Source organism: Salmonella sp. NW722 (assembly GCF_051702785.1).
Lineage (GTDB): Bacteria > Pseudomonadota > Gammaproteobacteria > Enterobacterales > Enterobacteriaceae > Salmonella > Salmonella enterica.
On record NZ_JAMMIN010000006.1, the window covers coordinates 230,144 to 287,175 of the forward strand.

The window sequence follows — 57,032 nt, forward strand, 5'->3', positions numbered from 1 at the left end:
GAACGCGCGTTAAACTTCCTGAAAAAATATGGCCGCCGGATTGAAGTTGTCGATGCGAAAGAGCTGGGGCTATCGACCATTAAAACCACGGTTATTGATTACTTTAACCACTCTCTCTTTAATAACGTTTATCCCGTTTACAATCGGGCGTTAGCTGAGGCGCGTCAGCATCCGTTAACGACGCGCCGCTATATGTGGAAAGTGAAATATTAATTACATCAGGATGGATAAAAAAGCAGGGACGCTTTTTATTGTAAAGACAAACAAGGAATAATGATGAGCATCAGCGTATTGGGTATTGGCGACAACGTTGTCGATAAATACCTGCATTCCGGCATCATGTACCCCGGCGGTAATGCATTAAATTTTGCTGTCTATGCGAAATTAGCAGACATCCCCAGCGCGTTTATGGGGGCGTTTGGCAATGACGACGCCGCGCAGCACGTACAGGATGTATTACACCAGCTACAGATAGACATCTCTCACAGCCGCCATTATACCGGCGAAAATGGGTATGCCTGTATCCGTCTCTCGCATGGCGATCGGCAATTTGTCGCCAGCAACAAAAACGGCGTATTGCGGGAACATCCTTTTAGTCTGTCTGACGACGATCTTCGCTATATATCACAATTTACCTTAGTCCATTCCAGTATTAACGGCCACCTGGAATCGGAACTGGAGAAAATTAAACAACAAACCGTCTTACTCTCTTTTGATTTTTCCGGGCGCGGTACAGACGACTATTTTGAAAAGGTATGCCCGTGGGTAGATTATGGATTTGTCTCCTGTAGCGGGTTATCGCCAGATGAAATCAAAATAAAACTCAATAAACTTTATCGTTATGGCTGTCGGCATATTATTGCCACCTGCGGGCATGAAAAAGTTTATTATTTTTCCGGCAGGGATTATCTGGAGTGGCAACCTGTTTATATCGAACCTGTCGATACGCTGGGCGCAGGCGACGCGTTCTTAACCGGTTTTTTGCTTTCCATTTTGCAATCGGGTATGGCGGAACCCGATAAAGAAAGCGTGTTACGCGCCATGCGGCAGGGCGGGAAATCGGCGGCGCAGGTGTTATCTCATTACGGCGCATTTGGTTTTGGTAAACCGTTTGCACAATAGGTTACGTCCCTCAATGTAAAGCGACACTCACTCCAGATAACCCAGGAGGAAGTATGTTTTGGACGGAATTATGTTTTATCCTTGTGGCCCTGATGATAGGCGCCAGGATCGGCGGCGTATTTTTAGGGATGGTCGGCGGGTTAGGCGTCGGCGTGATGGTTTTTATTTTTGGCCTGACGCCTTCTACGCCACCGATTGATGTTATTCTGATTATTCTTTCTGTTGTCCTGGCGGCCGCTTCTTTACAGGCCTCCGGCGGGCTGGATTTACTGGTTAAACTGGCGGAAAAAATTCTGCGTCGCCACCCTCGTTATATTACGTTATTAGCGCCGTTTATCTGTTATATCTTCACTTTTATGTCAGGAACGGGGCATGTCGTTTATAGCTTGCTACCGGTTATTTCTGAAGTCGCACGGGATTCAGGTATTCGACCGGAACGTCCTTTATCTATTTCCGTTATCGCATCGCAACAGGCGATCACCGCCAGTCCTATATCTGCCGCCATGGCGGCGATGATTGGTTTAATGGCGCCGTTGGGCGTCTCTATTTCAACCATTATGATGATTTGCGTGCCCGCCACGTTAATCGGCGTAGCGATGGGGGCAATAGCGACCTTTAATAAAGGAAAAGAGTTAAAAGACGATCCGGAATATCAACGTCGGCTTGCTGAAGGGTTAATTAAACCTGCGCAGAAAGAAAGTAAAAATACGGTAGTCACTTCGCGCGCCAAATTGTCGGTGGCGTTATTTCTGACCAGCGCGATCGTTATCGTTCTGTTAGGACTGATTCCGGCGCTGCGGCCCATGGTGGAAACAGCGAAAGGGCTACAACCGCTTTCGATGTCCGCCGCTATCCAGATTACGATGCTCTCTTTTGCCTGCCTGATTGTGTTGTTATGTCGGCCGCAGGTCGATCAGATTATCAGCGGTACGGTATTTCGGGCGGGCGCGCTGGCGATTGTCTGCGCCTTCGGCCTGGCCTGGATGAGTGAGACGTTCGTGAATGGTCATATCGCGTTGATTAAGGCAGAAGTGCAAACTCTATTGCAACAGCATACCTGGCTTATCGCCATTATGATGTTTTTCGTGTCCGCTATGGTCAGCAGCCAGGCGGCAACGACGTTAATTCTGTTGCCGCTGGGGCTGGCGTTAGGGTTGCCCGCTTATGCATTAATCGGTTCCTGGCCTGCCGTTAACGGCTATTTCTTTATTCCGGTGGCGGGACAGTGTCTGGCGGCGCTGGCGTTTGACGACACCGGTACGACGCGTATCGGCAAATATGTGCTTAACCATAGTTTTATGCGTCCGGGATTAGTTAACGTGATTGTCTCGGTCATTGTCGGGCTGTTAATAGGAAAAATGGTTCTGGCCTGATTGTTATTCATGTTTTTATAGCACACGCCACTTATTATTTTTAATTCAGAGGAAGAAAATGAAAATTAGAGTTTTCATGGCCACCGTGTTGCTGCTCATCAGCCACTGTGTATTTAGCACAACGTCACTACCGCATATTGTTATTCTCGCGACAGGCGGTACTATCGCCGGGACGGCAGCCAATAATACGCAAACCGCCGGATATAAATCCGGTGAACTTGGCGTGCAAACATTAATAAATGCCGTGCCGGAAATGAATAATATCGCTCGCGTTGACGGCGAGCAGGTGGCGAATATTGGTAGCGAAAATATGACCAGCGATATCATCCTGAAACTTTCACAGAAGGTGAATGCGTTATTGGCGCGGGACGATGTTGACGGTGTGGTTATTACTCATGGCACTGACACGCTCGATGAAACCGCCTACTTTCTTAATTTGACCGTGAAAAGCGACAAACCGGTGGTGTTTACCGCTGCAATGCGGCCCGCGTCGGCAATCAGCGCCGATGGCGCAATGAACCTGCTGGAAGCGGTCACGGTGGCTGCTGACCCGAATGCGAAGGGACGCGGTGTAATGGTCGTTTTAAACGATCGTATTGGTTCGGCGCGCTTTGTAACGAAAACCAATGCCACGACTCTGGATACCTTTAAAGCGCCGGAAGAGGGCTATCTGGGGGGCATCGTTAATGGTCAGCCACAGTTCGAAACGCGGGTGGAAAAAATTCATACCCTGCGATCTGTTTTTGACGTACGTAATATCAAGAAATTACCCAATGTGGTGATTATTTACGGCTATCAGGACGACCCGGAATATATGTATGATGCGGCGATCGCCCATCACGCGGACGGTATTATTTATGCCGGAACCGGCGCAGGTTCGGTCTCGGTACGCAGCGACGCGGGGATTAAAAAAGCGGAGAAGGCCGGGATTATCGTGGTGCGTGCTTCCCGCACCGGAAACGGCGTCGTACCGTTGGATAAAGGGCAGCCAGGGCTGGTGTCTGACTCGCTCAACCCGGCGAAGGCGCGAGTCTTGCTGATGACGGCATTAACTCAGACGCGTAATCCGGAACTGATCCAGAGTTATTTCAGTACGTATTAATCATGAAGGCTTGTGCGCCCACCCTCGAAGATGGGCGCACAGAGCGATGAATGCAGGTCGGTGGCCTTTACGTAGTTGAATTCCGGTCTTACAGGTCGGAGTAGTCTAAGGCATGAGCAACATCCGCAAGCATTGGAAAAGAGCTTTGTCCACCATACTTTTGAATTGAGCACATGCTTATTTCAGCAGCAAAAGGGATGGCCTTTGTTAAAGGGATATTATTAACCAGGCAGTAGGCAATGCCGCCGATAAATGAATCGCCAGCACCTGTAGTATCAATAACTTCAGGGCAAAAGACCGCTGGAAAGTGCATGGTTGACTCATCCGAGGATAATACCGCGCCTTTTTCCCCTAATGTTATAATGACATTACTCCTAACCATTTTATGTAACTTAGCGGCACAAGAATGAGCGTCATCAATTGATGAAACTTCACTACCTGCCATAAAGCTGGCTTCTGTTTCATTAACGACCAGGTAATCAACAGAACTTAATGTTGATGGCGCTATACTTCTGGCTGGCGCATTATTAAGTATAACTTTGCATTGATACATACTGGCGACTTTAATAACATATTCAACGATATGTGAAGGTATTTCTGATTGCAGAATCACCAGCGGTTTTCCATCAAATAAATTATCGCTAATATCATTTTCGTTTAACAGATAGTTAGCTCCTTTAATAATGGTGCTACAATAATCACCGGACTCAAGGATCTGTACGATGCCGATACCTGTGGTGGTTCCCCTTTTCAATACGTTAGCAACGGAGACATTATTTTCATGTAGGGCATTAATGAGGTGCTCGCCATAAATGTCGTTCCCTACACACCCCACCATACTCACGTTCAATCCCAGTTTTGAGCACTGTACCGCTTGATTAGCACCTTTACCACCAGGCATTAACATCAATTCATTACCCGTAAATGTTTCTCCTACTTCAGGCAGACGATCTTGCTGAATAAGAATGTCGTAATTAAGACTTCCAATAACAACTACATCTCTTTTCATTTTATTTACCTTTAACTGACAGTGCGTTTGGAGATCACCGCGTTCCTGGTGCTTAATAAGCTATTCTTAGTTATCTCACTGGTTTTACTGGCGATAATAGTAAAAATAGCATCAAGAATATTTAGGTGTACAATTCGGGTAGTGGCGTTCTCTCCGGTGATAGGGTTATTTTTTACCGCAGAGATTATCGAATGACGACAAATCAGGCTAAGAGGACTATTGGGATAGTTCGTTAAGCAAATTGTTTCGGCACCTCTTTCATTTGCAATATTAACCATCTGAATAATGTCAGAAGTTTGTCCTGAGTGTGATACTGCGAGAAGAATATCACCCTGGCGCATAAGGGATGCGGACATCAGTTGCTTATGGCTATCACTGAATACAGTTGAAAAAATACCTATCTTCAATAGCTTATGGTTAAAGTCATCGCAGATGGACGCTGAGCCACCACAGCCAGCAATAAAAATTTTTGCTTCAGCGTTTTTATGGATAAAAAGCCAGGCAACTGATTTGATAATAGAGCAGTCAATAACATTTAACGCCTCTTGCAACGCCAGAATAGAATTCAAGAGTGTGCTTTCGAAAATTTTCTCTATGAATCCTTCAGAATCAGGAATGACAGGAATATCTACGGTATCTTCATTGTTGTTAATATTTTTAGAAATACTGAGCTTTAAGTCATGAAACCCTGTAAACCCGAGTTTTTTTGAAACCTTTGTAATGCTTGATACACTTACTTTAAGATAATGTGCAATATCGGTAATTGACATGTTTGATAAAGTCTGGGGATTATCATGAATGAAACGAGCGATTGCTCGTTCTTTTTTACCCAGTTCAGGAGCAAGGGTTTTTGCAAGTAAAAAAACTTCATTGCCATTAAGTCTGCTGTGCATAACTCCTCCTGTAGATGTAAAAATAAAACTACCATGCTATAACCATATTAAAATGTTATCTCGATCACAGCCTGTAAAATGTTTTATTTTTGCATTTTACTCGCAGTAAAATTTTTAAGACTAATATCATTAAATTACTTTATTTTCAGTAATATTTTATTGTAGATATTTACTGTGCTCATAATCTTTCTTATAAAAGCACCTGAGATACATAACAAGGTGACTATAATGAAATTTTCTTCGCGAATTAATTCTTTCCGCTCAAGACCTGAATTGTTTAATGCAGATAATAAGATGGATACATGTGATCTTATTACAAGAATGGGCAATGTAGATGGATTGACGCATATAGAGCTAAACTATCCTGAGCATTTTATTGGACAGGATAAAAAAATCATTAAACAATGTATTACAGATAACGGATTGAAAGTTAGCGGAATTGCACTACGTTACAATAAAGATTTTATTGATGGTGAATTTACTAACCCAGATTCTGTTCTTCGCGATAAAGCAATTGAGACAACGTTGGAAGCTGCTGAAGTTTGTAAGTTCCTGGGGGGCACTACTGTAACTTTATGGTTTGGCTATGACGGTTATGATTACCCATTTCAACAAGACTATTTTCGAGCGTATGAATTGCTGGTAAATGCCTTACGTAAGGTGACAAGTGCTCATCCAGATCTTCAGTTTAGTTTTGAATACAAGCCTTATGAACCACGGACCTTTTCTTATATTAGTGATGTTTCCTCAACCCTAATGTTAATTGATGATGTCGGTAACGATAACTTGGGGATTACACTTGATTTCTGCCATATGATAATGAAAAAGGAAAACCCAGCATTTTCATTATTCCAGTCAGCACGTAAAAATAGACTTGTAGGCTTCCATTTAAATGACGGATATGGTCATTTCGATGATGGTTTAATGTTAGGTTCAGTCCATCTGTTACAGACTCTTGAATATATTTACTATGCTAAACGCGTTAATTTCAATGGATTGATTTATTTTGATACTTTCCCTAGCCGCGAGGATCCAGTTGCAGAATGTGCGCTGAATATTCGAATGTATAAAGCACTTTCAGACTTTATAGATCAACTCAGTATTCCTGAGATAGAAGCGATGATCAAAAGCCAGGATGCACTAAAAGTACAGGGTATGTTGTTAAGCATGATAGCCAAATAATAAGAAACCACAACTTACCTCTTATCCGTTACCAGTCAGTGTATGACACTGGAGGGAATTATGTTTGAAAAATTAGGTCTGCCAAAAAATCTATTATGGGGCTACATTGGCCTGACAATATTTATGATAGGCGATGGCGTTGAACAAGCATGGATTTCGATTTGGCTTGTTGAAAAGGGTTTGTCTGTTGCCCAGGCATCTTATTTAATAACGGCTTATGGTATTACTGTTACTCTGGCCGCATGGGTTACGGGCGTACTGGTTCAAACGTTAGGGCCTCGTAAAGTGATGTTCTGTGGGCTTGTTGCCTTTATAATAGGTAGTATCGGTTTTATCGGCATTGGCCTGAAGAATATGGATTTGGTCTGGATGCTGCCCTTCTATGCTATTCGTGGGATCGGGTATCCTCTGTTCGCTTATTCATTTCTGATTTGGATTAATTACAGCACGCCTGTCGCGCGTCGATCCACCGCAGTTGGCTGGTTCTGGTTTACTTTCTCATTAGGACTTAGCGTTATTGGCCCTTTCTTCTCCTCAATAGCATTACCTGTACTGGGTGAAATTCATGTTCTGTGGGTTGGGTTACTGTTTGTTCTTATTGGTTCAATATTGGGTATTTGGGTCAACCGTGATGTTGTGCCGGCATCCGAGATTCACCCTTTTAGTGCAGGCGAATTATTAAAAGGTATCACCATCTTACAACGTCCGATTATTGCGATAGGGCTTGTAGTTAAATCAGTCAATGGTATTGCCCAATACGGACTGGCAACATTTTTACCTTTATACCTTATTAGTTATGGCTATAGTAAAACAGAGTGGCTACATATGTGGTCATCTGTTTTTCTGGTAGCTATTTTTGCGAATCTCTTTTTTGGTTTTTTTGGTGATAAATTCGGCTGGCGAAAAACAATCATGTGGGTTGGGGGATTTGGCTATGCCGTGGTCCTCTTACTTGTATGGGCTGTGCCGCAACTACTGGGACATAATTTTTACGTGATGGCATTCGTGCTCTGCCTATGTGGCGTGACGATGGCAGGCTACGTGCCTCTTTCGGCCTTGTTTCCCATGCTGGCCCCTGATAGTAAAGGAGCGGCAATGTCGGTTCTTAATCTGGGCGCTGGGCTTGGCGCCTTTATTGCCCCCGCAATTACCGCTTTATTCTATTCTTCTCTTGGGGCTGGCGGTGTGCTGGGTATTTATGCGGGTCTGTATGTGCTCAGCGGTGTACTTACTCCGTTCCTTAAGACTCCGGAAGAGTTGCGGCAACAGGTTGCGTTGCAAAATGAGAGAGCTTAATCAGTTACGTGTTGAGACTTCGTTAGCTTTTTAGTTGCTATCCGGCCTACATAATATAAAGCGCGTAGGCCGGATAATTATCGTCCGGTATGACGACGATTAACGCATGGTCACAAACTCTTCCGATGCGGTCGGGTGAATGGCGACGGTATTATCGAAGTCTTTCTTGGTAGCGCCCATCTTCAGCGCCACTGCGAAGCCCTGCAACATTTCATCCATGCCGAAGCCGATACCGTGGATACCCACAATTTTTTCTTCCGGCCCGACGCAGACCAGCTTCATACGGCACGGCTGGCGGTGTGTCGTTACCGCGGTATACATAGCGGTAAACGATGATTTATAGACTTTTACCTGCTCATCGCCGTACTGCTCGCGCGCCTGCGGCTCGCTTAACCCGACGGTGCCGATAGGCGGATGGCTAAAGACCACGGTCGGGATGTTGCTGTAGTCCAGATGCTCGTCCGGCTTGTTGTTAAACAGGCGTTCGGAGAGACGGCGACCGGCGGCGACGGCGACTGGCGTTAACTCCACTGCGCCGGTGTTATCGCCAACGGCGTAAATGCCTTCTACGTTCGTGTTCTGCCATTTATCAACGATGATGTAACCTTTTTCATTGGTTTTCACGCCCGCAGCCGCCAGATTAATATTGTCGGTCGACGGTTCGCGACCAATGGCCCAGATCAGGCAATCAACGGTTTCACTGCGGCCATCTTCCAGTTCCAAAGTCAGACTACCGTCGGCGTTTTTCACCACCGCTTTCGGCACGGCGTGAGTATGCAGTTGCGGGCCTTCGGCGTTCATCACCTCAACCAGCGTTTCGCTAATCATTGGGTCAAAACTGCGCAGCGGCGCATGTTTACGGACAAACAGATGCGTTTTCGCCCCCAGCGCGTTGATAACGCCAGCCAGTTCAACGGCGATATAACCTGCGCCTACCACCGCGACGCGCTCCGGCAAGGCAGACAGCGCAAAGAAACCGTCGGAATCAATGCCGTATTCCACGCCTGGAATCTCAGGATGGCTTGGACGGCCGCCGGTAGCGATCAAAATATGGTCGGCGGTAATGGTTTCGCCGTTCACTTCAATGGTTTTGGCATCGACAAAGCGGGCAAAGCCTTTAATCACATCCACGTTATTTTTGCCCAGCACGTTGTCGTATGAAGTATGGATGCGGTCAATATACGCGGTACGGCTGGCAATCAGCTTGCTCCAGTCGAACTGATTAATCGTGGTGTCAAAACCGTAGTCCGGGCCATACAGATGAATCGCTTCACGAATCTGCGCGGCATGCCACATCACTTTCTTCGGCACGCAGCCCACGTTAACACAGGTGCCGCCCAGCTCTTTGGCTTCGATGAGCGCGCATTTCTGGCCGTACATAGCGGCGCGGTTAATCGAGGCGATACCGCCGCTGCCGCCGCCGATAGCGATGTAATCATAGTGTTTGGTCATGACCGCTCCTTTATGTTCGTTGTCGGACGGATAGATTCTGCGCTACCCGCCAAAATATTCGCGATTGTATACCTGAAGGTGAAAGGTTCCACCGATGGCTGTGATTACTCCGGCACGATCCAGCTTACCGAAGTGTGTCCGTGACCGTTTGGCGCCAACCTGCTGTGCAGCCACGGTAGCACGTTGTTCATCTGCTGCTCCAGTTTCCACGGCGGGTTAACCACGATCATACCGGAGGCTGTCATTCCGCGCTGATCGCTGTCCGGGCGGATCGCCAGCTCAATTTGCAGGATTTTACGGATGCCGGTGGCCTCCAGATCATGAATCATGCGCTTAATTTGCTGGCGGAGCACCACCGGATACCATAGCGCGTATGTCCCGGTGGCGAAACGTTTATAACCCTCGCTGATGCCGCTGACTACTGCCTGGTAGTCGGTTTTCATTTCATAAGGCGGGTCAATGAGGATCAGACCGCGGCGGGAAACCGGCGGCAATTTGGCTTTCAGTTGCTGATAGCCGTCAGCGCGTTCCACACGGGCGCGGTTGTCTTTTTGAAACTCCGCGCGCAACAGTGGGAAGTCGCTGGGATGCAATTCCGTGAGTTGCAGACTGTCCTGCTCACGCAGCAACTGGCGGGCGATCAACGGAGAGCCCGGATAGTAGCGTAACTGCCCGCTGCGGTTGAAATGTTTTACGACGCTAATATACGGTTCCAGTTCGGCGGGCAGGTCGTCCTGCTGCCAGATACGGGCGATGCCTTCCAGATATTCTCCGGTACGTTCAGCATGTTCGCTGCCCAACTGATAACGCCCCGCGCCCGCGTGCGTGTCCAGATAGAGAAACGGTTTTTCTTTCTCTTTTAGCGACTCGATGATCAGGCTCTGAACGGTATGTTTAAGGACGTCGGCGTGGTTGCCAGCGTGAAAGCTGTGACGATAACTGAGCATGGATGCAGATATTCCGGGAAGTAAACAAGTTAGCCGATAGTTTACCGCAGATCCGTAGAGATTACCGCTCTTGCGCTTTTATCGCCGTTGGCCAGGAGGAAAAACAAGTAGGCTGTGGCGTCAGAGCGTAAATAACGTCAACGAAGTGATGCAGGCGTCTGGATTGGCCTGTTTCACGGTCTTAAGGAAGGTGGCAAAACTTTGATTGAATAGGGTGTAGTTATGAAGGAAGCGCGTCTGTTTTCTTTGCCCTTCCGCTGTTATCCAGTCGACTGACCAGACTGAACGACCACTGACTCTCGTTGTTCCCGGTTTCGCCTCAATGATGCTGGTGAGTGGTATCGCGGTGGTGATACCGTCCGCGACTTCATAGAGGTACTGCATGTCAAAGTAGTAATCCGCGTTATAGCCGCGAGAACTGCCAAATTTTCGCAGCATCAGCGAAGAAGATGAAATTAATTTACGGCCATCTTGCAGATGCTTACTCCGACGGAAAATTTTTCGCCCAGGGAAAATAAAGAAAACAATAAATATCAGTACAATAACCTGTAATAACGTGGTCATATACAATCCTTGTATTCCAGAAACGAAAAAGTTGAGAATATTATACATGGGCAGTTTGCGCAAAAATGACAGCGATTGATGCCACGGCCCTGTTTTCAGAAAAACGCCCATGAAAAACCTATCTGAATTTAACGCTAATCATGCCGCGACGCGTCCACCGACTTACCCCTGTCGGGTCTTATTCTGAAATCGTTTTTATTATGATGATAGTGCTGGTTTTACCTTGTTTATTTGATTAAAACGATAGCGCTAATAATAGAAAAGAAAGGATTCATTGATGTTCCATTATGGAAAATGTGTCGTTCGCACGCTGTTTTTATTACTGGTTTGCTGTTCGCTGTCGGGCTGTCTTTCATTTGGGCTGATACTTGCCACCGATAAAGATGGCAATCGTCATCAGTCTACCTGGAAATCGGATACCGTTACCGCGCTTTCCTTAGGTAAAGATAGCAACGGGAAAACGGGCTGGGTGTTTGTTGGCGAACATTTTGACTACCTGTTGACTCAGGGCGGCGATAATGTGGTGGCGCTGTTAAAAGATGCGACTATTCGCCGGGATAAAATGCGAGTAAAGGATGGTGTTAAATTCCTGATTGATACAGATAAGAAGGAGTTTACGGGTGAAGTCAATGTGACTTACGCCTGGGTGGACGAGAAAGATAAACTGGCAGCGGTAGGCTATGGGTTTATTTGTGCAGACGGCGCGGTAAATTGCACGCTATCCGTCATGGACCTGAAGGGGACTATCCATCAGAAAAATAAAGATCAGAGCGTTACTCAGCAGCTAGCGTTTTACCATCCTTTCACCGTTGAGTTCTATCAGTATCAGCGCAGTATGTCCGGGGCAAAATTTGGCAGAGTGTTGCTGCCGGTAACTTTGGCGCTGGATATTGTCACTATGCCGCTACAGCTACTGATCTTCAGTCGTTAAAATTGGATTCAGCAGCAATGCCTACGTTCGGATGCTGGCGTTGCTGCACGGGTGAAATGAGCGCCCACCATCATTGAAATTCCCCCAACTATCCCCCATTCTAGATCCATAGCGAAAGCGCGATAGAGCGCTTCATTTCTTTTTTAGACCAGGACTGCGCATATGACCAATCCATTACTAACGTCTTTTTCACTGCCGCCTTTTTCTGCAATTAAACCGGAGCATGTGGTGCCTGCGGTCACCAAAGCGTTGGCCGATTGCCGGGCGGCGGTAGAAGGCGTTGTGGCGCATGGCGCGCCGTATAGCTGGGAAAACCTCTGCCAGCCGTTGGCGGAAGCCGACGATGTTCTGGGGCGTATTTTCTCGCCAATTAGCCACTTAAACTCGGTGAAAAATAGTCCGGAGCTGCGTGAAGCCTACGAACAGACGCTGCCGCTGCTGTCTGAATACAGCACCTGGGTTGGGCAACATGAAGGACTGTACAACGCGTACCGCGACCTGCGCGACGGCGATCATTACGCCACTCTGAATACCGCGCAGAAGAAAGCGGTCGATAACGCGCTGCGTGATTTTGAACTGTCCGGCATCGGCCTGCCGAAAGAGAAACAGCAGCGTTACGGTGAAATCGCCACTCGCCTGTCTGAGCTGGGCAACCAGTACAGCAACAACGTGCTCGATGCCACCATGGGCTGGACGAAGCTCATCACCGACGAAGCCGAGCTGGCGGGAATGCCGGAAAGCGCTCTGGCGGCAGCGAAAGCCCAGGCTGAAGCCAAAGAGCAGGAAGGTTACCTGCTGACCCTGGATATCCCGAGCTATCTGCCAGTGATGACCTACTGCGACAACCAGGCGTTGCGCGAAGAGATGTATCGCGCCTATTCCACTCGCGCCTCCGACCAGGGGCCGAACGCCGGTAAGTGGGATAACAGCCCGGTGATGGAAGAAATTCTTGCGCTGCGCCATGAACTGGCGCAACTGCTGGGCTTCGAAAATTATGCCCATGAATCGCTGGCCACCAAGATGGCGGAAAATCCGCAGCAGGTGCTCGACTTCTTAACCGATCTGGCGAAACGCGCCCGTCCGCAGGGGGAAAAAGAGCTGGCCCAGCTGCGCGCCTTTGCCAAAGCCGAATTTGGCGTTGAGGAGCTGCAACCGTGGGATATCGCGTACTACAGTGAAAAGCAAAAACAGCACCTGTACAGCATCAGCGATGAGCAGCTACGCCCGTACTTCCCGGAAAACAAAGCCGTGAATGGCCTGTTTGAAGTGGTGAAACGTATTTACGGCATCACTGCCAAAGAGCGTACTGACGTTGATGTCTGGCACCCGGAAGTGCGTTTCTTTGAACTGTATGACGAAAATAACGAGTTGCGCGGCAGCTTCTACCTTGACCTGTACGCGCGCGAACACAAACGCGGCGGGGCGTGGATGGACGACTGCGTCGGCCAGATGCGTAAAGCGGACGGCACATTGCAAAAGCCGGTCGCTTATCTGACCTGTAATTTCAACCGTCCGGTGAACGGTAAACCCGCTCTGTTTACCCATGACGAAGTGATCACCCTGTTCCACGAGTTTGGTCATGGCCTGCATCATATGCTGACCCGCATTGAGACCGCCGGGGTCTCCGGTATCAGCGGCGTGCCGTGGGACGCGGTCGAACTGCCAAGTCAGTTTATGGAAAACTGGTGCTGGGAGCCGGAAGCGCTGGCGTTTATCTCCGGCCACTATGAAACCGGCGAGCCGTTGCCGAAGGAACTGCTGGATAAAATGCTGGCGGCGAAAAACTATCAGGCGGCGCTGTTTATTCTGCGTCAACTGGAGTTCGGTCTGTTTGATTTCCGTCTGCATGCGGAATTTAATCCGCAGCAAGGAGCGAAAATTCTTGAGACGCTCTTTGAAATTAAAAAACAGGTCGCCGTGGTGCCGTCACCGACATGGGGCCGCTTCCCACATGCATTCAGCCATATCTTTGCTGGCGGCTATGCGGCAGGCTACTACAGCTATCTGTGGGCCGACGTACTGGCGGCGGATGCGTATTCCCGCTTTGAGGAGGAAGGCATTTTCAACCGTGAGACCGGTCAGTCGTTCCTTGATAACATCCTGACTCGCGGTGGTTCTGAAGAGCCGATGGAACTCTTTAAACGCTTCCGTGGCCGTGAACCACAGCTGGACGCGATGCTGGAGCATTACGGGATTAAAGGCTGATTTTACGTGCAAATCTGCTTAATGGATGAAACGGGCGCCACAGACGGCGCCTTATCTGTTCTGGCTGCCCGCTGGGGACTGGAGCATGACGAAGACAACCCGATGGCGCTGGTATTGACGCCGCAACATCTGGAGCTGCGCAAGCGCGACGAACCGAAGCTCGGCGGCATTTTCGTCGATTTTGTCGGCGGCGCGATGGCCCATCGACGTAAGTTCGGCGGCGGGCGCGGCGAAGCGGTGGCGAAAGCCGTTGGTATCAAAGGCGATTATCTGCCGGATGTGGTTGATGCCACGGCCGGACTGGGGCGCGATGCGTTTGTGCTGGCGTCCGTCGGTTGCCGCGTGCGGATGCTGGAGCGTAATCCGGTGGTCGCCGCGTTGCTCGACGACGGCCTGACGCGCGGCTACGCCGATGCGGACATTGGCGGCTGGCTTCAGGAGCGTTTGCAGCTGATTCATGCTTCCAGCCTGACGGCGTTGACCGATATCACGCCGCGCCCGCAGGTGGTCTACCTCGATCCGATGTTTCCTCACCGGCAGAAAAGCGCGCTGGTGAAGAAAGAGATGCGGGTATTTCAGTCGTTGGTGGGGCCGGATCTCGACGCCGACGGACTGCTGGAACCGGCGCGTCAGCTAGCGACCAAACGCGTGGTGGTTAAACGTCCCGATTATGCGCCGCCGCTGGCGGATGTCGCGACGCCCAACGCCATCGTCACCAAAGGGCATCGGTTTGATATTTATGCCGGAACCCCTCTGACGGAGTAACGGATTGCCCGATGGCGCTACGCTTATCGGGCCTACGATTCTCAATTATTTGTAGGCCGGATAAGGCGTAAGCCGTATCCGGCACTGAGTATTACTGTTCGGTACCTGGCGTATTAATCATCCGGTTTAACCACGGCACCATAATGGCCATCACCACGGTGACCGCCAGCGTTACCAGACCAATTTTGCTAAAGACGCCGGTATAAATTGGCAGCGTCTGTAACGGATCGGTGATGTTTTCCGGTACGGCAGTGAAGGTCGCCACATAACCGCCGAGTAGGAAGGCGGCGGCCTGGGTCAGGAACCACATTCCCAGAATAAAGCCCATCAGATGCTGCGGCACCAGGGCGGCGACCATCGCCAGTCCCAGCGCGCTAATCAGCAACTCGCCCAGACTCTGGAACAGATACACCAGCACGATAAACCACGGCGACGTCAGTCCTTGCGCATCGGCAAACCACATCCCGGCGGCGGCGGCGGTCAGAAAACCCAGCGCGCAGAGGAACATGCCGAGCGTAAACTTCATTGGCATAGTCAGATCTTTGCCTTTGCTACCCAGTCGGGTGTAAATCGCTGCCAGTACCGGACTGGCGACGACCACCCAGAATGGGTTCAGCGCCTGAAAACTCACCGGGTTAATGGCGAATCCAAGAATTTCATGATGCACGTTATTAATCGCAAAGAAGTTCAGCGAGGTAGGCATCTGCGCATACAGAATGTAAAACAGCACGGCTTCAATCATCAGAATAAACGCCACGAACATTTTATTGCGGCCGGTTTTATCCAGACGAAACGCTTCGCGAAAGAAGAAAATAATGACGACGATAGAAAGGACGATGAGCACCAGATTGGCAATCTTAACGTTGTGCATCAGCCAGGCGCAGAGGAAAATCATGACGACGGTGCCGAGTAGTACCAGCAGCAAATTGCGAAAACGTAGCGGTTTATGATCCGGTTCAGAACCGATATTTTTCACCATGCCACGGCAGGCGAAGTACACCAGAAGCGCAACAATTAAACCAGCGCCGCACAGATTATAGGTCACCGCATAGCCAAATTTATCGGCAATCACCGGCGCCAGCGATAGCGATAACAAAGAACCGATGTTAATCGACATATAAAACAGGGTGAAAGCGCCATCCAGCCGGGGATCTTTAGGCTGATAGCATTTAGAGAGCAGGCTGGCGGGATTGGCTTTAAATAACCCGTTGCCCACGGCAATCGTACCCAGTGCGATAAAAATCAGATCGGGATTTAATAGCGACATACCGGTCATAAAATAGCCAATCGCCAGCACAATCGCGCCCAGGACCAGGGTGCGTTTAGTCCCTAACAGATGGTCGCCAACATAGCCGCCGATGGAGATCAGGCCATAAACCAGCGCCGCAAAAGCGCCAAAGGTAATAAAGGCCTGTTCCTGAGAAAAACCCAATTGTTTAACGAAAAAGACCGCCAGGATGCCCTGGACGCCGTAATAGCCAAATCGTTCCCATAATTCTACAAAAAAGATCATGAAGAATGGACGAGGTTGCTGCAGCAAGCCCGTAGGTGCAGTTGTATTCATATTCCTTCGCCTTTTAATGCCATCCCGAAACGTATGAGCGCGTATATCAAAACGCGCCGAAAAGACTTACCCTGATATAGACTGCGGTTATTAGCCTGATCAATAGGTTATTATACAAATGATACGCAAACTAATTAGTGGATCACACTAATTATGTTTGGTGTGATGGAATGATGTACTGAGTACTGCGAAGAAGGGGGGATAAACAAAACGCCCACATAAGCGGGCGTTGTTGTTGATAGCCGGAATTTGCCTGATGGTTCAGGCCAACCTTATTGACTATAGACCAGATGCGGTCTTAGCCGCCAGCCGGCACGGCAAGTATTACTCTTCTTCGTCGCGCAGCGGCACAATCAGCATGTCAACGTGAACGGTGTTGATCAGCTGGCGCGCAGAAGACATCAGTTTGCTCCAGAAGTCCTGGTGATGACCGCAAACGACCAGATCCATATCGTATTTCTTGATGGCGTCAACCAGCACCTGGCCCAAATCGCCGCTACCGCTCAGGGTTTCAGTGATAGGGTAGCCAGCGTTGGTAGACAGCTCGGTCAGCGCGTGGTGGGTTTCTTCGGAGATACGTTTCTGCATATCGCCCAGATTGACGTCAATCAGACCGGTGTACAGGTCTGAATAATTCACGTCAACGTGGATGAGGGAGATTTTCGCGTTGTAGGGGCGCGCCATAGAGACCGCTTTTTCAACCAGAACTTTACTTTCCGGGGAGAGATCAACTGCGATAAGAATGTGTTTATAAGCCATAGTGTTACTCCTTCCATAAGTTGTCGATGACCATTGAGCTACTGGCGTTTCTTATGCCGCCGCGTCACCCGCGTCCTGCGAACTCTATGCGCGGGGCTAGCTCAGCCGTTTACCATAACTATCCTTACATTATAGCGACCAGGATAATCCGTCAATCTGCCTTGCTTGCCAGTTAGTTAAACAAAATTTTCAGGGAATTGCATTGATAGTGATTAACCTTCTGGTAAAAAAATTAACTGATCTCCTACAATGTGTATAAGAGCCGTTCGAATGCGGAGCGCTAATATGGACGGCTTTCGTAGTACTCTTTCACTGATTGTCTGGCAGGGTATCGGGGAGCGGTAGTCCCGGAGAGGAACTCCGTGGGCGGGTCGCCGGGGAGGAGATATGATAAGCACCGTCTCACTATTCTGGGCTTTATGTGTCGTTTGCATTGTTAATATGGCGCGCTATTTCTCATCGCTACGCGCACTGTTAGTGGTACTTCGTGGTTGCGATCCTTTGCTCTATCAATATGTCGATGGCGGCGGCTTCTTTACCACGCATGGTCAGCCCAACAAACAGGTGCGCCTGGTATGGTATATCTACGCTCAGCGCTATCGCGATCATCATGATGAAGAATTTATTCGCCGTTGTGAACGCGTGCGCCGCCAGTTTCTGCTGACCAGCGCGTTATGCGGTTTGGTGGTGGTGAGCTTGATTGCGCTCATGATTTGGCACTGAATAAAAAAAGCGGGCCAGTTTCCTGACCCGCTCGTGTTAGATAAGCCTCCCGGATGACGCCGCTTGTAGCGGCCTGTCAGGCCTGTGTCGTTTCATCCTGACAGGCCGGATTAGTGGCAGCGCTATCCGGCCCATTTGGCTTAAATAATCTTCAGGGAAAGCCAGTACAGCACGCCGGAAAGAATAATCGCCGCCGGTAACGTAAATACCCAGGCCATCAGAATGCTGGTCACGGTTTTACGCTGCAACCCGCCGCCATCAACGACCATGGTTCCCGCCACTGAAGAGGAGAGTACGTGAGTGGTAGAAACTGGCATACCGGTGTAGCTGGCAAGACCGATAGAGACTGCCGCCGTCATCTGCGCCGACATTCCCTGCGCATACGTCATGCCTTTTTTACCAATTTTCTCGCCGATAGTGGTCGCCACGCGACGCCAGCCGATCATCGTACCAATACCCAGCGCCAACGCCACTGCCATAATGATCCACACTGGCGCATACTCAATGGTGCTTAACATATCGGTCTTCAGCTTTTTCAGCAGGCGCTGGTCATCGCTGCTTACGCCAGGCAATTTCACGACTTTGTCGGTCGTGTCGGAAATGCACAGCATAATGCGACGCAACTGGCTACGCTGTTCAACGCTTAACTTGTCGTAGCTTTCCACGTTTGCCAGCATCCCTTTCGCACGGTTAAGCGCGTTAATGGTGTTAGCCGGATGGCAGTGGAATTCAGTCGGTTCAGTCGCGCCCGGTTCCGGAGACGGAATCAGTTGGTCAACGCCGGTGACGGCTTTCAGCAGGTCAGGACGCTGCTCAAAGTACGTTTCGACATTGTTGATAGCATCGCGCGTACGGGTGATTTCGTAGCTGGAGGCATTCATATTGACCACGAAACCCGCAGGCGCGACGCCAATCAGCACCAGCATGACCAGGCCAATGCCTTTCTGACCATCGTTCGCGCCATGCGAAAACGCCACGCCGATAGCTGAGAGGATCAGCGCGATACGCGTCCAGAACGGCGGCTTTTTCTTGCCGTCTTTCTTTTCACGTTCGGCTGGCGTCAGGTGGATACGGGCGCGTTTCTTAGTACCGCTCCAGTAGCGGCGCAGCAAGAAGATCAGACCGCCGGCGAATACCAGACCGACAATAGGGGAGATAATGAGTGAACCGAAAATATTGATAACTTTCGGGATGTTAAGCGCATCCACCACTGACGTGCCGGTCATCATCGCATTGGTTAAACCGATGCCGATAATGGCGCCAATCAGCGTGTGGGAACTGGACGCCGGCAACCCGAAATACCAGGTGCCGAGGTTCCAGATAATCGCCGCCAGCAACATGGAAAAGACCATAGCGAGGCCGTGCGCGGAACCCATGTTGAGCAGGAGATCCGTTGGTAGCATATGCACAATGGCATACGCCACGCTGAGACCCCCCAGCAAAACGCCAAAAAAGTTAAACACCGCCGCCATGACAACCGCCAGCTGCGAACGCATCGCACGGGTGTAAATCACGGTTGCGACTGCATTGGCTGTGTCATGGAAGCCGTTAATCGCTTCGTAGAACAGCACAAAAGCCAGAGCAAGCAATAATAAAAGCCCGGTATGTAAATCCAGGCCAGCAAACAAATGTAGCATAGGACGTTACGCCATTTTGAGGACATGAACGCGGCGCATTATCAGTGACTTTGGCGGCGCGGGCAAAGTGAAATATAGACTTTTTTTGATGTACTTCGTGCTTTGTTTGATATCACTAAAGAATTATCTTATATATTTCAGATAAATACCATTTTCAGGCGCTTTTCGCGCTGGTGCGACCACTGAGGAAACTTTACAATTCCCGCCCGAATTTGAGAGAGGAAGGCGACGTGGAAAGGTTTGATGCCGTTATTATAGGCGCTGGCGCAGCGGGCATGTTTTGCGCCGCGCAGGCAGGACAGGCGGGTAGCCGCGTGCTGCTCATCGATAATGGCAAGAAGCCAGGACGTAAAATCCTCATGTCCGGCGGCGGGCGCTGCAACTTTACTAATCTTTATGTTGAGCCTGCTGCGTATTTGAGCCAGAACCCCCATTTTTGCAAATCAGCATTAGCCCGCTATACCCAGTGGGACTTTATCGATCTGGTCGGCAGGTATGGGATAGCCTGGCATGAGAAAACGCTGGGACAGCTTTTTTGCGATGATTCCGCCCAACGCATTGTCGATATGCTGGTTGCCGAGTGCGACAAAGGCGGCGTAACGATGCGCCTGCGTAGCGAGGTATTGAGCGTCGAGCGTGATGAGTCGGGTTTCGTACTGGCGTTGAACGGCGAGACGGTGACTACGCAAAAGCTGGTGATTGCCAGCGGCGGCCTGTCGATGCCGGGGCTTGGCGCATCACCGTTTGGCTATAAAATCGCCGAACAGTTTGGTCTCAAGGTGTTGCCGACGCGCGCCGGGCTGGTGCCTTTTACCCTACATAAGCCGCTGTTAGAACAGCTCCAGACGCTGTCTGGCGTCTCTGTGCCCTGCGTGATTACCGCCCGCAATGGCACGGTATTTCGAGAAAACCTACTTTTTACCCATCGTGGGCTGTCCGGCCCCGCTGTTTTACAGATTTCCAGCTACTGGCAACCGGGGGAGTTAGTGAGCATTAACTTATTGCCGGACCTCTCGCTGGAAGACGTTCTCAATGAACAGCGTAACGCGCACCCGAACCAGAGTCTGAAGAACACGCTGGCGATGCATCTGCCGAAACGGTTGGTGGAGTGTTTACAACAGTTGGGACACATCCCGGATGTATCGCTCAGGCAGTTGAACGTTCGTGACCAGCAGGCGTTGGTTGACACGCTTACGGCCTGGCAAGTGCAGCCTAACGGCACCGAAGGCTATCGGACAGCGGAAGTGACGCTGGGCGGCGTGGATACAAACGAACTATCATCGCGGACTATGGAAGCGCGCCGCGTGCCGGGTCTCTATTTTATCGGCGAAGTGATGGACGTCACCGGCTGGTTGGGCGGCTATAACTTCCAGTGGGCGTGGTCGAGCGCCTGGGCCTGCGCGCAGGATTTGGCGGCAAAACGCTAAGTACCATTACAAACAATAAGCGAATAGACATCCCGGACAGAGGTGTTAGTATCGATTTATAGCAGTTATGAGTATGCGTGTTTCATTTACGGCCAGGAACGCTGATGATGACAACATTACTCCCTCTTTTCCGGGTACCTACATCATTCACTCCCTTTGACGGCGAGCGCTTCATCGGCGTCTGTTCGTCGTCTGGCCCCTTTTCTTTTTTCATTCTTATCCCGAATGGAAATCCCCGCTGAGCGCACGCTTGGCGGACTTTGTGACACGCATGGTTAGACAACAGGGATTACGGCGGGTCGATTATGGACAAAATGAAGCGTCATCTGGTGTGGTGGGGAGCGGGGATTCTTGTGGCGGTGGCCGCGATAGCCTGGTGGATGCTGCGCCCTGCGGGAATACCGGAGGGATTTGCCGCCAGCAACGGCAGAATTGAAGCCACCGAAGTGGATATTGCCACTAAGATTGCCGGGCGTATTGATACCATCCTCGTTTCGGAAGGGCAGTTCGTTCGTCAGGGCGAGGTGCTGGCGAAAATGGATACCCGCGTGCTGCAGGAGCAGCGGCTGGAGGCGATTGCGCAGATTAAAGAGGCCGAGAGCGCAGTTGCCGCCGCCCGCGCCTTGCTGGAGCAACGTCAGAGTGAAATGCGCGCCGCGCAGTCGGTCGTCAAACAGCGGGAAGCTGAGCTGGACTCCGTCTCTAAACGTCACGTGCGTTCCCGTTCGCTGTCGCAGCGTGGCGCGGTATCTGTACAACAGTTAGATGACGATCGCGCGGCGGCGGAAAGCGCGCGCGCCGCCCTGGAGACCGCCAAAGCGCAGGTATCTGCGGCAAAAGCGGCGATTGAGGCGGCGCGTACCAGTATTATCCAGGCGCAAACGCGCGTGGAAGCGGCGCAGGCGACCGAGCGGCGTATTGTCGCCGACATCGACGACAGCGAATTAAAAGCGCCGCGCGATGGACGCGTGCAGTACCGCGTTGCGGAGCCGGGCGAAGTGTTATCGGCTGGCGGCCGGGTGTTGAACATGGTCGATCTCAGCGATGTTTATATGACATTTTTCCTGCCGACCGAACAGGCGGGGTTGTTGAAGATCGGCGGCGAAGCGCGACTGGTGCTGGACGCCGCACCGGATCTGCGTATTCCGGCGACGATCAGTTTTGTCGCCAGCGTGGCGCAGTTCACGCCCAAAACCGTGGAAACCCACGATGAACGGCTGAAGCTGATGTTCCGCGTCAAAGCGCGTATTCCGCCAGAGCTGTTACGGCAGCATCTGGAATATGTCAAAACCGGTTTACCGGGAATGGCCTGGGTTCGTCTGGATGAGCGCGTGCCCTGGCCTGACGATCTGAACGTGAGGTTGTCGCAATGACGTCGCTGACGCTGGTGCCTGTTCCTCCCGTGGCGCAGCTTGAGGGGGTGAGCCAGCATTACGGAAAAACGGTCGCGCTGAACAATATCACGCTGGACATTCCCGCCCGTAGTATGGTCGGGCTGATTGGTCCGGACGGGGTGGGTAAGTCGAGCCTGCTGTCGCTGATTTCTGGCGCGCGGGTGATTGAGCAAGGGAACGTTATCGTCCTGGGCGGCGATATGCGCGATGCGAAACATCGCCGCGACGTCTGTCCGCGCATCGCCTGGATGCCGCAGGGGCTGGGGAAAAACCTTTATCACACGTTATCGGTTTATGAGAACGTCGATTTTTTCGCTCGTCTCTTTGGTCATGACAAAGCTGAACGCGAAGCGCGTATTACCGAGCTGCTGAACAGCACCGGCCTGGCGCCGTTTCGTGACCGTCCTGCCGGGAAGCTGTCCGGTGGGATGAAACAAAAGCTGGGGCTGTGCTGTGCGCTGATTCATGACCCGGAATTGCTGATTCTTGATGAGCCTACCACCGGCGTGGACCCGCTCTCCCGCGCTCAGTTCTGGGACTTAATCGACAGTATCCGCCAGCGCCAGACCAATATGAGCGTGTTGGTCGCAACGGCCTATATGGAAGAGGCGGAGCGTTTTGACTGGCTGGTGGCGATGAATGCGGGCGAGATACTGGCAACCGGCAGCGCGCAGCAACTGCGGGCAAAAACCCATAGCGCGACGCTGGAACAGGCGTTTATCGCCCTGTTGCCAGAAGCGCAGCGCCAGGCGCATAAGCCAGTGGTGATCCCGCCGTATCACGCTGAGCAGGAAGAGATTGCCATTGAGGCGAAAGATCTGACCATGCGCTTCGGTAAGTTCGTCGCGGTTGACCATGTTAATTTCCGCATTCCGCGCGGCGAGATTTTTGGCTTCCTCGGTTCAAACGGTTGCGGCAAATCGACCACCATGAAAATGCTGACCGGTCTGCTTCCCGCCAGCGAAGGCCAGGCCTGGCTATTTGGCCAGCCGGTAGACCCGAACGACATCGATACTCGTCGCCGGGTCGGGTATATGTCGCAGGCTTTTTCGCTCTATAACGAACTCACCGTGCGGCAGAATCTGGAACTTCATGCCCGCCTGTTTCATATTCCGCCAGCGGAGATCCCGGCGCGCGTCGCGCAGATGATCGAACGCTTTATGCTAACGGAGGTGGAAGATACGCTCCCCGCTTCGTTGCCGCTCGGTATCCGCCAGCGTTTATCGCTGGCGGTAGCGGTGATCCATCGCCCGGAAATGCTGATTCTTGATGAGCCAACGTCCGGCGTTGATCCGGTCGCCAGGGATATGTTCTGGCAGCTTATGGTCGATCTTTCGCGTCAGGATAAGGTGACGATTTTTATCTCGACCCATTTTATGAACGAAGCGGAACGTTGCGACCGAATGTCATTGATGCACGCCGGTAAAGTGCTCGCCAGCGGTACGCCGCAGGAATTGGTGCAACAGCGGGGCGCGGCCAATCTGGAGGCGGCGTTTATTTCCTGGCTACAGGAAGCTGCGGGAGCGGCGCCTGAAACCCCAATACCGCCATCCCAGACGCCCGCCGCGTCAGGTAAACCGTCGCGGCAGGGATTGAGCTTCCGGCGTTTGTTCAGCTACAGTCGCCGCGAAGCGCTGGAGCTACGCCGCGATCCGGTACGTTCCACGCTGGCGCTGCTGGGAACGGTAATTCTGATGCTGATTATGGGCTATGGCATCAGTATGGACGTGGAGAACCTGCGTTTTGCCGTACTCGACCGCGATCAAACCGTCAGCAGCCAGGCATGGTCGCTCAATCTGGCGGGATCGCGCTATTTTATCGAACAGCCGCCGCTCGCCAGCTATGACGAGCTTGACCGGCGGATGCGTTCGGGAGAGTTGGCGGTTGCCATTGAGATCCCGCCTAATTTTGGCCGCGATATTGCTCGCGGTACGCCAGCGCAGATTGGCGTCTGGGTGGATGGCGCCATGCCCAGCCGCGCCGAGACGGTGAAGGGGTACGTTCAGGCGATGCACCAAAGCTGGCTGCAGGAGGCGGCAAGTCGTCAGCCGAACCCGGTTAAACAGACCGGGCTGCTCAATATTGAAACGCGCTATCGTTATAACCCGGATGTGAAAAGTCTGCCCGCTATCGTGCCGGCGGTCATTCCGCTGCTGCTCATGATGATCCCGTCAATGCTTAGCGCCCTGAGCGTGGTGCGGGAGAAAGAGTTGGGGTCGATGATTAATCTGTACGTAACGCCGACGACGCGCAGCGAATTTTTGCTGGGTAAACAACTGCCGTATATCGCGCTGGGTATGCTGAACTTCTTGCTACTGTGCGCGCTGTCGGTCTTTGTGTTCGGCGTGCCGCTGAAAGGCAGCTTTCTCACGCTTACCCTCGCGGCGCTACTTTACGTCATCATCGCCACCGGTCTGGGGCTGCTGATCTCCACGTTTATGAAGAGCCAAATCGCCGCTATTTTTGGGACGTCGATTATTACCCTCATTCCGGCAACACAATTTTCCGGCATGATCGATCCGGTGGCTTCGCTGGAAGGACCGGGAAGATGGATCGGCGAGATCTACCCGACCAGCCATTTTCTGACGATCGCGCGCGGGACGTTTTCCAAAGCGTTGGATCTGTCCGATCTCTGGCCGTTATTTATGCCGTTACTGATTGCCGTCCCGGTGGTGATGGGTCTGAGCATTCTGCTGCTGAAAAAACAGGAGGGGTAATGCGCGGATTACGTAATATTTATAACCTCGGCGTCAAAGAACTGCGCAGTCTGCTGGGCGACAAAGCGATGCTGGCGCTGATCGTCTTCGCCTTTACGATTTCGGTTTACTCCTCCGCTACCGTCCTGCCCGGTTCGTTGCATCTTGCCCCTATCGCCATCGCCGATATGGATCAGTCACAGTTGTCGAACCGTATTGTGAATAGTTTTTACCGCCCGTGGTTTCTGCCGCCGGAGATGATTACGGCAACGGAAATGGATGCCGGACTGGATGCCGGACGCTATACCTTTGCGGTCAATATTCCGCCGAATTTCCAGCGTGATGTGCTGGCCGGACGTCAGCCTGATATTCAGGTTAACGTCGATGCGACGCGCATGAGTCAGGCGTTTACCGGCAACAGTTATATCCAGAATATTATTAGCGGCGAGGTCAACAGCTTTGTGGCGCGCGCGCGGGGAGATAACGTTCAGCCGGTGTCGCTGGAGATTCGGATGCGCTTTAACCCGAATCTGGACCCGGCGTGGTTTGGCGGCGTGATGGCGATTATCAACAACATTACCATGCTGGCGATAGTGCTGACCGGATCGGCGCTGATCCGCGAGCGAGAACACGGCACGGTAGAGCATCTGTTGGTGATGCCGGTCACGCCCTTTGAGATCATGATGGCGAAAGTGTGGTCGATGGGGCTGGTCGTGCTGGTGGTTTCCGGTTTGTCTTTGATGTTGATGGTGAAAGGCGTACTTGGCGTACCGATTGAAGGATCGATCCCATTGTTTATGTTGGGCGTAGCGCTGAGCCTGTTCGCCACCACTTCAATTGGGATTTTTATGGGCACCATCGCCCGTTCGATGCCGCAACTGGGGTTATTAATGATTCTGGTACTGTTACCGCTACAAATGCTTTCCGGCGGTTCCACGCCGCGCGAAAGTATGCCGCAGGCGGTGCAGGATATTATGCTGACCATGCCGACGACGCATTTTGTCAGCCTTGCCCAGGCTATTCTTTATCGCGGCGCAGGTTTGAGTATCGTCTGGCCGCAGTTCCTGACCCTGTTGGCGATAGGCGGCGTGTTCTTCCTGATAGCGCTGTTACGCTTCAGAAAAACGATTGGCACAATGGCGTGAACATTATTGCCGGATGGCGGCTGCGCCTCATCCGGCCTACAAACGACAGACGTGCGAGCGTAGGCCGGGCAAGCGAAGCGCCCCCGGCGTTAGTCTTCTTTCGGCAAACACTGCAAGTGGCCGTGGCGCACGCCGCGCTGGGCGATAACATCATCGGCAAAATGCTGTACGTCGCCCATATCGCCCTTCAGAACGGCGATCTCCAGACAGTCATCGTGGTTGATATGGACGTGCAGCGTGGCGACGGATAAATCATGATGATGATGCTGGGTGGAGACGATGCGGCTGGCTAAATCCCGTTTCTCATGTTCATAAACATATGAAAGTACTGCGAAACCCTGTGTGCCGTGTTCCTGAGTGGCCTCCTGCGCCAGAGCGCCGCGCAGAATATCACGGATCGCTTCGGAGCGATTGTTATAGCCGCGTCGCTGGCTCAGGCTGTCCAGCGTTTCCAGTAAATCGTCATCGAGGGTGATGGTGACACGTTGCATCTGACTTAAACCTTTTGGTATGGCGCGTCGGCGCATGGGAAGCTCCGCATTTTGTAACACACGTCCGCCGCCAGAGGGAAAAATTAATGTGTCATAACGCTTTTGTTATCGTCTGCGGCGTCAGCGTAAACGGTGTGGGGGTACAGACTGCCAGACTGAGCGTATCGAGCTGACACTGGCTGACCGACAAGGCAGAGGGCAACGTGCTGTCCACGCTGACGATTTGCCAGGCGCTGCCGCCGCGTTGTTTTACGATGGCTTCTTTACGCGTCCAGATACGCCAGAAGGCCGTCAGTTGTCGCTCCGGACGTTCCGCTTCCATTTCAGCATGTTCGCCGAGGCTGAATACCGCATTCGCCAGCGAACGCCAGTTATCGCGCGGGCGGATCACTTCAATATCGCAGCCGACTTCACCTTCGTCGCTAAGCAACAGCGCAATAGTGTCGCCGCTATGGCTGAGGTTAAACCACAGCGGCGTTCCGGCGGAAAAAGCCGGTTTACCCTGTTCGCCATACACCATCTCCGGTAGCGGCGAGAGCGCACGGGAAAGCAGCACGCGCCCGGCCAGCCAGCTTGCCCGGCGAACGCCCTGCGGCGCCTGAGCGATTAACGCGTCGGGCAATTGACCTGCGCTTAATGTTGACACTTTTCCCAGAACGACCTGGTACATATCAGGACCAACGTTGCCTATGAAGAAGAGGAGATTGTAGCATCTGTCGCCTCATCCCGGTAAACGGCTTTTCGGTCGGCCTGGCCCCAGTAAGATCGCCAGTTTGCTGCCGCCTTTAGTGGTTTCCATCCAGATTTTGCAGACGCTGGTCAAAGGAACGGACAAGAGCATCCCGACCGGGCCTAATAGCCATCCCCAGACCAGTAACGAAAGAAATACCACCAGCGTGGACATCCCCAGACGATGGCCCATCATGCGTGGCTCCATAATGTTGCCAATCACCATATGGACCACCAAAAAGAGCGCGCCGACCAGTACGCACTCGTAAAAACCGTTAAATAACAGCGCCTGAATCATGGGGGGAACGGCGGAAATCACCGAGCCGATATTAGGAACGTAATTGAGCAAAAAGGCCAGTACGCCCCACATTAGCGCAAACTGAATATCCATTAGCGCCAGCCCCAGCCAGATAATCGCGCCCGTCCATAAACTGAGCAGTGTTTTCAGCGCCAGATAATGCGAGACGCCTTTCAGGGCGCGGTGCAGGCCGGCAATATGGATTTGTGGATTGTTTAGCGCGAAACGTAATTTATAAGGCACGTGACGCACCTCAAACAGCATAAAAACCACGGTCATCACCAGCAGCACAATGCTTGCCATCGCGCCCGATACGCCGGTCATTAATGTTGTGGTGAAGAGCATAATTTTATCGGAATCCATCCCGCGGAGCATACGTTCCGGCGACATATGTAAATTCAGGAAGGGCATTAACTCCTGAAGGTGTAAGACCTTACGCGTCAGCTCCTTGCTGTATTTAGGCAGCATAGCGATAAATTCATTAAGCGATGCAGCAAGCACACCCACCAGCGCGGTAAGCACGATCAGCATGACGACCACCACGATAGTAATCGCCAGCGGTCGCTTCACGCCCCGGCGAATAAACCAGGTCACTAATGGATTAAGAACAATGGCGAAAAAGAGCGCCAGCAAGAGTTGTACAATAATATCCGCCGCGGCATGAATCCCGGCGAGAATAATAACCAGGGAGGCCAGTTTCAGCAGAATATGCATACCCGTTTTGTCGGGTTGAGCGGTTGCCATGAAGTTTTCCTTGTTGTGTTTTTTTCTAAGTGTAGCGGCTGCCCTGATACCGATAATCTGAATCTCACTACTGATTTTCACCGCGCGCCATGATAGAAAAGAAAACATGTTGTAAAAATGCGGTGATACTCATGCCCGAACCCGTCGCTGAACCGGCGCTAAACGGATTGCGCCTCAATCTGCGTATTGTCTCCATTGTGATGTTTAACTTTGCCAGCTACCTGACCATCGGCCTGCCGCTCGCCGTCTTGCCCGGCTATGTGCATGATGCGATGGGATTCAGTGCGTTCTGGGCGGGGCTTATTATCAGCCTGCAATACTTCGCCACTCTGTTAAGCCGTCCCCATGCCGGGCGGTATGCGGATGTATTAGGGCCGAAAAAAATCGTTGTCTTTGGCTTATGCGGCTGTTTTTTAAGCGGACTCGGCTACCTGCTGGCGGATATCGCCAGCGCCTGGCCGATGATCAGTTTGTTGCTACTGGGGCTGGGTCGCGTGATTTTGGGGATTGGGCAAAGTTTTGCCGGCACCGGTTCGACACTGTGGGGCGTCGGCGTCGTCGGGTCGTTGCATATTGGTCGGGTCATCTCCTGGAACGGTATCGTCACCTACGGCGCAATGGCGATGGGCGCGCCGCTGGGCGTGCTGTGTTATGCCTGGGGCGGGTTACAGGGGCTGGCGCTAACGGTGATGGGCGTGGCGCTGTTGGCGATACTGTTAGCGCTTCCACGTCCGTCGGTGAAGGCGAACAAAGGCAAGCCGCTGCCGTTTCGCGCGGTGCTGGGGCGTGTCTGGCTGTATGGTATGGCGTTGGCGCTGGCCTCGGCAGGGTTTGGCGTCATCGCGACGTTTATTACCTTATTTTATGATGCTAAAGGTTGGGATGGCGCTGCCTTTGCGCTCACGTTATTTAGCGTCGCGTTTGTCGGCACGCGTTTGCTGTTCCCTAACGGCATCAATCGTTTAGGCGGGTTGAATGTCGCCATGATCTGCTTTGGCGTGGAGATTATTGGTCTGTTACTGGTGGGGACGGCAGCCATGCCGTGGATGGCAAAAATCGGCGTTTTACTCACGGGGATGGGGTTTTCGCTGGTCTTTCCGGCGCTGGGCGTGGTGGCCGTCAAAGCCGTGCCGCCGCAGAACCAGGGCGCGGCGCTGGCGACCTATACCGTCTTTATGGATATGTCTTTGGGGGTTACCGGGCCGCTGGCGGGGCTGGTGATGACCTGGGCGGGCGTGCCGGTGATTTATCTGGCGGCAGCCGGGCTGGTAACTATGGCGCTATTGCTGACCTGGCGCTTAAAAAAACGGCCTCCGTCTGCACTGCCGGAGGCCGCATCATCGTCGTAAAGGTTACTTAATAACCAACGTATTGATGATGTTTTCAGCCGTGGTTTGCGCTTTTTGCTGATTGTCCGCAGGCAGCGTGACCTGAATCGTCAGCAATTGGTTATCCACTTTGCCCAGCACGATGGAAGAGTACGCCGTCTGGCCCTTCGCGGAGATAATGCTGTCCAGTTGTTGCAACGTATGGCCTTTGAGCTCAATAGACTTATTGGTAACCACCTGAAGCTGCGGGTCACGGCTACGCTGTTGCTCAAGCAGGCGGTTCGCCAGCACCGGCAACGCTTCATCGGTATTATCGCCGACGATAACAATCACCGCTTTCTGGCCCGTCGGGTCAGAATAAACGTGCATATTATTCGCCTGGGTGCCCAGCTTACCGCTTTGATCGGTCATATCCGCCGGCAGTGAGAAACTGAGTTTGCCATCCATCAGGCTGATGGGCTGACCGGAGGCCTGGCTTTCTGCGGCGGCGCTTTCTGCCGACGCTTTTGTATCGTTGTTATCACAGGCCGCAAGCCCCATAACCAGCAGGCCAATACCGGCATATTTAACCAAATTGCGCATTGACTTCTTCCTTTCGATAAACGGCCATAACGGCTCATTCGCTCATCTTATCACAACTCGGAAAACGAACCTTTAACTTGCCGGTAATGGGGAAATTTCAGATTTATCTGCCAGCTTTTTCAGCAACATATTCAGTAGAACGCCGTACATCGGCAGGAAGAAAATAATGCTGATGAGCACCTTAAAGCAATAATCCACTAGCGCAATTTCCATCCAGTGCCCGGCCATAAAGGCATCGGGGCTTCGCCAGAACGCAATGAAGAAAAAGGCAAGGGTATCGCTGATATTGCCAAACAGCGTTGAAGCGGTCGGCGCCAGCCACCAGCGACGATTTTGGCGCAGGCGGTTAAACACATGGACATCAAGGATCTGTCCCAGCGCGTAGGCCATAAAGCTGGCGGCGGCGATACGGGCGACGAACAGATTAAAGTTCGCCAACGCGGCGAAACCTTGCCAGGCGCCCATATAGAACAGCGATGACACCACATATGACACCAGCAGCGCAGGGATCATGACGGCGAAGATAATGCGGCGCGCCAGCGGTGCGCCAAAAATACGCACGGTAAGATCGGTGGCGAGAAAAATAAAAGGAAAACTAAACGCGCCCCAGGTCGTGTGGAAACCAAAAATAGTGATGGGGAGCTGCACCAGATAGTTACTGGAAATGATCACCAGTAAATGGAATAGCGATAGCCAGAACAACGCTTTTACGCGCTGTGATTGTGTAAACGGAGTCATATTGTGACCTTTTTGTTGGATGGGGTGAGGGAACCCAATAAAGAACCGCCGCATGATACTGTTTTGCGCTGGCATTGCAATGGCTAATTTTCACGCAATCGTTAACCTGCCTGGCTTACTGACGAAGATGGGCGTAAAATATCGCCGTTTTTCTACTATTGAGACGAAGATGAGCGATCTGTTTTCCTCCCCTGACCATACGCTTGACGCCCTGGGGCTGCGTTGCCCTGAACCGGTAATGATGGTGCGCAAAACGGTGCGCAACATGCAAACTGGCGAAACATTGCTGATTATCGCCGACGATCCGGCGACGACGCGTGATATTCCGGGGTTCTGTACCTTTATGGAACACGATTTGCTGGCGCAAGAGACGGAGGGTCTGCCGTACCGTTATTTATTGCGTAAAGCGCATTAACTGCACGGCAGATAGCATTCTGATTAGAAGCTTTCCCAGTTCGCCTGTTCTGCGGTGGGCTGTGGTGTTAAACCTTTGCTTAACGGCGTCGGCGACGCCTCCCGACGAGGCTGTTTCTGGATGCGGAACGCGGCGACCGCCTGACGAAGTTCGTTAGCTTGATCTTCCAGCGCCGCCGCCGCTGCTGCGGATTCTTCTACCAGCGAGGCGTTTTGCTGCGTCACGCTGTCCATTTCCGATACCGCCTGCGCCACCTGCTCAATGCCTTTGCTTTGCTCATCGGAGGCAGAGGCGATTTCGCCCATAATATCGGTCACGCGAGTCACGGCGTTGACGATCTCTTTCATGGTTTCTCCCGCTTCGCGTACCTGCGTAGAGCCGGTATCAATGCGCGACACGGAGTTTTCAATCAGCACTTTGATCTCTTTGGCGGCCTGCGCGCTACGGCTGGCCAACGTGCGTACCTCTCCGGCCACAACCGCGAATCCTCGCCCCTGTTCGCCGGCGCGGGCGGCTTCTACCGCGGCGTTCAGCGCCAGGATATTAGTCTGGAAGGCGATACCGTCAATCACGCTGGTGATGTCCACGATTTTTTCCGAGCTTTCGGCGATATCGTTCATGGTGCTCACTACGTTATCCACCACGCGTCCTCCTTTACGCGCGGTTTCTGATGCGGTTTTCGCCAGACCCGTCGCCTGTCGTGCGTTATCGGTGTTTTGCCGTACCGTGGCGGTTAACTGTTCCATGCTGGCGGCGGTTTCCTCCAGCGCCGAGGCCTGCTGTTCGGTACGGGAAGAGAGGTCGCTGCTGCCGGCGGAAATTTCGCCTGCGCCAGTATAGATAGAGTCTGCGTTATCGCGCACCGCGCTGACGGTACGGATTAACGACTGCTGCATCGTTTTGAGACCGGCAGCCAGTTGGCCCATTTCACTGCGTCCTTCAGCCTCTATCTCATGGGTAAGATCGCCGTCGGCGATAGTTTGAATGTGCGCCATAATCCGTTGCAGCGGGCGGAGTAGAACGCGTTGCAGCCCCAGCCAGATAAACGCCAGCACGATGAGTACGATAAGTAGAATTATCCCCAGCGTCCATTGCATCTGGGTAAAACTGCTCTGATTCTGATCGCTGGCTAATTTTATTAATTGCGCATTTTGAGAGAGCCACTGGTCATATACCTGCTCCATGTCATCCTGCGCTTTTTGCGCGTCAAGGTTGCCATAGGCGGCGTAATTATCGGCTTTAAGATAGTGGATAGACTGCTGCAAAACGTCATACATCTGCTTAAAGCTGGCTTCGGCCTGGGCATCCAACGCCGGATCTTTGCCCGCGATCGCTTCGGAGTTCACGTAGTTGTTGAAATGCCTTTCCGCTTCGTTGAGCGACGCGCCAGCGTTGGTTAACAGCGTGTTCATGGCGTCCAGTGAGGCGGGATCGCGCTGATTTTTTAACATGCGTATCGCCACGCGGTTAATGGTGACGCGGGTTTCGATCAATGTCTGAAAACTGCCGCCCAGTTCCTGTTGTTGGTAACTCAGCGCGCTCGCATTCTGGAAATTCAGCCGATCGCTGCTGACGGCGGAATAAAACAGTATTCCTGTCACCAGCAATAAGGCGCTAAATATGCCCAGCGTCGCGATAACGCCGGTGATGACTTTGATATTTTTCATAGTGCCTAACATTCCTTATTTTGTAGACGGTATGATCAATATCGGTTGGATAAAAATTAACCTTACATCAAATCACGCTATTTCTGATTAATGGTTTGATAAGTAATAGAAAATAAATAATTTTCGCGTGAATAATATGTACAAAGAAAGGAATATCGCGGGATAACCCGGCGACACGCCGCCGGGTGGGAGAAGATTAGTTTTTACGCAGCAAACGTAGCGCGTTGGCAGTCACCAATACCGTGGCTCCCGTATCCGCCAGGATTGCCAGCCATAGCCCGGTAAAACCAAGTAGCGTCGTCACCAGGAAAATGGCTTTCAGCCCCAGCGCAATGGTGATGTTCTGCCGGATATTCGCGTGGGTAGCGCGCGCCAGCGTAATCATCTGCGCTAACCCGCGCAGACGGTTATGAGTAAGGGCGGCGTCAGCCGTTTCCAGCGCAACGTCAGTACCGCTGCCCATCGCAATTCCGATACTGGCGGCTTTCATCGCGGGCGCATCATTAATGCCGTCGCCCACCATTGCCAGCGGCGCTTGTTGGTTAAGGGCGGTGACTGCCCGCACCTTGTCTTCCGGCAGTAGCCCGGCTTTAAACGCCAGATCCAGCTCGCCGGCAATCGCTGCCGCCGCCCGTGGGTTATCGCCAGTCAGAATCACGCCGTTAACGCCTAACTGATGCAGTTCGCGGATGGCGTCGCGCGCATCGTCACGCAACGTATCCTGGAGGGCGAGGACGCCAAGTACGGTCTCGTTACGTAGCACCAGAACCACCGTCTGCCCGGCGTTTTCCAGTTCGCTAATTTGCCCGGCAAACGCTGCCGTAGGCTGTTTTCCCGCCGCGCAAATCAGAATACGTTCGCCGTTAACCTGCGCTTCAATCCCGGTGCCGGCCAGCGTTCGCTGCGATTCCGCCGTCGGGATCGCCAGATCGCGTGTCTGCGCTTCGCGGACAATAGCCTGCGCCAGCGGGTGCGTAGCGCCTTGTTCTACGGCTGCCGCCAGCGCCAACAGTTCAGCTTCGCTGATACCGCTTGCCGGATGAATCGCCGTCACCCGTGGTTTACCAATGGTCAACGTACCGGTTTTATCAAAGGCGACCTGCGTGATACGGCCCAGTTGCTCCAGCGCTGCGCCGCCTTTAATCAATGCGCCGCGCCGTGCCGCCGCCGCCAGCCCGGAGGTAATGGCCGCGGGCGTGGAGATCACCAGCGCGCACGGGCAACCGATTAATAGCAGCGTCAGCCCTTTATAAATCCACTCCTGCCAGCCGCCATCGAACATCAGCGGCGGAATAAGCGTCACCAGCAGCGCGATGACCATAATGACTGGCGTATAGATGCGACTGAAACGATCAATAAACCGCTCAATGGGCGCACGGCGCTCTTCCGCCTCTTCAATCAGCGTCAGGATACGGTCAATCGCGCTGGCGCCAGGTTCAGATAGCACCTCCAGGGTGACGAGACGGTCAACGCTGGTCGCGCCTGCCGGGACTTTGTCGCCCGTTGCGCGCTCCACAGGGATAGACTCGCCGGTGAGCGCGCTTTCATCAAAGCTGGCGAAACCGGAAACCAGTTTACCGTCGGCGGGTAAACGCCCCCCGGCGGCGACTTCGATAATATCGCCCGGTCGCAGGGTATTAATAGCGACCTCTTCCCGCACGCCGTCGCGCAGACGGGTCGCCGTTTCCGGTTTAAGCGCCATTAACGCGCTGACGCCTTTACGGGCGCGGCTGGCGGCCCATCCTTCCAGGCGCTCGCCGATGAGGAACAGCAGCAATACCATTGCTGCCTCCGCCGTCGCGCCAATAAACAGCGCGCCAATGGCGGCGACGCTCATCAGCGTTTCAATAGCGAACCAACTGCCGCTTTTCATCAGCCGCAGCGCCTGGCGGGCAATAGGATACAGACCGACCAGGGTGGTGGCGATAAAGGCCAGTTGGCCGAACGGGTGGTTAAATTGCTCCAGCCCCCAGCTTATCGCCATCATAATGATCAGCGTAATAAGCGGCAGGTTCTCTTTAAGACGAGATTCAGGCGCGGCGTCGCGCGAATCTTCACTACGCAAGGTATAACCCGCCTTCTGTACGGCGTGTTCAATTTGCGCGCGGAGGTCGGTGTCGGCATCGACCACTAACTTTTCGGTGGCGAACAGCACTTGCGCCTGGTTGACGCCGCGAATTTGGCGTACCGCATTCTCCACTTTTCGGGCGCAGGCGGCGCAGTCCATGCCGGAGATTTTCCAGGTATAGCGCGTGCCTGCCACGGCAGTAGAAACAGGCGCGCTGGACGCGCAATGTTCTTCGCAGCAGCAGCTATCGGCCTTCTGTATTGCCGGGGCTAATCTGAAGGAGGTAAAGGGCGGGACTTTTTTGCCATCGGTATCAGGGGTCGACATAACGTCCTCCGGTTGATGATAATTTTCTCATTAACCGGAGGATACACTCTGGAGTCGACTCCAGAGTCAAGCGCTATTATTTACAGGTACAGCGAGCGAACAATCAGGAAGTGTCCTGCAAAGTAGCAGGCGGCGGCAATCGCGTTATCCGCCCGGAAACGGCGGCGGTAATGGCTACCCAGCCAGACGATATTGCCGATGAACAGCAGCGTCGCGCCGGTAAAGGCCGAAAGGGCTGGCGCCGTTGGGCGGAAGAACCACAGTTCGCCCGCCAGCCAGACCATGACCAGCGTCATGGCGATAAAAGTACATACCGGCCAGCGTAGCTCCTCCAGTCGCGTCCAGATAACGGCGATAAGCAACGCGCCGACTATCAGTAACGCCAGCGGCAGCGGCCAGAAGAACGACAACGTCATTTGGCTGGCAAAGTAAATGGTGTAGAGCAGATGCGATAAGAAAAATGCCCCGACGGCGTACAGCAGGCGTTGACGCGGTAAGAGCGTTAACGCATCGCCGACCAGCGAGGCGCACAGTCCGGCCAACACAAGATAACTGATGGCGTCAAACATCGGCGCTTGCCAGGCCAGTAACAGCAACAGTAATAACGTGACGGGCTTAAAAACCCAGCGTTGCCAGGCTGGCCCGCGATAGGAGGCGTCCACATACAGCCATGCGGACAGGCAGACAGCGATAAACGACCAAAGCATCTTAATTCCTTGAATTCGTTATTTTTTCGCAAACGGTATGCTTGCGGCTCTATTATTCAGTGTAGAGGCCGTGACGGTCAGATGACAACACTATAACGGGCAGGGTATGCTTATTTCCGCATTTTCTGACAGGTTAACAGTATGAGTAAGCCACCGCTTTTCTTCATTATAATCATCGCATTAATCGTGGTTGCCGCGTCGTTTCGCTTCGTTCAGCAACGGCGGGAAAAAGCCGCTAATGAGGCGGCGCCGTTACAGCAAAAGCTGGTCGTGGTCAGCAGTAAACGGGAGAAGCCGGTTAACGACCGACGCTCTCGCCAGCAGGAAGTGAGCCCGGCGGGAACCAGTATGCGCTATGAGGCCAGTTTTAAGCCGCTCAATGGCGGTCTCGAAAAAACGTTCCGTTTACAAGCGCAGCAGTACCACGCTTTGACGGTGGGCGATCAAGGTACGCTGAGCTATAAGGGAACGCGGTTCGTCGGGTTTGTTAGCCGTACCCCGGATAACGAATAAACCGTCATCCGGCAGCAAACGTTATTTTTTGTTCTTAAACTTCTTCTGCCAGACCAGCAGCTCAAACACGCCGAACAGGAAAATGCGGATTTTCTCTCCCGTCGTCATCTGCGGACCCTCTTTCGGTATCGTTGATTTCAGTAGCGCCAGTTGCATACCGTGCATCAGCGCCATGAACACCAACGCCACGTTGACGAAGATATTGAGCGGGCGCGGGAAGGGATGCACCAGATTAAGAATCAAAAATGCCCACACGAAGAGCATTAATAAGCGGCCCAGATTAATCAACATCATTTTCTCCTTGCGCGTCGCGCTGATACAGACGATAAGCGACCTGTCCGGCCACCTTTTCTCGATACAATGCCCAGTTCGCCGGAACGGGCGGCAGACCGTTTTCCACCTCGCTTTCTACATAAATTAGCGCGTCGTCGGCCAGCCATCCCTGGGTTTCCAGCAATTGTAACGTCTCTTCCAGCAGCCCTTTACGAAACGGCGGGTCGACAAAGACGACGTGATGCGGCGTCCCCGGCTGGCTGAGGAAGGCCAGAGTATTGGTATTGACGACGCGAGCATTGTTGGCTTTCAGCGTCGCCAGATTTTTTTGCAACTGCTGCGAAACGGCGCGATCCATTTCCAGTAACGTTGCCTGGGCCGCATAACGTGATAGCGCTTCCAGACCCAGCGCGCCGCTGCCGGCAAAGCAATCCAGACAATGGGCGTCTACCATTACCGGAGCCAGCCAGTTAAATAACGTTTCGCGCACGCGATCGGTGGTGGGACGCAGACCCGGGCTGTCCGGAACTGGTAATTTACGGCCACGCCATTGCCCGCCAATAATGCGGATTTGGCCGCTGCCAGAGTGAGTCGGTTTTTTCATTTCTCTTGCTCGAACCGCCTGTTGCAAGTTATTCCAGGCGGTGATGTGAATTAAGTTAAGTGATAGACTATTTCATCATTTTTTTAGCTTCCATGTATATAGCGCCGCGAGGGGTGTAGTCGCAGATGGCAAAACAGAAAAAACGTGGCTTCTTTTCCTGGTTGGGCTTCGGTGATAAAGAGCAGAAGCAGGAACAGACCGAAGAACAGCAGATTGTTGAGGAACAACGACCGGTTGAGCCCCCTGTTGAAACGGCGGCAGACGTAGACGCGCAAACGCCCGCGCACAGCAAAGCAGAAACCGAAGCCTTTGCGGAAGAGGTGGTGGACGTTACTGAGAAAGTTCAGGAGAGCGAAAAACCGCAGCCGGTAGAGCCGGAGCCCGCGGCGGCCATTGAGACGGCAGCGCCGCAGATCGCGGTGGAACGCGAGGAATTGCCGCTGCCGGAAGAGGTCAAAGACGAGGCTATCTCGGCGGAAGAGTGGCAGGCCGAAGCGGAAACCGTAGAAGTCATTGCCGCGGTAGAAGAAGAGGGCGAAAACGCGGCGAAATTCACCGACGAAGAGCTGGAAGCGCAGGCGCTGGCCGCTCAGGCGGCGGAAGAGGCGGTGATGGTTGTTCCGTCGGCGGAAGAAGACGCGCCGGTGGAAGCGATCGTTCAGGAGCAGGAAAAACCGACTAAAGAAGGTTTCTTTGCCCGCCTGAAACGCAGTCTGCTGAAAACCAAAGAAAATCTCGGTTCCGGATTTATCAGTCTGTTCCGCGGCAAGAAAATCGACGATGATTTGTTCGAGGAGCTGGAAGAGCAGTTGCTCATCGCTGATGTCGGGGTGGAAACCACGCGTAAGATTATCGCTAATCTGACGGAAGGCGCCAGCCGCAAACAGCTTAAAGATGCCGAGGCGCTGTATGGTCTGTTGAAAGACGAGATGGGCGAGATTCTGGCGAAGGTAGACGAACCGCTTAATATTGAAGGTAAAACGCCTTTTGTTATTCTGATGGTTGGCGTGAACGGCGTGGGTAAAACCACTACTATCGGTAAACTGGCGCGCCAGTTTGAGCAGCAGGGTAAATCAGTGATGCTGGCGGCGGGGGATACTTTCCGCGCGGCGGCGGTCGAACAGCTACAGGTCTGGGGACAGCGTAACAACATTCCGGTTATCGCCCAGCATACCGGCGCGGACTCCGCCTCGGTGATTTTTGACGCTATCCAGGCCGCGAAGGCGCGTAATGTGGATGTGTTAATTGCCGATACGGCAGGGCGTCTGCAGAACAAGTCGCACCTGATGGAAGAGCTGAAAAAAATCGTTCGCGTCATGAAAAAGCTGGACGAAGAAGCGCCACATGAAGTTATGCTGACCATTGACGCCAGCACCGGACAGAACGCGGTAAGCCAGGCCAAACTGTTCCATGAAGCGGTAGGCTTAACCGGTATTACCCTGACCAAGCTGGACGGTACGGCGAAAGGCGGGGTGATTTTCTCGGTAGCTGACCAGTTTGGCATTCCTATCCGTTACATTGGCGTGGGCGAACGTATCGAGGATTTGCGTCCGTTTAAGGCGGACGATTTTATTGAGGCACTTTTTGCCCGAGAGGATTAACAATGATTCGCTTTGAACATGTCAGCAAGGCCTATCTCGGCGGGAGACAAGCGCTGCAGGGAGTGACATTCCATATGCGGCCAGGCGAGATGGCGTTTCTGACCGGCCACTCCGGCGCGGGGAAAAGTACCCTGCTGAAGCTAATCTGTGGGATTGAGCGGCCCAGCGCCGGCAAAATCTTCTTCAGCGGGCATGATATTACGCGCCTGAAAAACCGCGAAGTGCCGTTTTTGCGCCGCCAGATTGGGATGATTTTCCAGGATCACCATCTGCTGATGGATCGCACGGTCTATGACAATGTGGCGATACCGTTAATCATTGCCGGCGCCAGCGGCGATGATATCCGTCGTCGTGTGTCGGCGGCGCTGGATAAGGTTGGACTACTGGACAAAGCGAGAAACTTCCCGATTCAACTCTCCGGAGGCGAACAACAGCGCGTGGGCATCGCCCGCGCGGTGGTCAATAAGCCAGCGGTATTGCTGGCGGATGAACCGACCGGGAACCTGGACGACGCGTTGTCGGAAGGGATTTTACGTCTGTTTGAAGAGTTTAACCGCGTAGGGGTGACGGTACTGATGGCGACGCACGATATTGGACTTATCTCCCGTCGTTCCTATAGGCAGCTCGTCCTGAGCGATGGACATCTGCATGGAGGCCTGGCCAATGAATAGGCGCGACGCGATTAACCAAATCAGGCAGTTCGGCGGACGGCTGGATCGACTGCGTAAGTCTCACGGCGGAACAGGCGGCGGGCGCAACGCGCCAGGACGCCAGAAGCCGACGCCGAAACCGAACTCACGTAAAACGAACGTCTTTAATGAGCAGGTGCGCTATGCCTGGCACGGCGCGCTGCAAGATCTGAAAAGCAAACCGCTGGCGACGTTTCTGACGGTGATGGTGATCGCCATCTCCCTGACGCTGCCCAGCGTCTGTTACATGGTCTATAAGAACGTCAACCAGGCGGCGACTCAGTATTATCCGTCGCCGCAGATCACCGTTTATCTGCAAAAAACGCTGGATGATGATGCGGCGGCGCGGGTTGTTGGACAGCTTCAGGCCGAGCAGGGCGTTGAGAAGGTCAACTACCTGTCCCGTGAGGACGCGCTGGGAGAATTCCGCAACTGGTCGGGTTTTGGCGGCGCGCTGGACATGCTGGAAGAGAACCCGCTGCCGGCGGTGGCGGTGGTGATCCCCAAGCTGGACTTCCAGAGTACCGCCTCGCTTAATACGCTGCGCGACCGTATCTCGCAGATTAACGGCATTGACGAAGTCCGCATGGATGATAGCTGGTTTGCGCGTCTGGCGGCGCTCACCGGGCTGGTGGGCCGCGTGTCGGCGATGATTGGCGTGCTGATGGTCGCGGCGGTCTTCCTCGTTATCGGCAACAGCGTGCGCCTGAGCATTTTTGCCCGTCGCGACACCATTAACGTGCAAAAGCTGATTGGCGCGACCGATGGCTTTATCCTGCGTCCGTTCCTCTACGGCGGCGCGTTGCTCGGTTTTTCCGGCGCGTTTCTTTCACTGATATTGTCTGAAATTTTGGTAATGCGTTTATCATCGGCGGTGACTGAAGTGGCGCAGGTCTTCGGCACGAAGTTTGATCTCAATGGTTTATCGTTCGATGAGTGCCTGTTGCTGCTGCTGGTCTGTTCCATGATCGGCTGGATCGCCGCCTGGCTGGCTACGGTGCAACATTTACGTCACTTTACTCCCGATTGATAAAATCGTGGTATAATCTTTCCCTGCAATGGGCTTCCGTTCGCAGGGAAAGAGTCCCTGTTGTCTCTTCCCCGCGTTTCATCTTCATGTCACATTATGTGTGTAAATTATGCACAGTGTTACATTGAACTTGTGGATAAAATCACTGTCTGATAAAAGAGTGGATGATATTCTCGTTGCTCATCGGCTTTGGCACGGTTGTTGCTCGCTGACGGTGCCAGGCAATACTGATTGAGAGGATTTGAATGACCAAAGAAATGCAAAATTTAGCTTTAGCCCCTGTTGGCAACCTGGAATCTTATATCCGGGCAGCGAACGCGTGGCCGATGTTATCGGCTGACGAGGAGCGGGCATTGGCTGAAAGGCTGCATTACCAGGGCGATCTGGAAGCAGCTAAAACGCTGATCCTGTCTCACCTGCGCTTTGTTGTTCATATTGCTCGTAACTATGCGGGCTATGGTCTGCCGCAGGCGGATTTGATCCAGGAAGGCAACATCGGCCTGATGAAAGCCGTACGTCGTTTCAACCCGGAAGTAGGCGTGCGCCTGGTCTCCTTCGCCGTACACTGGATTAAAGCAGAAATTCACGAATACGTGCTGCGTAACTGGCGTATCGTTAAAGTCGCAACCACGAAAGCGCAGCGTAAGCTGTTCTTTAATCTGCGTAAAACCAAGCAGCGTCTGGGCTGGTTTAATCAGGATGAGGTTGAAATGGTGGCGCGCGAACTGGGTGTTTCCAGTAAAGACGTGCGTGAGATGGAGTCGCGTATGGCGGCGCAGGACATGACGTTTGACATGTCTTCGGACGATGAGTCCGACAGCCAGCCAATGGCGCCGGTGCTGTATCTGCAGGATAAATCGTCTAACTTTGCCGACGGCATTGAAGACGATAACTGGGAAGAGCAGGCCGCTAACCGACTGACCGACGCGATGCAGGGGCTCGACGAGCGTAGCCAGGATATTATCCGCGCTCGCTGGCTGGACGAAGACAATAAGTCTACGTTGCAGGAGCTGGCCGATCGTTACGGCGTCTCCGCTGAGCGTGTGCGCCAGCTTGAAAAGAACGCCATGAAAAAGCTTCGCGCTGCGATCGAAGCGTAATCTTCGCGAATTGCCAATGAACCCTCGAATGTGAATTCGGGGGTTTTGTTTTTTGTAGGCCGGATAAGGCGTTTACGCTGCCATCCGGCAATACGTTTGCCCGATGTCGCTTCGCTTATCTGGCCTACGGGCCCTTCCTCCCCCCCACCGACACAAATCTGTTATCTGGATGTAAATTTAGCTATTCCAAAATAATAAAAATCGGGTATGTTTTAGCAGAGTATGCTGCTAAAGCACGGGTAGCTAGCCAATAATCGAAATAAAGTGCTGAACAATAACACCACAACACACGTAACAACCAGAATAATGGGGATTATCAGGATGAATATGAAGGGTAAAACGTTATTGGCAGGATGTATCGCCCTGTCATTAAGCCATATGGCATTCGCAGAGGACATTAAAGTCGCGGTTGTCGGCGCGATGTCCGGTCCGGTGGCGCAGTATGGCGACCAGGAATTTACCGGTGCGGAGCAGGCAATTGCCGATATCAATGCGAAAGGCGGTATTAAAGGCGATAAGCTCGTCGCGGTGAAATATGACGACGCCTGTGACCCGAAACAGGCGGTAGCTGTCGCTAACAAAGTGGTGAACGACGGCATCAAGTATGTTATCGGTCACTTATGCTCCTCTTCCACACAGCCAGCGTCTGATATCTACGAAGACGAAGGCATCCTGATGATAACCCCGGCGGCGACCGCGCCGGAGCTGACCGCGCGCGGCTATAACCTGATTTTGCGCACGACCGGCTTGGACTCTGACCAGGGGCCAACGGCGGCAAAGTATATTCTGGAGAAGGTAAAACCGCAGCGCATCGCGATTATCCACGATAAGCAGCAGTACGGCGAAGGGCTGGCGCGCGCGGTGCAGGACGGTCTGAAGAAAGGCGGCGTTAACGTCTTATTCTTTGACGGCATCACCGCTGGCGAAAAAGATTTCTCCACTCTGGTTGCGCGCCTGAAGAAAGAGAATATCGACTTTGTCTACTACGGCGGTTATCACCCGGAAATGGGGCAGATTTTGCGCCAGTCCCGCGCCGCAGGGCTGAAAACCCAGTTTATGGGGCCGGAAGGGGTCGCGAACGTCTCGCTGTCTAACATCGCCGGAGAGTCGGCGGAAGGCTTACTGGTCACCAAACCGAAGAACTACGATCAGGTCCCGGCGAACAAACCGATTGTGGATGCCATCAAAGCCAAGAAACAAGATCCTAGCGGCGCATTCGTGTGGACCACCTACGCCGCGCTGCAATCGTTGCAGGCGGGTCTGAACCAGTCTGACGATCCGGCGGAAATCGCCAAATACCTGAAAGGCGCCACGGTCGACACCGTAATGGGACCGCTGTCGTGGGATGAGAAAGGCGATCTGAAAGGATTTGAGTTCGGCGTGTTTGACTGGCATGCGAATGGTACGGCGACCGACGCGAAGTAATTGAGTGCCGGGTGGCGGCTTCGCCTTACCCGGCCTACATACCTGGAAAATTGCGAGGTGGTTTTTTATTTTTTGCTCCCGGCATGTAGGCCGGATAAGCGTCAGCGCCATCCGGCTTTTTTATCTTTTTTCCCAGCCATCCGCCTGGGCCGTAAACCCTAACGCCTGCATAAACGCGGCCATCACGCTACGGTCTTCAACACCGACATCCGCCATCCACCACGACGAGACGTTGGGATTATCGCGGATGACTTCTTCTACCAGGTATTGCCCGACGCCGCGGCGACGGGTGATTTCACGCACGCGTAAGGAATCCAGCGCGCCCTGCGTTCCGCTCAGCGTCACTCTTACGGCGCCCAACAAACGCTCGTTAAACCGCGCGGCATAAATCCGGTGCGTTTCATCTACGCTTAATGAGGAGGCGGAATATTCCGGCCAGATTTTGCCCAGATCGATCTGATCCTGAGCGCTAAAGTGTTCTAAACGAAGAATGGTCAGCTTCATCGACGGCTTGTCCCGATTTCAAAAGATGCGATCAGTGTACCGAAACAGGCAGGCCAGATGCTTTCTCTTTTTTGTGTCATTTACCAGGTTATTAATTTTTTAACAACGATAATTACAGTTTGAAGCATTAGAGAATGGAAAACAGGCAGCATAATTCCCTGAATGCTAGTGAATTATTCCGCTTAATATGCCGTTATTTTATGCTGACAAGCGTGCTTTTTTTTGTTTATCTATAGCGAAAAGCAGAATATTATCTTTTCTTAATAGACTGAAAAATAGAGATTTTAATCTTATTATGCTTTAAATTCTGCGCTAACTCATTAATGAGTCAGTAAAAAGCGCACCATTTATAAAAAGTACAGTCTGCTTTTTAACCAGCAAAAAACAAAACATATAACATCACGAATGGGGATACAGGCACATGAAACGGAAAGCGAAAACAATAATCGCAGGGATTGTTGCATTAGCAGTCTCGCAGGGGGCAATGGCAGATGATATTAAAGTCGCCATAGTCGGGGCGATGTCCGGCCCGGTAGCGCAATGGGGCGATATGGAATTTAACGGCGCGCGCCAGGCCATTAAAGACATCAACGCTAAAGGCGGTATTAAAGGCGATAAGCTGGTCGGCGTAGAGTACGATGATGCCTGCGATCCAAAACAGGCGGTGGCGGTGGCCAACAAAATCGTTAACGACGGTATTCAGTACGTTATTGGTCACTTGTGTTCTTCTTCTACTCAGCCAGCATCCGATATCTATGAAGATGAAGGTATTCTGATGATCTCCCCGGGGGCGACTAACCCGGAGCTGACCCAGCGCGGCTATCAGTACATTATGCGTACCGCCGGCCTGGACTCCTCCCAGGGGCCAACGGCCGCGAAATACATCCTGGAAACGGTGAAACCGCAGCGCATCGCTATCATTCACGATAAACAGCAATACGGCGAAGGACTGGCGCGCTCCGTGCAGGATGGCCTGAAGCAGGGCAATGCCAATATTGTCTTTTTTGATGGTATTACCGCCGGTGAAAAAGATTTCTCCGCCCTGATTGCTCGCTTGCAAAAAGAGAATATCGACTTTGTGTATTACGGCGGCTACTACCCGGAAATGGGGCAGATGCTGCGCCAGGCGCGGGCTAATGGCCTGAAAACGCAATTTATGGGGCCGGAAGGCGTGGGTAACGCGTCGCTGTCCAATATTGCGGGCGGTGCGGCGGAAGGCATGTTGGTGACGATGCCAAAACGTTATGACCAGGACCCGGCGAATAAGGCGATTGTCGAGGCGCTGAAAGCCGACAAGAAAGATCCCAGCGGTCCGTACGTCTGGATCACCTACGCCGCCGTCCAGTCGCTGACGACCGCAATGACGCGTAGCGCCAGCCATGCTCCACTGGATCTGGTGAAAGATCTTAAAGCGAACGGGGCTGATACCGTTATTGGGCCGCTGAAATGGGATGAAAAAGGCGATCTTAAGGGATTTGAATTTGGCGTCTTCCAGTGGCACGCCGACGGCTCGTCAACCGTCGCGAAGTAATGCCAGAAGATAAGTTATCCCACCGCCCGCACGCCGGGCGGGTTTAAAAAGGTTACCTTATGTCCGAGCAGTTTCTCTATTTCTTGCAGCAGATGTTTAACGGCGTCACGCTGGGGAGCACCTACGCGCTGATTGCTATCGGTTATACGATGGTGTACGGCATTATCGGCATGATCAACTTCGCTCATGGCGAGGTGTATATGATCGGCAGCTACGTCTCTTTTATGATCATCGCCGCGCTAATGATGATGGGAATAGACACCAGTTGGCTCCTGGTGGCCGCCGGATTTATCGGCGCGATTATTATTGCCAGCGCCTACGGCTGGAGTATCGAGCGAGTCGCTTACCGGCCTGTGCGCAATTCCAAGCGCCTGATTGCCCTGATTTCCGCCATCGGGATGTCCATCTTCCTGCAAAACTACGTCAGCCTGACGGAAGGTTCGCGCGACGTGGCGTTACCCAGCCTGTTTAACGGCCAGTGGATTGTGGGCAGCAGCGAAAACTTTTCCGCGTCCATCACCACCATGCAGGCGGTTATCTGGATAGTCACCTTTCTGGCTATGCTGGCGCTCACCATTTTCATTCGCTACTCCCGGATGGGCCGCGCCTGCCGCGCCTGCGCGGAGGATCTGAAAATGGCTAGCCTGCTCGGCATTAATACCGACCGCGTCATTGCGCTAACGTTTGTTATCGGCGCGGCAATGGCGGCGGTGGCGGGTGTGCTGCTTGGGCAATTTTACGGCGTGATTAACCCCTACATCGGTTTTATGGCCGGGATGAAAGCGTTCACCGCGGCGGTGCTGGGCGGTATTGGCAGCATTCCGGGCGCGATGATCGGCGGTCTGATTTTGGGCGTTGCCGAAGCGCTCTCGTCTGCATATTTAAGTACCGAATATAAAGATGTCGTGTCGTTCGCTCTGCTGATTCTGGTACTGCTGGTGATGCCGACCGGTATCCTGGGGCGTCCGGAGGTAGAGAAAGTATGAAACCGATGCATATTGCGATGGCTCTGTTCTCTGCGGCGATGTTCTTCGTTCTGGCTGGCGTCTTCATGGGCGTACAACTGGAGCTGGACGGCACCAAACTGGTGGTGGATACCGCCGCCGACATTCGCTGGCAGTGGATCTTTATCGGTACGGCAGTGGTTTTTTTCTTTCAGTTGCTGCGTCCGATGTTCCAGAAAGCGGTGAAGCACGTCTCCGGACCGAAGTTTATTCTGCCGGCGATCGATGGCTCTACCGTTAAGCAAAAGCTGTTTCTGATGGCGCTGCTGGTTATCGCCGTGGCGTGGCCGTTTATGGTGTCGCGCGGTAGCGTGGATATCGCCACTATGACCATGATTTATATCATCCTCGGTCTGGGGCTGAACGTGGTGGTGGGGCTGTCCGGCCTGCTGGTATTGGGCTACGGCGGCTTTTACGCCATCGGCGCTTATACCTTTGCGCTGCTCAACCACTATTATGGTTTGGGTTTCTGGACCTGCCTGCCGCTGGCGGGACTGGTCTCCGCCGCCGCCGGTTTCCTGCTCGGCTTCCCGGTACTGCGCCTGCGCGGCGACTATCTGGCGATTGTGACGCTCGGCTTCGGCGAAATCGTCCGTATCCTGTTGCTCAACAACACTGAAATTACCGGCGGCCCGAACGGTATCAGTCAGATCCCCAAACCGACGCTGTTTGGTCTGGAGTTTAGCCGCAGTACCCGCGAAGGCGGCTGGGATACCTTCAGCAATTTCTTTGGCGTGAAGTACGACCCATCCGACCGGGTCATTTTCCTCTATCTGGTGGCCCTGTTGCTGGTGGTCCTGTCGTTGTTTGTCATTAACCGCCTGCTGCGTATGCCGCTGGGCCGGGCGTGGGAAGCGTTGCGTGAAGATGAGATCGCCTGTCGCTCATTAGGTTTAAGCCCGACGCGCATCAAGCTGACCGCTTTTACTATCAGCGCCGCGTTTGCCGGTTTCGCCGGGACGTTGTTTGCCGCCCGCCAGGGCTTTGTCAGCCCGGAATCCTTCACCTTCGCCGAATCCGCCTTCGTGCTGGCGATTGTGGTGCTGGGCGGAATGGGCTCGCAGTTTGCGGTGATCCTGGCGGCGGTTCTGTTGGTGGTGTCGCGCGAGTTGATGCGCGATTTCAACGAATACAGCATGTTGATGCTCGGCGGTTTAATGGTGTTGATGATGATCTGGCGCCCGCAGGGATTGTTGCCGATGACGCGTCCGCAGTTGAAGCTGAAAAGTGGTCAGGCGAAAGGAGAGCAGGCATGAGTCAGCCATTATTAGCGGTTAACGGCCTGATGATGCGCTTTGGCGGTTTGCTGGCGGTCAACAATGTATCGCTGGAATTGCGTGAGCGGGAAATTGTGTCGCTGATTGGCCCTAACGGCGCGGGTAAAACGACGGTGTTTAACTGCCTGACCGGTTTTTATAAGCCGACAGGCGGTACGATCACGTTGCGCGAGCGGCATCTGGAAGGATTGCCGGGCCAGCAGATCGCCCGCATGGGCGTGGTACGCACTTTCCAGCATGTGCGCCTGTTTCGCGAAATGACGGTGATTGAAAACCTGCTGGTGGCGCAGCACCAGCAACTGAAAACGGGCCTCTTTTCCGGCCTGTTGAAAACGCCCGCTTTCCGCCGCGCGCAAAGCGAAGCGCTGGACCGCGCGGCGACCTGGCTTGAGCGTATTGGCCTGCTGGAACATGCCAACCGCCAGGCCAGTAATCTGGCCTACGGCGACCAGCGTCGGCTGGAGATTGCCCGCTGCATGGTGACGCAGCCAGAAATTCTGATGCTCGACGAACCGGCGGCCGGCCTTAACCCGAAAGAGACCAAAGAGCTGGATGAGCTGATTGCCGAACTACGTAACCATCACAACACCACTATCTTGCTGATTGAACACGATATGAAGCTGGTGATGGGCATTTCCGATCGCATTTACGTGGTGAACCAGGGCACGCCGCTGGCGAACGGCACGCCGGAAGAGATCCGCAACAACCCGGACGTCATCCGCGCTTATCTGGGTGAGGCATAAGATGGAAAAAACGATGTTAACGTTTGAAAAAGTCAGCGCCCACTACGGCAAGATTCAGGCGCTGCACGACGTCAGTCTGCACATCAACCAGGGGGAAATCGTTACCCTGATTGGCGCTAACGGCGCGGGGAAAACGACGCTGCTTGGCACCTTGTGCGGCGATCCGCGCGCCTCCAGCGGACGGGTGGTGTTTGACGGTAAAGACATCACCGACTGGCAGACGGCGAAAATCATGCGTGAAGCGGTGGCGATAGTGCCGGAAGGGCGGCGCGTCTTCTCGCGGATGACGGTAGAAGAGAATCTGGCGATGGGCGGTTTTTTTGCCGAGCGCGATCGGTTTCAGGAGCGTATCAAATGGGTGTACGAGCTGTTTCCGCGCCTGCATGAACGCCGTATCCAGCGAGCGGGCACCATGTCCGGCGGCGAACAGCAGATGCTGGCGATTGGCCGCGCGCTGATGAGCCAGCCGAGGCTATTGCTGCTGGATGAACCGTCGCTGGGGCTGGCGCCGATCATCATCCAGCAGATCTTCGACACCATTGAGCAGTTGCGCGAGCAGGGTATGACCATCTTCCTTGTCGAGCAAAACGCTAACCAGGCGCTGAAGCTCGCCGACCGCGGTTATGTGCTGGAAAACGGCCACGTGGTGCTATCCGATACCGGTGATGCGCTGCTGGCGAACGAAGCGGTGCGCAGCGCCTATCTGGGCGGATAAGGCGCAGTTTACAGCTGCCATCTGGCAAACGCGCCCGGTGGCGCTACCGCTTACCGGACCTGGCGGATTACTCGGCATTCGGCAAATCAGTAGAACATTTTTCGTACCAACATGTTATAGTTGAGAATAGTTATCAACTATAACCACCGAAGAAGGAGCAAGGATGATACGTTCAGGCGCCTGCATAATGGGAACGCTGTTGTTCGCGGCTTCGTTCAGTGTTAACGCCTTAACCTCAAACGATTTTGATCCCCGCGATCCTGCTATCTGGCAAGAAGAAACCGCAACGCCTTATCCACTGGCCGCAACGACCTGCGAAGTGCGTCATCATCCGGATTGTGCAACGTGGGAGGATGAAAAATCCGACATTCAGCGTGAACGCGAGCGGCGAGATCAGCGGCGCTTACAAAATCTGTACAAAAAGTATTCTCATCGTGATTAACTGCTGACGCCAGCCAAATAACGCATGTCTGGTCAGCATTACGCTGTCAGACGTGCCGTAGCTCCCACTTTTCTTTTCCGGCGCTTTCACTGCCTTGCCATCTCTCTGTCGCCTTACTATCTTTTTTTTGTAATAAAAAAGTTATTTTTCTGTCATTCGAGCATGTCATGTTACCCCCGCGAACATAAAACGCGTGATATCGCGCATCCCGGCACAAAAAGAGAGATAACCGATGATATCGTTACGACATACAGCTTTAGGACTGGCGCTGAGTCTGGCATTTACGGGTCAGGCGTTGGCCGTCACCACTATTCCATTCTGGCATTCAATGGAAGGGGAGTTAGGCAAAGAAGTTGATTCACTGGCGCAACGTTTCAACCAGGCCAATCCGGATTACAAAATCGTTCCGGTCTATAAGGGGAACTATGAACAGAACCTGAGCGCCGGGATCGCGGCATTCCGTACCGGCAACGCGCCGGCAATATTGCAGGTTTATGAGGTTGGGACAGCGACCATGATGGCCTCGAAAGCCATTAAGCCGGTTTATGAAGTGTTTAAAGACGCCGGTATTAACTTTGACGAGTCCCAGTTTGTACCAACCGTTGCAGGCTACTACACCGATGCTAAAAGCGGGCATCTGCTCTCCCAGCCCTTTAACAGCTCCACGCCGGTACTGTACTACAACAAAGACGCCTTTAAGAAAGCCGGTTTAGATCCGGAACAGCCGCCGAAAACCTGGCAGGAGCTGGCTGACTATACCGCGAAACTGAGAGCGGCAGGCATGAAATGCGGTTACGCCAGCGGCTGGCAAGGTTGGATCCAACTGGAAAACTTCAGCGCCTGGAACGGTCTCCCCTTCGCCAGTAAAAACAATGGCTTTGACGGTACAGATGCGGTGCTGGAGTTTAATAAACCAGAGCAGGTGAAACATATCGCGCTGCTGGAAGAGATGAATAAAAAAGGCGATTTTAGCTATGTTGGGCGTAAGGACGAGTCTACCGAGAAGTTTTATAACGGTGACTGCGCGATGACAACCGCGTCCTCCGGCTCGCTCGCCAATATCCGCCAGTATGCCAAATTTAACTATGGCGTGGGTATGATGCCGTACGACGCTGATATCAAGGGCGCGCCGCAAAACGCCATTATCGGCGGAGCCAGCCTATGGGTCATGCAGGGTAAAGATAAAGAAACCTATACCGGCGTCGCCAAATTCCTCGACTTCCTGGCAAAACCGGAAAACGCTGCTGAATGGCATCAAAAAACCGGCTACCTGCCGATTACCACCGCCGCCTACGAGCTGACCCGCGAGCAGGGTTATTACGATAAAAACCCCGGTGCGGATATCGCCACTCGCCAGATGTTGAATAAGCCGCCGTTACCCTTCACCAAAGGCTTGCGTCTGGGCAATATGCCGCAGATTCGTACCATCGTGGACGAAGAGCTGGAAAGCGTCTGGACCGGGAAGAAAACCCCACAACAGGCGTTGGATACCGCGGTGGATCGCGGGAATCAGTTACTGCGTCGTTTTGAGAAAGCGAGCAAATCTTAAGTGTATAAGTGCCTGGTGGCGCTGCGCTTATCAGGCCTACAGCGTTTGTAGGCCGGATAAGGTGCTTGCACCGCCATCCGGCACCTTCCAGGAAAAGAACCTTCATGTCATCATCCCGTCCGGTGTTCCGCTCGCGCTGGCTGCCGTATTTACTGGTTGCCCCGCAGTTGGTTATCACCGTTATTTTCTTTATCTGGCCTGCGGGCGAAGCGCTGTGGTATTCGCTGCAAAGCGTCGATCCGTTTGGTTTTTCCAGCCAATTTGTCGGGCTGGAGAATTTTGTCGCGCTTTTTCACGACAGTTATTATCTCGACGCCTTCTGGACGACGATTAAATTCAGCGCGCTGGTCACGTTTAGCGGCCTGCTGGTCTCGCTGTTTTTCGCCGCCCTGGTGGATTACGTGGTGCGCGGCAGCCGTTTTTATCAGACGCTGATGCTGCTGCCTTATGCCGTCGCGCCCGCCGTCGCCGCCGTATTGTGGATTTTCCTGTTTAACCCGGGGCGGGGATTAATCACCCATTTCCTCGGCGAATTCGGCTATGACTGGAACCACGCGCAAAACAGCGGTCAGGCGATGTTCCTGGTGGTATTTGCGTCAGTCTGGAAGCAGATTAGTTACAACTTTTTATTCTTCTTTGCCGCGCTGCAATCCATTCCCCGCTCGCTGGTGGAAGCGGCGGCCATTGACGGCGCCGGGCCGATTCGTCGTTTCTTCCGGCTTTCTTTGCCGCTTATTGCGCCGGTCAGTTTCTTCCTGCTGGTGGTCAACCTGGTGTACGCCTTTTTCGACACCTTCCCGGTGATCGACGCCGCGACCGCCGGCGGGCCGGTACAAGCCACCACGACGCTGATTTATAAGATTTATCGCGAAGGGTTTACCGGCCTGGATCTCTCGGCGTCCGCCGCGCAGTCGGTGGTGTTGATGTTCCTCGTCATCATTCTGACGGTGGTGCAGTTCCGCTATGTAGAAAGTAAGGTGCGTTACCAATGATAGAGAATCGTCGCGGGCTGACAATATTCAGCCATACCATGCTGATTCTGGGGATCGCGGTCATTTTGTTTCCGCTGTATGTCGCGTTTGTCGCGGCGACGCTGGACGACCGCGCGGTGTTTGAGACGCCGATGACGCTGCTTCCCGGCACGCAGTTACTGGAGAATATCAAAACTATTTGGGTCAACGGCGTCGGTGTTAATAGCGCGCCATTCTGGCTGATGATGCTTAACAGTTTCATTATGGCGTTCAGCATTACGGTAGGCAAAATCACGGTATCTATGCTTTCCGCATTCGCCATCGTCTGGTTTCGTTTTCCCCTGCGTAACCTGTTCTTCTGGATGATTTTTATCACCCTGATGCTGCCGGTTGAAGTGCGTATCTTCCCGACGGTGGAAGTGATCGCCAACCTGAAAATGCTCGACAGCTATGCCGGTCTGACGCTACCGCTGATGGCGTCCGCTACCGCCACTTTCCTGTTTCGTCAGTTCTTTATGACGCTTCCGGATGAACTGGTGGAGGCGGCCCGTATTGACGGCGCGTCGCCGATGCGCTTTTTCCGCGACATCGTGTTGCCGCTGTCAAAAACCAACCTGGCGGCGTTATTCGTCATCACCTTTATCTACGGCTGGAACCAGTATCTGTGGCCGCTGTTGATTATCACCGACGTGAATCTTGGCACTGCCGTAGCGGGTATCAAAGGGATGATCGCCACTGGCGAAGGTACCACGCAATGGAACCAGGTGATGGCGGCAATGCTGCTCACCCTTATTCCCCCGGTTGTCATCGTTTTAGCCATGCAGCGCGCGTTTGTGCGTGGCCTGGTCGATAGTGAGAAATAAAATGGCTGGTTTAAAACTACAGGCAGTAACCAAAAGCTGGGACGGCAAAACCCAGGTAATTCAACCGCTGACGCTGGACGTGGCGGATGGCGAATTTATCGTGATGGTCGGGCCGTCCGGCTGCGGCAAATCAACGTTGTTGCGGATGGTGGCCGGTCTGGAACGCGTGACCAGCGGCGATATCTGGATTGATCGCAAACGTGTCACCGAGATGGAGCCCAAAGATCGCGGCATCGCGATGGTATTTCAGAACTATGCTCTCTATCCCCATATGAGCGTAGAGGAGAACATGGCGTGGGGACTAAAAATTCGCGGTATGAGCAAAGCGCATATTGAAGAACGCGTGCGGGAGGCGGCGCGCATTCTGGAGCTGGACGGCCTGCTTAAACGCCGTCCACGCGAGCTTTCCGGCGGTCAACGGCAGCGCGTGGCAATGGGGCGCGCGATCGTCCGCGAGCCGGCAGTCTTCTTATTCGACGAACCGCTCTCTAATCTCGACGCCAAGCTGCGCGTGCAGATGCGTCTGGAGTTACAACATCTGCATCGTCGCCTTCGTACCACCTCGCTCTATGTTACTCACGATCAGGTAGAGGCGATGACGCTGGCCCAGCGGGTGATGGTGATGAATAAAGGCGTCGCAGAACAGATTGGCACGCCGGTAGAGGTGTATGAAAAACCGGCCAGTCGCTTCGTGGCGAGCTTTATTGGCAGCCCGGCGATGAACCTGTTGGACGGCGTTATCAGCGCTTCCGGCGACCGTTTCGAATTGCCTGGCGGTCTGGCGTTACCAATAGGTGCGGACTATCGGGGTCATGCCGGACGTAACATGACGCTGGGTATCCGACCGGAGCATATTGCGTTAAGCTCGCAGGCGGAAGGCGGCGTGCCGCTAACGGTAGATACGCTGGAGATTCTGGGCGCGGATAATCTGGCGCATGGGCGCTGGGGCGATCAGAAACTGGTGGTGCGGTTGGCGCATCAGCAGCGCCCGGCGGCGGGCAGTACGCTATGGCTGCATCTGCCGGAACATCAGCGACATCTTTTTGATGGCGAAACAGGACAACGTGTATGAGTAACTGGCCTTATCCCCACATTGTCGCCCATCGCGGCGGCGGTAAACTGGCGCCGGAAAACACTCTGGCGGCGATTGACGTGGGCGCGCGATACGGGCACACCATGATTGAGTTTGATGCCAAGCTGTCGAAAGACGGCGAAATTTTCCTGCTGCATGACGATAACCTGGAGCGCACCAGCAACGGTTGGGGCGTGGCGGGCGAGTTGAACTGGCAGGATTTATTGCGTGTGGACGCTGGCGGTTGGTTTAGCGGCGAATTTAAAGGCGAGCCGCTGCCGTTGCTCTCGCAGGTGGCGGAGCGCTGCCGTAAACACGGCATGATGGCGAATATTGAGATCAAACCGACAACGGGGAGCGGAAGGCTAACAGGACGCGTCGTGGCGTTGGCCGCCCGCGAACTGTGGACCGGGATGACGCCGCCGCTGCTTTCTTCCTTTGAGATAGAGGCGCTGGAAGCGGCGCAGGCGGCAGCACCTGAACTGCCGCGCGGGTTACTGCTGGATAAATGGCGTGAAGACTGGCGTGAACTGACGATCCGTCTGGGCTGTGTTTCCCTCCATCTCAACCATAAATTACTCGATGAGACGCGAGTGCAAGAGATTAAGGCCGCGGGTCTGCGGATTCTGGTGTATACCGTCAATCAGCCCCAGCGGGCGGCAGAGCTGCTGCGCTGGGGCGTGGATTGTATCTGCACCGATCGTATTGATGACATCGGCCCTCACTTTCAGTTTTAAGGGCTGTCAGTTTTAAGGGCTGATGGTTTTCAGCGGGATGTCAGGCTGCGGCGTCCCGCTGTCCTGCTGCAACATTGGCTGGGAATGGTTTAGCATCCGGTCCGGATTTCCGCTGCCGCTGAGCATTCCGCCCTGCGTATTGGGCAGCGTTTGCTGGCCGAGCATACCGTTGCCCGGCTGTCCCTGCTGAACCCGCTGCGTATTGGCATTCAACTGCGACTGTAGATTTTGCTGCTGGCTGCGCGCCTGCGTTTGCATCTGTTGTTTCAACATACCCTGCTGCTGAATCTGCTGCGTTTGCATCTGCGTCTGCATACGCTGCTGGCTGGGAATCTTATAACCTGGCTGATTAGGATTATTCATAGTGTTAATTGGCTGTGCCAATACAGCAAAGGGTAACAAAGCCGTAATAAGTAGTAAGCGTTTCATTGTCGTCTCCTCCCGATGAGGCCTCTTTTTAAGTGTACCTCTATTTCGCCATGATGATGATTTTTTAAGCGTTGTGGACCAGGATTAAACGGGACATACACCCATTTATCTGGAGAAAAACAACGATGAAACCAACGTTTATGCGCTGGGTGGCGATCGCCGCTCTGCTGGCCGGGGGGACGTTTAGCGCGGTGGCCAATCCTCCCGTCGCGCCGCCAGTCTCCTATGGTGTTGAAGAAGATGTCTTTCATCCTGTACGGGCGACGCAAGGGATGGTGGCGTCCGTGGATGCAATGGCGACGCAGGTTGGCGTGGATATCTTAAAGCAGGGCGGTAATGCCGTGGATGCCGCCGTCGCCGTGGGCTATGCGCTGGCTGTCACGCATCCGCAAGCCGGGAATCTGGGCGGCGGAGGATTTATGCTGCTGCGCACTAAAGATGGCGCTACCACGGCGATCGATTTTCGTGAAATGGCGCCTGCTGGCGCGACCCGTGATATGTTCCTCGACGATCAGGGTAACGCCGATGCGAAAAAGTCGCTGACGTCGCATCTGGCATCCGGTACGCCAGGTACCGTGGCGGGGTTCTCGCTGGCGCTGGAGAAATACGGCACGATGCCGCTGAATAAAGTGGTGCGTCCGGCGATGAAGCTGGCGGAAGAGGGTTTTGTGGTTAACGATGCGCTGGCCGACGACTTAAAAACTTACGGCAGCGAAGTGATCCCCAACCATGAGAACAGCAAAGCCATTTTCTGGAAAGACGGCGAGCCGCTGAAAAAAGGCGATAAGCTGGTCCAGAAGAATCTGGCGAAAAGCCTGGAAATGATTGCCGAAAACGGCCCGGATGCGTTTTATAAAGGGGCGATTGCTGACCAGATTGCCGGAGAAATGCAGAAGAACGGCGGTCTGATGATCAAAGAGGATTTAGCCAGCTATAAAGCCGTTGAGCGTACGCCAATCAGCGGTGACTATCGCGGGTATCAGGTCTTCTCCATGCCGCCGCCATCCTCGGGCGGTATTCACATCGTACAGATCCTTAATATTCTTGAAAATTTCGACATGAAGAAGTTCGGCTTTGGCAGCGCCGATGCCATGCAAATCATGGCGGAAGCGGAAAAATACGCCTACGCTGACCGCTCAGAGTATCTGGGCGATCCGGACTTTGTGAAAGTGCCGTGGCAGGCGCTGACCCACAAAGCCTATGCGAAAACGCTGGCCGATCAAATTGATATCAACAAGGCCAAACCTTCCAGCCAGATAAAACCGGGCAAGCTCGCCCCGTATGAAAGCAACCAGACCACCCACTTCTCGGTGGTGGATAAAGACGGCAATGCTGTGGCGGTGACCTATACCCTGAACACCACCTTCGGCACAGGAATTGTGGCGGGAAATACCGGTATTCTGCTGAATAATCAAATGGATGATTTTTCTGCTAAACCCGGTGTACCTAATGTTTATGGCCTGGTGGGCGGCGATGCTAACGCGGTCGGTCCGAAGAAGCGTCCGCTGTCGTCGATGTCGCCCACTATCGTCGTTAAAGAGGGCAAAACCTGGCTGGTGACCGGCAGTCCTGGCGGGAGTCGAATCATCACTACTGTGCTGCAAATGGTAGTGAACAGCATTGATTTTGGCATGAACGTCGCCGAAGCGACCAACGCGCCGCGTTTCCATCATCAATGGT

General features: G+C 53.2%; 54 protein-coding genes and 1 pseudogene (2 of these 55 running past the window's edge). 34 read left to right on the plus strand and 21 right to left on the minus strand.

The genetic code is table 11. The annotated features are described in order from the left end of the window. The 4 genes from fraB to fraE all read left to right on the plus strand — a co-directional run. On the plus strand, window positions 1–213 hold the 3' end of the coding sequence (fraB, locus tag NA330_RS16580; RefSeq protein WP_077943755.1) for a 6-phosphofructose-aspartate deglycase. Its footprint begins 765 nt before the window's first position; the window shows 213 of its 978 coding nt (coding positions 766–978); its start codon lies off the left edge, out of view; its stop codon occupies window positions 211–213. Between the two features lie 63 nt (window positions 214–276). Then, the gene (fraD, locus tag NA330_RS16585) at window positions 277–1,122 is read left to right on the plus strand and encodes a fructose-aspartate kinase (RefSeq protein WP_020899350.1); all 846 of its coding nucleotides are present in this window, start codon (window positions 277–279) and stop codon (window positions 1,120–1,122) included. Between the two features lie 53 nt (window positions 1,123–1,175). Then, window positions 1,176–2,495: an anaerobic C4-dicarboxylate transporter family protein gene (locus tag NA330_RS16590; RefSeq protein ID WP_000498935.1), complete on the plus strand. Its 1,320-nt coding sequence runs from the start codon at window positions 1,176–1,178 to the stop codon at window positions 2,493–2,495. Window positions 2,496–2,553: 58 nt separating this feature from the next. After that, window positions 2,554–3,597 carry a fructose-asparagine asparaginase gene (fraE, locus tag NA330_RS16595; protein WP_001728764.1) on the plus strand — a complete coding sequence of 348 codons (1,044 nt, stop codon included), beginning with the start codon at window positions 2,554–2,556 and terminating at the stop codon, window positions 3,595–3,597. 88 nt (window positions 3,598–3,685) lie between these two features. On the opposite strand, the gene NA330_RS16600 is transcribed toward fraE, so the two are convergent. Both NA330_RS16600 and NA330_RS16605 read right to left on the minus strand, forming a co-directional pair. Beyond that, on the minus strand, window positions 3,686–4,606 hold the full coding sequence (locus tag NA330_RS16600; RefSeq protein ID WP_000817628.1) for a ribokinase: 921 nt from the start codon (window positions 4,604–4,606) through the stop codon (window positions 3,686–3,688). A gap of 11 nt (window positions 4,607–4,617) precedes the next feature. After that, entirely contained in the window at window positions 4,618–5,499 is an 882-nt protein-coding gene (locus NA330_RS16605; protein WP_000556200.1) for an SIS domain-containing protein, read from the minus strand. Window positions 5,500–5,727: 228 nt separating this feature from the next. Between NA330_RS16605 and NA330_RS16610 the strand changes: the two genes are divergently transcribed. Then, window positions 5,728–6,681, plus strand: a complete 954-nt coding sequence (locus tag NA330_RS16610) for a sugar phosphate isomerase/epimerase family protein (protein WP_000672849.1) — start codon at window positions 5,728–5,730, stop codon at window positions 6,679–6,681. Window positions 6,682–6,741: 60 nt separating this feature from the next. Then, complete coding sequence (locus NA330_RS16615) at window positions 6,742–7,977, plus strand: MFS transporter (RefSeq protein WP_000461964.1); 1,236 nt, start codon at window positions 6,742–6,744, stop codon at window positions 7,975–7,977. Between the two features lie 99 nt (window positions 7,978–8,076). Here the strand turns inward: NA330_RS16615 and gorA are convergent, their stop codons facing one another. The 3 genes from gorA to NA330_RS16630 form a co-directional block, all read right to left on the minus strand. Beyond that, the gene (gorA, locus tag NA330_RS16620; protein WP_000160775.1) at window positions 8,077–9,429 is read right to left on the minus strand and encodes a glutathione-disulfide reductase; all 1,353 of its coding nucleotides are present in this window, start codon (window positions 9,427–9,429) and stop codon (window positions 8,077–8,079) included. A 104-nt stretch (window positions 9,430–9,533) separates the two neighbouring features. Then, window positions 9,534–10,376 (minus strand): 23S rRNA (adenine(2030)-N(6))-methyltransferase RlmJ, encoded by an 843-nt coding sequence (locus tag NA330_RS16625; protein WP_000954233.1) that lies wholly within the window; start codon window positions 10,374–10,376, stop codon window positions 9,534–9,536. A 120-nt stretch (window positions 10,377–10,496) separates the two neighbouring features. Further along, the gene (locus NA330_RS16630) at window positions 10,497–10,940 is read right to left on the minus strand and encodes a hypothetical protein (RefSeq protein WP_000209570.1); all 444 of its coding nucleotides are present in this window, start codon (window positions 10,938–10,940) and stop codon (window positions 10,497–10,499) included. Window positions 10,941–11,217: 277 nt separating this feature from the next. On the opposite strand from NA330_RS16630, the gene NA330_RS16635 reads away from it, so the two are divergent. The 3 genes from NA330_RS16635 (at window position 11,218) to rsmJ (ending at window position 14,841) form a co-directional block, all read left to right on the plus strand. After that, window positions 11,218–11,871 (plus strand): hypothetical protein, encoded by a 654-nt coding sequence (locus tag NA330_RS16635; RefSeq protein WP_000469190.1) that lies wholly within the window; start codon window positions 11,218–11,220, stop codon window positions 11,869–11,871. A 162-nt stretch (window positions 11,872–12,033) separates the two neighbouring features. Continuing rightward, a complete protein-coding gene (gene prlC / locus NA330_RS16640) occupies window positions 12,034–14,076 on the plus strand; it encodes an oligopeptidase A (RefSeq protein WP_000184178.1) in 2,043 nt (680 codons plus the stop codon). A 6-nt stretch (window positions 14,077–14,082) separates the two neighbouring features. Next, on the plus strand, window positions 14,083–14,841 hold the full coding sequence (rsmJ, locus tag NA330_RS16645) for a 16S rRNA (guanine(1516)-N(2))-methyltransferase RsmJ (protein ID WP_001165127.1): 759 nt from the start codon (window positions 14,083–14,085) through the stop codon (window positions 14,839–14,841). 91 nt (window positions 14,842–14,932) lie between these two features. Here the strand turns inward: rsmJ and dtpB are convergent, their stop codons facing one another. Then, entirely contained in the window at window positions 14,933–16,405 is a 1,473-nt protein-coding gene (dtpB, locus tag NA330_RS16650; RefSeq protein ID WP_023237409.1) for a dipeptide/tripeptide permease DtpB, read from the minus strand. 324 nt (window positions 16,406–16,729) lie between these two features. Next, complete coding sequence (uspA, locus tag NA330_RS16655; RefSeq protein WP_000323565.1) at window positions 16,730–17,164, minus strand: universal stress protein UspA; 435 nt, start codon at window positions 17,162–17,164, stop codon at window positions 16,730–16,732. Window positions 17,165–17,551: 387 nt separating this feature from the next. Here uspA and uspB point away from each other — a divergent pair, with 387 nt between their 5' ends. Further along, window positions 17,552–17,887 carry a universal stress protein UspB gene (gene uspB / locus NA330_RS16660; RefSeq protein WP_000626193.1) on the plus strand — a complete coding sequence of 112 codons (336 nt, stop codon included), beginning with the start codon at window positions 17,552–17,554 and terminating at the stop codon, window positions 17,885–17,887. A gap of 140 nt (window positions 17,888–18,027) precedes the next feature. Here uspB and pitA read toward each other — a convergent pair whose 3' ends face one another. Next, on the minus strand, window positions 18,028–19,524 hold the full coding sequence (gene pitA / locus NA330_RS16665; RefSeq protein ID WP_000902764.1) for an inorganic phosphate transporter PitA: 1,497 nt from the start codon (window positions 19,522–19,524) through the stop codon (window positions 18,028–18,030). Between the two features lie 230 nt (window positions 19,525–19,754). Here pitA and NA330_RS16670 point away from each other — a divergent pair, with 230 nt between their 5' ends. The 4 genes from NA330_RS16670 to NA330_RS16685 all read left to right on the plus strand — a co-directional run bounded on the left by NA330_RS16670 (window position 19,755) and on the right by NA330_RS16685 (window position 26,186). Further along, window positions 19,755–20,951 carry an NAD(P)/FAD-dependent oxidoreductase gene (locus NA330_RS16670; protein WP_000439230.1) on the plus strand — a complete coding sequence of 399 codons (1,197 nt, stop codon included), beginning with the start codon at window positions 19,755–19,757 and terminating at the stop codon, window positions 20,949–20,951. Between the two features lie 305 nt (window positions 20,952–21,256). Then, window positions 21,257–22,324 carry an HlyD family secretion protein gene (locus NA330_RS16675; protein WP_000359837.1) on the plus strand — a complete coding sequence of 356 codons (1,068 nt, stop codon included), beginning with the start codon at window positions 21,257–21,259 and terminating at the stop codon, window positions 22,322–22,324. Then, complete coding sequence (gene rbbA, locus NA330_RS16680) at window positions 22,321–25,062, plus strand: ribosome-associated ATPase/putative transporter RbbA (RefSeq protein WP_000202924.1); 2,742 nt, start codon at window positions 22,321–22,323, stop codon at window positions 25,060–25,062. The genes NA330_RS16675 and rbbA overlap by 4 nt, the downstream gene beginning before the upstream one ends. Beyond that, entirely contained in the window at window positions 25,062–26,186 is a 1,125-nt protein-coding gene (locus tag NA330_RS16685; protein WP_001214750.1) for an ABC transporter permease, read from the plus strand. The genes rbbA and NA330_RS16685 overlap by 1 nt, the downstream gene beginning before the upstream one ends. 89 nt (window positions 26,187–26,275) lie before the next feature. Here NA330_RS16685 and nikR read toward each other — a convergent pair whose 3' ends face one another. The 3 genes from nikR to NA330_RS16700 form a co-directional block, all read right to left on the minus strand. Then, a complete protein-coding gene (nikR, locus tag NA330_RS16690; protein WP_001190057.1) occupies window positions 26,276–26,677 on the minus strand; it encodes a nickel-responsive transcriptional regulator NikR in 402 nt (133 codons plus the stop codon). A gap of 91 nt (window positions 26,678–26,768) precedes the next feature. Continuing rightward, a complete protein-coding gene (gene acpT, locus NA330_RS16695; protein ID WP_020899344.1) occupies window positions 26,769–27,347 on the minus strand; it encodes a 4'-phosphopantetheinyl transferase AcpT in 579 nt (192 codons plus the stop codon). A 51-nt stretch (window positions 27,348–27,398) separates the two neighbouring features. Next, window positions 27,399–28,448 (minus strand): AI-2E family transporter, encoded by a 1,050-nt coding sequence (locus NA330_RS16700; protein ID WP_000179588.1) that lies wholly within the window; start codon window positions 28,446–28,448, stop codon window positions 27,399–27,401. Between the two features lie 89 nt (window positions 28,449–28,537). Here NA330_RS16700 and NA330_RS16705 point away from each other — a divergent pair, with 89 nt between their 5' ends. Then, a complete protein-coding gene (locus NA330_RS16705; RefSeq protein ID WP_077248389.1) occupies window positions 28,538–29,797 on the plus strand; it encodes an MFS transporter in 1,260 nt (419 codons plus the stop codon). A gap of 3 nt (window positions 29,798–29,800) precedes the next feature. Here NA330_RS16705 and NA330_RS16710 read toward each other — a convergent pair whose 3' ends face one another. Further along, complete coding sequence (locus tag NA330_RS16710) at window positions 29,801–30,358, minus strand: DcrB family lipoprotein (protein ID WP_001245277.1); 558 nt, start codon at window positions 30,356–30,358, stop codon at window positions 29,801–29,803. A 72-nt stretch (window positions 30,359–30,430) separates the two neighbouring features. Continuing rightward, window positions 30,431–31,096 carry a 7-cyano-7-deazaguanine/7-aminomethyl-7-deazaguanine transporter gene (locus tag NA330_RS16715; RefSeq protein WP_001518097.1) on the minus strand — a complete coding sequence of 222 codons (666 nt, stop codon included), beginning with the start codon at window positions 31,094–31,096 and terminating at the stop codon, window positions 30,431–30,433. 169 nt (window positions 31,097–31,265) lie between these two features. Between NA330_RS16715 and tusA the strand changes: the two genes are divergently transcribed. Beyond that, entirely contained in the window at window positions 31,266–31,511 is a 246-nt protein-coding gene (gene tusA / locus NA330_RS16720) for a sulfurtransferase TusA (protein WP_001541054.1), read from the plus strand. Window positions 31,512–31,534: 23 nt separating this feature from the next. Here the strand turns inward: tusA and tcp are convergent, their stop codons facing one another. The 3 genes from tcp to NA330_RS16735 form a co-directional block, all read right to left on the minus strand. Continuing rightward, the gene (gene tcp, locus NA330_RS16725; protein WP_023241883.1) at window positions 31,535–33,178 is read right to left on the minus strand and encodes a methyl-accepting chemotaxis citrate transducer; all 1,644 of its coding nucleotides are present in this window, start codon (window positions 33,176–33,178) and stop codon (window positions 31,535–31,537) included. Window positions 33,179–33,374: 196 nt separating this feature from the next. After that, window positions 33,375–35,573, minus strand: coding sequence for a Zn(II)/Cd(II)/Pb(II) translocating P-type ATPase ZntA (gene zntA, locus NA330_RS16730; RefSeq protein ID WP_023241884.1), 2,199 nt, complete (start codon window positions 35,571–35,573; stop codon window positions 33,375–33,377). 80 nt (window positions 35,574–35,653) lie between these two features. Beyond that, window positions 35,654–36,280: a lysoplasmalogenase gene (locus NA330_RS16735; protein WP_000964735.1), complete on the minus strand. Its 627-nt coding sequence runs from the start codon at window positions 36,278–36,280 to the stop codon at window positions 35,654–35,656. A 141-nt stretch (window positions 36,281–36,421) separates the two neighbouring features. Here NA330_RS16735 and NA330_RS16740 point away from each other — a divergent pair, with 141 nt between their 5' ends. After that, window positions 36,422–36,793 carry a DUF2500 domain-containing protein gene (locus NA330_RS16740; protein ID WP_000042852.1) on the plus strand — a complete coding sequence of 124 codons (372 nt, stop codon included), beginning with the start codon at window positions 36,422–36,424 and terminating at the stop codon, window positions 36,791–36,793. A 21-nt stretch (window positions 36,794–36,814) separates the two neighbouring features. On the opposite strand, the gene NA330_RS16745 is transcribed toward NA330_RS16740, so the two are convergent. Both NA330_RS16745 and rsmD read right to left on the minus strand, forming a co-directional pair. Beyond that, complete coding sequence (locus NA330_RS16745; RefSeq protein ID WP_000906759.1) at window positions 36,815–37,084, minus strand: DUF1145 family protein; 270 nt, start codon at window positions 37,082–37,084, stop codon at window positions 36,815–36,817. Then, on the minus strand, window positions 37,074–37,670 hold the full coding sequence (gene rsmD, locus NA330_RS16750; RefSeq protein ID WP_000743275.1) for a 16S rRNA (guanine(966)-N(2))-methyltransferase: 597 nt from the start codon (window positions 37,668–37,670) through the stop codon (window positions 37,074–37,076). Before rsmD ends, NA330_RS16745 begins: the two co-directional genes overlap by 11 nt. A gap of 125 nt (window positions 37,671–37,795) precedes the next feature. Between rsmD and ftsY the strand changes: the two genes are divergently transcribed. From ftsY to livJ, 5 genes are all read left to right on the plus strand, one after another. Beyond that, window positions 37,796–39,271, plus strand: a complete 1,476-nt coding sequence (ftsY, locus tag NA330_RS16755) for a signal recognition particle-docking protein FtsY (protein ID WP_001118684.1) — start codon at window positions 37,796–37,798, stop codon at window positions 39,269–39,271. Window positions 39,272–39,273: 2 nt separating this feature from the next. Then, the gene (gene ftsE, locus NA330_RS16760; protein ID WP_000617729.1) at window positions 39,274–39,942 is read left to right on the plus strand and encodes a cell division ATP-binding protein FtsE; all 669 of its coding nucleotides are present in this window, start codon (window positions 39,274–39,276) and stop codon (window positions 39,940–39,942) included. After that, the gene (gene ftsX, locus NA330_RS16765; RefSeq protein ID WP_023241885.1) at window positions 39,935–40,990 is read left to right on the plus strand and encodes a permease-like cell division protein FtsX; all 1,056 of its coding nucleotides are present in this window, start codon (window positions 39,935–39,937) and stop codon (window positions 40,988–40,990) included. Before ftsE ends, ftsX begins: the two co-directional genes overlap by 8 nt. 245 nt (window positions 40,991–41,235) lie before the next feature. Beyond that, window positions 41,236–42,090 (plus strand): RNA polymerase sigma factor RpoH, encoded by an 855-nt coding sequence (gene rpoH / locus NA330_RS16770; protein WP_000159621.1) that lies wholly within the window; start codon window positions 41,236–41,238, stop codon window positions 42,088–42,090. Window positions 42,091–42,411: 321 nt separating this feature from the next. Continuing rightward, complete coding sequence (gene livJ / locus NA330_RS16775) at window positions 42,412–43,515, plus strand: branched chain amino acid ABC transporter substrate-binding protein LivJ (RefSeq protein WP_023241886.1); 1,104 nt, start codon at window positions 42,412–42,414, stop codon at window positions 43,513–43,515. A gap of 41 nt (window positions 43,516–43,556) precedes the next feature. Here livJ and NA330_RS16780 read toward each other — a convergent pair. Both NA330_RS16780 and panM read right to left on the minus strand, forming a co-directional pair. Continuing rightward, window positions 43,557–43,651 (minus strand): annotated as a pseudogene (locus NA330_RS16780) (hypothetical protein); the annotation flags it as partial. Continuing rightward, window positions 43,636–44,019 (minus strand): aspartate 1-decarboxylase autocleavage activator PanM, encoded by a 384-nt coding sequence (gene panM / locus NA330_RS16785; RefSeq protein ID WP_000778872.1) that lies wholly within the window; start codon window positions 44,017–44,019, stop codon window positions 43,636–43,638. The gene panM and the pseudogene NA330_RS16780, both read right to left, overlap by 16 nt. Before the next feature lie 421 nt (window positions 44,020–44,440). On the opposite strand from panM, the gene livK reads away from it, so the two are divergent. The 11 genes from livK (at window position 44,441) to ugpQ (ending at window position 54,923) form a co-directional block, all read left to right on the plus strand. Beyond that, window positions 44,441–45,550, plus strand: coding sequence for a high-affinity branched-chain amino acid ABC transporter substrate-binding protein LivK (livK, locus tag NA330_RS16790; protein ID WP_000822977.1), 1,110 nt, complete (start codon window positions 44,441–44,443; stop codon window positions 45,548–45,550). Between the two features lie 59 nt (window positions 45,551–45,609). Continuing rightward, window positions 45,610–46,536, plus strand: a complete 927-nt coding sequence (livH, locus tag NA330_RS16795) for a high-affinity branched-chain amino acid ABC transporter permease LivH (RefSeq protein WP_000003007.1) — start codon at window positions 45,610–45,612, stop codon at window positions 46,534–46,536. After that, complete coding sequence (gene livM / locus NA330_RS16800) at window positions 46,533–47,810, plus strand: branched chain amino acid ABC transporter permease LivM (RefSeq protein WP_000803766.1); 1,278 nt, start codon at window positions 46,533–46,535, stop codon at window positions 47,808–47,810. Before livH ends, livM begins: the two co-directional genes overlap by 4 nt. Next, window positions 47,807–48,574, plus strand: a complete 768-nt coding sequence (gene livG / locus NA330_RS16805) for a high-affinity branched-chain amino acid ABC transporter ATP-binding protein LivG (protein ID WP_000082083.1) — start codon at window positions 47,807–47,809, stop codon at window positions 48,572–48,574. The genes livM and livG overlap by 4 nt, the downstream gene beginning before the upstream one ends. A gap of 1 nt (window position 48,575) precedes the next feature. Beyond that, entirely contained in the window at window positions 48,576–49,289 is a 714-nt protein-coding gene (gene livF / locus NA330_RS16810; protein ID WP_000416114.1) for a high-affinity branched-chain amino acid ABC transporter ATP-binding protein LivF, read from the plus strand. Between the two features lie 163 nt (window positions 49,290–49,452). Continuing rightward, window positions 49,453–49,731 carry a hypothetical protein gene (locus tag NA330_RS16815; protein ID WP_000621260.1) on the plus strand — a complete coding sequence of 93 codons (279 nt, stop codon included), beginning with the start codon at window positions 49,453–49,455 and terminating at the stop codon, window positions 49,729–49,731. Between the two features lie 232 nt (window positions 49,732–49,963). Beyond that, window positions 49,964–51,280 carry a sn-glycerol-3-phosphate ABC transporter substrate-binding protein UgpB gene (ugpB, locus tag NA330_RS16820; protein WP_000624747.1) on the plus strand — a complete coding sequence of 439 codons (1,317 nt, stop codon included), beginning with the start codon at window positions 49,964–49,966 and terminating at the stop codon, window positions 51,278–51,280. A gap of 104 nt (window positions 51,281–51,384) precedes the next feature. Beyond that, on the plus strand, window positions 51,385–52,272 hold the full coding sequence (ugpA, locus tag NA330_RS16825; RefSeq protein WP_000099303.1) for a sn-glycerol-3-phosphate ABC transporter permease UgpA: 888 nt from the start codon (window positions 51,385–51,387) through the stop codon (window positions 52,270–52,272). Further along, a complete protein-coding gene (ugpE, locus tag NA330_RS16830) occupies window positions 52,269–53,114 on the plus strand; it encodes a sn-glycerol-3-phosphate ABC transporter permease UgpE (RefSeq protein ID WP_000572196.1) in 846 nt (281 codons plus the stop codon). The genes ugpA and ugpE overlap by 4 nt, the downstream gene beginning before the upstream one ends. Before the next feature lies 1 nt (window position 53,115). After that, a complete protein-coding gene (locus NA330_RS16835) occupies window positions 53,116–54,186 on the plus strand; it encodes a sn-glycerol-3-phosphate import ATP-binding protein UgpC (protein WP_000907838.1) in 1,071 nt (356 codons plus the stop codon). Further along, on the plus strand, window positions 54,183–54,923 hold the full coding sequence (gene ugpQ / locus NA330_RS16840; RefSeq protein WP_023241887.1) for a glycerophosphodiester phosphodiesterase: 741 nt from the start codon (window positions 54,183–54,185) through the stop codon (window positions 54,921–54,923). The genes NA330_RS16835 and ugpQ overlap by 4 nt, the downstream gene beginning before the upstream one ends. A 12-nt stretch (window positions 54,924–54,935) precedes the next feature. Here the strand turns inward: ugpQ and NA330_RS16845 are convergent, their stop codons facing one another. Continuing rightward, a complete protein-coding gene (locus tag NA330_RS16845) occupies window positions 54,936–55,352 on the minus strand; it encodes a DUF2756 family protein (protein WP_023224168.1) in 417 nt (138 codons plus the stop codon). 125 nt (window positions 55,353–55,477) lie between these two features. On the opposite strand from NA330_RS16845, the gene ggt reads away from it, so the two are divergent. Further along, window positions 55,478–57,032 carry the 5' portion of a gamma-glutamyltransferase gene (gene ggt / locus NA330_RS16850; protein WP_023241888.1) on the plus strand. 188 nt of this gene lie beyond the right edge of the window, so 1,555 of the gene's 1,743 nt are visible here — the first part of the coding sequence; it begins with the start codon at window positions 55,478–55,480; the stop codon falls past the right edge of the window.

What these genes read in the sequence shown, in the direction of transcription:
- rsmD (WP_000743275.1), bottom strand. Translation starts at nt 37,670, where the DNA reads ATGAAAAAACCGACTCACTCTGGCAGCGGCCAAATCCGCATTATTGGC.
- ugpB (WP_000624747.1), top strand. Translation starts at nt 49,964, where the DNA reads ATGATATCGTTACGACATACAGCTTTAGGACTGGCGCTGAGTCTGGCA.
- ftsX (WP_023241885.1), top strand. Translation starts at nt 39,935, where the DNA reads ATGAATAGGCGCGACGCGATTAACCAAATCAGGCAGTTCGGCGGACGG.
- NA330_RS16735 (WP_000964735.1), bottom strand. Translation starts at nt 36,280, where the DNA reads ATGCTTTGGTCGTTTATCGCTGTCTGCCTGTCCGCATGGCTGTATGTG.
- livK (WP_000822977.1), top strand. Translation starts at nt 44,441, where the DNA reads ATGAAACGGAAAGCGAAAACAATAATCGCAGGGATTGTTGCATTAGCA.
- panM (WP_000778872.1), bottom strand. Translation starts at nt 44,019, where the DNA reads ATGAAGCTGACCATTCTTCGTTTAGAACACTTTAGCGCTCAGGATCAG.
- rpoH (WP_000159621.1), top strand. Translation starts at nt 41,236, where the DNA reads ATGACCAAAGAAATGCAAAATTTAGCTTTAGCCCCTGTTGGCAACCTG.
- nikR (WP_001190057.1), bottom strand. Translation starts at nt 26,677, where the DNA reads ATGCAACGTGTCACCATCACCCTCGATGACGATTTACTGGAAACGCTG.
- NA330_RS16610 (WP_000672849.1), top strand. Translation starts at nt 5,728, where the DNA reads ATGAAATTTTCTTCGCGAATTAATTCTTTCCGCTCAAGACCTGAATTG.
- NA330_RS16835 (WP_000907838.1), top strand. Translation starts at nt 53,116, where the DNA reads ATGGCTGGTTTAAAACTACAGGCAGTAACCAAAAGCTGGGACGGCAAA.
- NA330_RS16635 (WP_000469190.1), top strand. Translation starts at nt 11,218, where the DNA reads ATGTTCCATTATGGAAAATGTGTCGTTCGCACGCTGTTTTTATTACTG.
- NA330_RS16630 (WP_000209570.1), bottom strand. Translation starts at nt 10,940, where the DNA reads ATGACCACGTTATTACAGGTTATTGTACTGATATTTATTGTTTTCTTT.
- uspB (WP_000626193.1), top strand. Translation starts at nt 17,552, where the DNA reads ATGATAAGCACCGTCTCACTATTCTGGGCTTTATGTGTCGTTTGCATT.
- NA330_RS16815 (WP_000621260.1), top strand. Translation starts at nt 49,453, where the DNA reads ATGATACGTTCAGGCGCCTGCATAATGGGAACGCTGTTGTTCGCGGCT.
- NA330_RS16615 (WP_000461964.1), top strand. Translation starts at nt 6,742, where the DNA reads ATGTTTGAAAAATTAGGTCTGCCAAAAAATCTATTATGGGGCTACATT.
- NA330_RS16590 (WP_000498935.1), top strand. Translation starts at nt 1,176, where the DNA reads ATGTTTTGGACGGAATTATGTTTTATCCTTGTGGCCCTGATGATAGGC.
- tusA (WP_001541054.1), top strand. Translation starts at nt 31,266, where the DNA reads ATGAGCGATCTGTTTTCCTCCCCTGACCATACGCTTGACGCCCTGGGG.
- NA330_RS16600 (WP_000817628.1), bottom strand. Translation starts at nt 4,606, where the DNA reads ATGAAAAGAGATGTAGTTGTTATTGGAAGTCTTAATTACGACATTCTT.
- livH (WP_000003007.1), top strand. Translation starts at nt 45,610, where the DNA reads ATGTCCGAGCAGTTTCTCTATTTCTTGCAGCAGATGTTTAACGGCGTC.
- livF (WP_000416114.1), top strand. Translation starts at nt 48,576, where the DNA reads ATGGAAAAAACGATGTTAACGTTTGAAAAAGTCAGCGCCCACTACGGC.
- NA330_RS16625 (WP_000954233.1), bottom strand. Translation starts at nt 10,376, where the DNA reads ATGCTCAGTTATCGTCACAGCTTTCACGCTGGCAACCACGCCGACGTC.
- ugpE (WP_000572196.1), top strand. Translation starts at nt 52,269, where the DNA reads ATGATAGAGAATCGTCGCGGGCTGACAATATTCAGCCATACCATGCTG.
- NA330_RS16710 (WP_001245277.1), bottom strand. Translation starts at nt 30,358, where the DNA reads ATGCGCAATTTGGTTAAATATGCCGGTATTGGCCTGCTGGTTATGGGG.
- prlC (WP_000184178.1), top strand. Translation starts at nt 12,034, where the DNA reads ATGACCAATCCATTACTAACGTCTTTTTCACTGCCGCCTTTTTCTGCA.
- NA330_RS16845 (WP_023224168.1), bottom strand. Translation starts at nt 55,352, where the DNA reads ATGAAACGCTTACTACTTATTACGGCTTTGTTACCCTTTGCTGTATTG.
- uspA (WP_000323565.1), bottom strand. Translation starts at nt 17,164, where the DNA reads ATGGCTTATAAACACATTCTTATCGCAGTTGATCTCTCCCCGGAAAGT.
- ftsY (WP_001118684.1), top strand. Translation starts at nt 37,796, where the DNA reads ATGGCAAAACAGAAAAAACGTGGCTTCTTTTCCTGGTTGGGCTTCGGT.
- fraE (WP_001728764.1), top strand. Translation starts at nt 2,554, where the DNA reads ATGAAAATTAGAGTTTTCATGGCCACCGTGTTGCTGCTCATCAGCCAC.
- gorA (WP_000160775.1), bottom strand. Translation starts at nt 9,429, where the DNA reads ATGACCAAACACTATGATTACATCGCTATCGGCGGCGGCAGCGGCGGT.
- NA330_RS16705 (WP_077248389.1), top strand. Translation starts at nt 28,538, where the DNA reads ATGATAGAAAAGAAAACATGTTGTAAAAATGCGGTGATACTCATGCCC.
- tcp (WP_023241883.1), bottom strand. Translation starts at nt 33,178, where the DNA reads ATGAAAAATATCAAAGTCATCACCGGCGTTATCGCGACGCTGGGCATA.
- zntA (WP_023241884.1), bottom strand. Translation starts at nt 35,573, where the DNA reads ATGTCGACCCCTGATACCGATGGCAAAAAAGTCCCGCCCTTTACCTCC.
- NA330_RS16740 (WP_000042852.1), top strand. Translation starts at nt 36,422, where the DNA reads ATGAGTAAGCCACCGCTTTTCTTCATTATAATCATCGCATTAATCGTG.
- NA330_RS16685 (WP_001214750.1), top strand. Translation starts at nt 25,062, where the DNA reads ATGCGCGGATTACGTAATATTTATAACCTCGGCGTCAAAGAACTGCGC.
- livJ (WP_023241886.1), top strand. Translation starts at nt 42,412, where the DNA reads ATGAATATGAAGGGTAAAACGTTATTGGCAGGATGTATCGCCCTGTCA.
- ugpA (WP_000099303.1), top strand. Translation starts at nt 51,385, where the DNA reads ATGTCATCATCCCGTCCGGTGTTCCGCTCGCGCTGGCTGCCGTATTTA.
- livM (WP_000803766.1), top strand. Translation starts at nt 46,533, where the DNA reads ATGAAACCGATGCATATTGCGATGGCTCTGTTCTCTGCGGCGATGTTC.
- pitA (WP_000902764.1), bottom strand. Translation starts at nt 19,524, where the DNA reads ATGCTACATTTGTTTGCTGGCCTGGATTTACATACCGGGCTTTTATTA.
- NA330_RS16700 (WP_000179588.1), bottom strand. Translation starts at nt 28,448, where the DNA reads ATGGCAACCGCTCAACCCGACAAAACGGGTATGCATATTCTGCTGAAA.
- livG (WP_000082083.1), top strand. Translation starts at nt 47,807, where the DNA reads ATGAGTCAGCCATTATTAGCGGTTAACGGCCTGATGATGCGCTTTGGC.
- NA330_RS16605 (WP_000556200.1), bottom strand. Translation starts at nt 5,499, where the DNA reads ATGCACAGCAGACTTAATGGCAATGAAGTTTTTTTACTTGCAAAAACC.
- acpT (WP_020899344.1), bottom strand. Translation starts at nt 27,347, where the DNA reads ATGTACCAGGTCGTTCTGGGAAAAGTGTCAACATTAAGCGCAGGTCAA.
- dtpB (WP_023237409.1), bottom strand. Translation starts at nt 16,405, where the DNA reads ATGAATACAACTGCACCTACGGGCTTGCTGCAGCAACCTCGTCCATTC.
- NA330_RS16745 (WP_000906759.1), bottom strand. Translation starts at nt 37,084, where the DNA reads ATGTTGATTAATCTGGGCCGCTTATTAATGCTCTTCGTGTGGGCATTT.
- NA330_RS16715 (WP_001518097.1), bottom strand. Translation starts at nt 31,096, where the DNA reads ATGACTCCGTTTACACAATCACAGCGCGTAAAAGCGTTGTTCTGGCTA.
- ftsE (WP_000617729.1), top strand. Translation starts at nt 39,274, where the DNA reads ATGATTCGCTTTGAACATGTCAGCAAGGCCTATCTCGGCGGGAGACAA.
- NA330_RS16675 (WP_000359837.1), top strand. Translation starts at nt 21,257, where the DNA reads ATGGACAAAATGAAGCGTCATCTGGTGTGGTGGGGAGCGGGGATTCTT.
- fraD (WP_020899350.1), top strand. Translation starts at nt 277, where the DNA reads ATGAGCATCAGCGTATTGGGTATTGGCGACAACGTTGTCGATAAATAC.
- rbbA (WP_000202924.1), top strand. Translation starts at nt 22,321, where the DNA reads ATGACGTCGCTGACGCTGGTGCCTGTTCCTCCCGTGGCGCAGCTTGAG.
- ugpQ (WP_023241887.1), top strand. Translation starts at nt 54,183, where the DNA reads ATGAGTAACTGGCCTTATCCCCACATTGTCGCCCATCGCGGCGGCGGT.